This is a genomic window from Streptomyces sp. SS7 (assembly GCF_037993025.1).
Classification (GTDB): domain Bacteria; phylum Actinomycetota; class Actinomycetes; order Streptomycetales; family Streptomycetaceae; genus Streptomyces.
Window position 1 is genome coordinate 3241618 of sequence record NZ_CP141223.1, and the last position, 54762, is coordinate 3296379.

Below are 54762 nucleotides of genomic sequence, written 5' to 3' on the forward strand. Positions count from 1 at the left end.
AGAGACCCGCCCGCCGCCGCGACTGTGCCAGCGCCTCCCGCACCGAGTCCCTGCGGTCGGCGAGCCCGAGGGCGGCCAGCGCGAAGGAGGCACGGCTGCCCTGCCGGTCCAGCAGGGCGAGCAGCAGATGCTCGGGCCCGACGGTCCGCCCGCCCGCCCCCGCACAGCGCTCGACGGCACAGCGCTCGACGGCACCGCGCACCACGTCACGGGCGTCCTTCGTGAACCGTTCGAACATCACAGCCTCCCGTACTTCTTGTGCACGGCCTGCCTGCTGACTCCGAGTTCCGCGGCGATCTCCTGCCACGACCAGCCCTGATGGCGCGCACTGCGCACCTGCACCGCCTCCAGCTGCTCCAGCAGCCTGCGCAGCGCGGCGACGGCCCGCAGTCCGACCCGTGGATCGCGGTCGCCGGCGCGTTCGGCGAGATCCGTTGCTTCGTCAACCTTGATTGACAAGCGGGGTGCGTGGAAGGCGCACGGGGCCCCGACGGCCGTCGGCTCAGTCGTGGGTGAGCACGATCTTGCCGAACTGGTCGCCGGACTCCAGGCGGGCGAAGCCCTCGCGGGCCCGGTCCAGCGGAAGGATCTCGTCGATGACCGGACGGACCCCGGTGGCGGCGCAGAAGGACAGCAGGTCCTCCAGTTCCTCCTTGGTCCCCATGGTGGAGCCGACCACCTTCAGCTCCAGGAAGAAGATCCGGGTGAGCTCGGCGTGCGAGGGCCGGTCCCCGCTGGTGGCACCGGAGATGACGAGGGTGCCCCCGGGCTTCAGGGACTTCACCGAGTGGGACCAGGTGGCCGCGCCGACGGTCTCGATGACGGCGTCCACGCGCTGCGGCAGCCGCGCGCCCGGCTCCACCGCCTCGACCGCGCCGAGCTCCAGCGCCCGCTTGCGCTTGGCCTCGTCACGGCTGGTCGCGAAGACCTTCAGCCCGGCGGCCTTCCCGAGGACGATCGCGGCGGTGGCGACACCCCCGCCGGCCCCCTGGACGAGGACCGAGTCACCGGGCCGGACGCCCGCGTTGGTGAAGAGCATCCGGTACGCCGTCAGCCAGGCCGTCGGCAGACAGGCGGCCTCCGCGAAGGACAGCTCCCTGGGCTTGGGCAGGATGTTCCAGGTCGGCACGGAGACCTGTTCGGCGAAGGTGCCCTGGTAGCGCTCGGTGAGGATGGAGCGGGGCTCCTTCGGCCCGACGCCGTGTCCGGTCTGACCGATGACGGAGTGCAGGACGACCTCGTTGCCGTCGGCGTCGACACCGGCGCCGTCGCAGCCGAGGATCATCGGCAGCTTGTCCTCGGCGAGGCCGACGCCGCGCAGGGACCAGAGGTCGTGATGGTTGAGGGAGGCGGCCCGCACGGTGACGGTACTCCAGCCGGGGCGGGTCTCGGGGGCCGGTCGCTCCCCCAACTCCAGTCCGGAGAGCGGCTGGTCGCGGTCGATTCGGGCGGCGTAGACGGCGAACATGCACCTGACGATAGGCGGCGCGGGGGGTGGGCGAAACCGGGGACCACTGTGAGACATGCCCTCTTGCACAACCGACAGCGACCGCCGCCGGGACGGGAGCGCCCCGGGGTGGGGGCCCGGGGAACTGCGCGACCGGCCACCCCCCGCCGGCACCCCCCGACCGTCGGCGCCCACCCGCCCACGCGGGGCGACGCTCGCCTCGTCATCACCCGGTCGGGCGGCTGGGTGGGCAAAGAAATGGCCCCGCCCGGACGGGCGGGGCCATTCGGGTGCACGTCAGCGACGCGCGACGCCCTCCGCACGGGCAGCCGCGGCCACCGCCGCCGTCACCGCGGGGGCGACCCGCTCGTCGAACGGCGACGGGATGACGTAGTCCGCCGCGAGATCGTCGCCGACGACACCGGCCAGCGCCTCAGCCGCCGCGATCTTCATCCCCTCGGTGATCCGGGAGGCCCGCACCTGGAGCGCCCCGGCGAAGATCCCGGGGAACGCCAGCACGTTGTTGATCTGGTTCGGGAAGTCCGAGCGCCCGGTCGCGACGACCGCCGCGTACTTGTGGGCGATCTCGGGGTGCACCTCGGGGTTGGGGTTGGCCATGGCGAAGACGAACGCGCCCTTCGCCATGGAGGCCACCGCCTCCTCCGGGACCGTACCGCCGGAGACGCCGATGAACACGTCCGCGCCCGCCAGCGCGTCCTCCAGCGAGCCGCTCAGCCCCGCCTTGTTGGTGAACCCGGCGACCTCGCGCTTGACGTCCGTGAGGTCCTCGCGGTCGGCCGACACGATGCCCTTGCGGTCGGTCAGCGCCACATCGCCGATACCGGCCTCGACCAGCATCTTCGCGATGGCGACCCCGGCCGCGCCGGCGCCCGAGATCACCGCCCTGAGTTCGCCGATGGTCCGCCCGCTCAGCCGCGCCGCGTTGCGCAGCGCCGCCAGCGTCACGACCGCCGTACCGTGCTGGTCGTCGTGGAAGACCGGGATGTCGAGCGCCTCCTGGAGCCGGCGCTCGATCTCGAAGCACCGGGGTGCCGAGATGTCCTCCAGGTTCACACCGCCGAACGAGGGAGCGAGACGCACCACCGTCTCGACGATCTCGTCCACGCCGGTGCAGGCCAGCGCGATCGGAACCGCGTCGACCCCGCCGAACTGCTTGAACAGGATGGCCTTGCCCTCCATGACCGGGAGGGAGGCCTCCGGCCCGATGTCCCCGAGCCCGAGGACGGCCGTGCCGTCGGTCACGACGGCGACGACGGAGGACTTCCACGTGTAGTCGTTCACCAGGTCCGGCTGTTCCGCGATCGCGGTGCACACGCGTGCGACGCCGGGCGTGTAGGCGAGGGACAGGTCGTCCTTGTCGCGGACCGGGACGGTGGCCTGCACGGCCATCTTTCCGCCGCGGTGCAGTGCGAACGCCGGATCGAACGAATCGAGGGGTTCCGCACCGCCCTCCTGGCCCGTATGGTCCGCGCTCTCGCTGCGAGGATTGACGATCTCCGCTGCCACTTCGATGTACCCCTTAGCTGTTCTTGGTCTGAGGGTGGCCACTCCGGGTGAGGAGTGGGCGGGCGTCGCGCAGGACCCTGAGCTGATGCGTACGGGCGCCTGCGCGTCGGGCGCGCCGCACACGCGCCCTGAGCCCCGGATGAGGGGTGTAGAGAACCTTCATACCGGACGGAGACCACAGCCGACGAGTCCAATCGGTGCAAGGTCACACCGCGCTGGCTGTGGACCCTCGACAGAGGTGATCACGAGTGACATGACTCATGCGCGAAGACCGGCCAAGGCCTGGTGAAGGCTTGACACGGACTCAACTGAACGGACGCGTCGCACGGTCGGCGATCACATGGTGAGATGAACCGAAGATCCTCCGGCCGCAGGGACGGAATCCCGCAGATGATCCGGCGTCGTCCGGCCGGGATGGACCGGACTGTGCGGCTCGGGGGTCGCCCGTTATCCGATTTTGACATGGCTGGCCCCCTGATTGGCGCAGTCCGAATGGCAAGATGCCGTAATCACACGAGGTCGCGACACCCGAAGCTGTGTGTTCTCGTCGACCCATCGGCATCAGTCGACCGCGGTCGACGCGTGTCGACCCATCGGCATCGCCATCCATCCGCCGGAGGAACCCAAAATGACCGCAAGCACCACCCGACGCACGACCGCCGCGCGCACCCGCCTGGCAGCGGTCGGATCTCTCGCGGTCGCGGGCGCCTTGCTGCTCTCCGCCTGCGGCGACCAGACCAGCGACAGCGGCAGCAGCTCCTCGGAGTCCGCGGGCGCCGCCTCCACGGCCCCCCTCTTCTCGAAGCTGCCGGCCGAGATCCAGAAGAAGAAGGTCATCCAGGTCGGCACGAACGCCGAGTACGCCCCCATGGAGTCCGTGGACGGCGGCAAGATCGTCGGCGTCGACCCCGACATCGCCGCCGCGCTCGGCAAGCAGCTCGGTGTCGAGTTCAAGTTCACCAACGGTGGCTTCGACACCCTGATCACGGCCGTCAACTCCGGCCGGTACGACATCGCCATGTCGTCGATCACGGACAACAAGCAGCGCCAGGAGGGCCTGGACGACAGCGGCAAGAAGCTCGGCGAGGGCGTGGACTTCGTCGACTACTTCACCGCCGGTACGGCCATCTACGTGCAGAAGGGCAACCCCAAGGGCATCCAGACCCTGGACGACCTCTGCGGCCAGACCGTCGCCGTGCAGCGGGGCACCACCTACGAGGAGGCCCTGCAGGCGCAGTCCAAGACCTGCACGAGCGGGGGCAAGAAGGCCCTGAAGATCGAGTCCTTCGAGAACGACACCGAGGCCCAGACCCGTGTGAAGTCCGGCGGTGCCGTGGCCGGCGTCAACGACTACCCGGTCGCCGTGGACATGGCGCGCAAGGCCGGTGGCGGCAACACCTTCGAGGTCCTGGACAAGCAGTACGAGGCCGCCCCGTTCGGCATCGTCGTCGCCAAGAAGAACACCCAGCTGCGCGACGCCCTGAAGGAGGCCGTCGACGCGATCATCAAGGACGGCTCCTACCAGAAGGTGCTGGAGAAGTGGGGCGCCGAGAGCGGCGCGATCAGCCAGTCCGCGATCAACGGCGGCAAGTGATCCACCCGCACCGCCTGAAGCCTTCGAAGGGCAGTCCCCATGTCTGACAAGCTCGACAAGACCCCCGCGGGCGCACCGCCGGAGGACAAGCCTCCGGTCGCCAAGGACTCGGCGTACGCCGGGCCGCCCGAGACCATCAAGGCCATCCCGGTGCGCCACTGGGGCCGCTGGGTCAGCGGTGTCGTCGTCGTCGCGCTGCTCGCGCTGCTGATCAACGCGTTCGCCAACGGCGACATCCAGTGGTCCACGGTCGGCGACAAGATCTTCGACTCGACGGTCGTCGCCGGCGCCGGGCGCACCCTGCTGATCAGCATCCTGGCGATGGTGCTCGGTGTGGTCCTCGGCATCCTGCTGGCCGTGATGCGGCTGTCGAAGAACCCGGTGACCAGCACCGTCGCCTGGCTGTACATCTGGTTCTTCCGCGGCACCCCGGTCTACGTCCAGCTGCTGATGTGGTTCAACCTGGCGCTGATCTTCCCCGTCCTGAACCTCGGTCCGATCTACAAGGACGAGATGACGGACGTCATGACGCCGTTCATGTGCGCCCTGCTCGGCCTGGGCCTGAACGAGGCCGCCTACATGGCCGAAATCTGCCGTGCCGGTCTGCTGGCGGTGGACGAGGGCCAGACCGAGGCGGCGCACGCGCTCGGCATGAGCCACGGCAAGACCCTGCGCCGGATCGTGATCCCGCAGGCGATGCGGGTGATCGTGCCGCCGACCGGCAACGAGTTCATCAACATGCTGAAGACCTCGTCGCTGGTGTACGTGGTGACGTACAACGAACTGCTGCGCTCGACCTCGGTGATCGGCTCCTCGTCGTTCGCCGTGATGGAGCTGCTGTTCGTCGCGTCGATCTGGTACCTGGTCATGACCAGCGTCTTCAGCGTCTTCCAGTACTACCTGGAGCGGTACTACGCACGCGGTTCCAGCCGCAGCCTCCCGCCCACGGTCTTCCAGAAGATCAGGTCCCACCTGTTCGGATCCTCGAGGAGCACGGCATGACCGCGATGGTGAAAGCCGAGGGCGTCCACAAGTCCTTCGGCGCGGTCGAGGTCCTCAAGGGCATCGACCTCCAGGTCAACACCGGCGAGGTGTTCTGCCTCATCGGCCCGTCCGGCTCCGGCAAGAGCACTTTCCTGCGGTGCATCAACCACCTGGAGAAGATCAACGCCGGGCGGCTGTACGTCGACGGGAACCTGGTGGGGTACCGCCAGAAGGGCGACAAGCTGTACGAACTCAAGGACAGCGAGGTCGCGCTGCAGCGCCGGGACATCGGCATGGTGTTCCAGCGGTTCAACCTGTTCCCGCACATGACCGCACTGGACAACGTGGTCGAGGCCCCGGTCCAGGTGAAGGGCACCAGCAAGGCCCAGGCCCGGGAGCGGGCGCGGGAGCTGCTGGACCGGGTCGGCCTGGCCGACAAGGCGGGGAGCTACCCCTCGCAGCTCTCCGGCGGTCAGCAGCAGCGCGTGGCGATCGCCCGGGCCCTGGCGATGGACCCGAAGCTGATGCTGTTCGACGAGCCGACCTCGGCCCTCGACCCGGAGCTGGTCGGTGACGTCCTGGACGTCATGCGCGACCTGGCCCAGTCCGGGATGACGATGGTCGTCGTCACGCACGAGATGGGCTTCGCCCGTGAGGTCGGCGACAGCCTCGTCTTCATGGACGGGGGCGTGGTCGTCGAGTCCGGCGACCCGCGCGAGGTCCTGACCAACCCGCAGCACGAGCGGACGCAGGCCTTCCTGTCCAAGGTGCTCTAGCGGCACGGCGGCGCGCGCCGGTGGTACGACGCCGAAGGGGCGGTACGGAGACTCCGTACCGCCCCTTTCGCCGTCACGTCACTTCAGAGCGAGCAGCAGCGTGTCCGAGGGAGAGCACCACACCGGCCGGGCCTCGCCGAAGCCCTTCTCCCTCAGCACGCGCGCGTGCCACGCCGCCGAGGGCATGTCGCCGTCGGCGTGCTCGCCGTAGATCTCGAAGCGGCGGGCCGTGGGGGCGGCGAGGACCGGGTCCTGGGCGGCGAGCCGCCACCACTCGGCCCAGTCCAGGGCGCCGCCGCTCCTGGCCTGTTCCATGCGGGCGTGCCGCAGGGTCCGCTCCGCCGCGTTGATCCGGGGCGTCGTGTCGTCGATCATGTGGTCCGCGTTCATGAAGAGACCGCCGTCGCGGACGAGTTCCGCGATCCGACCGTAGAGGGCCGCGAGGGGTTCGCTGTGCAGCCAGTGCAGGGCCGTGGCCGTCAGGACGGCGTCGTACGTGTCGTACGGCAGCCGGGACGGCCAGTCGGGGTCCTTGAGGTCGGCGGTCACGAGCGTGACCCGGTCGTCCCCGGCGAAGGTGCCCCCGGCGACGGCGAGGAGTGCCGGGTCGAGGTCGACGCCGGTGCTGGTGGCGCCGGGGAGGCGGGCCAGCAGCCGGGCGGTGATGGTGCCGGTGCCGCAGGCGAGGTCCAGGACGCGCGGCTCGGGCCCGACGACCGCCTCGACCATGTCGAGCATGATCCGGAACCGGTCCTCCCGGTCCGGCATGTACCACTCCTGCTGCCGGTCCCAGCTCTCCTGCCAGGCCGCCCAGTCGGTCGTCGCCCTACCCGTGGTGGTCATGGAAGCCCCCTCGCCGCCCGTCGCGTAATACCCTGAAAGCACGATCAGCCGTTACCCGGCCGCCCTCACGACCATAGAGCCCCTCCGTAAGGACTACAAGTGGAACTGGCCTATTACTCGGACTACGCCGTGCGTCTCGTCAACAGCGAGGAGCCGGTCCGGGGCAAGGACGCGCTGACCTCGGTCGAGGCCGTCCGTGATCTGTTCGGCGGCAACCAGTCGGCCGCCCGCCGCGCCACCGACGCGGACGTCACCCGCTTCCGCTCGGTCCGGGCCCGGTTGCGCGCGGTGTTCGAAGCCGCCGACCACGGCGACGAGACCCTCGCCGTGGACCTGCTGAACTCGCTCCTGCTGGAGTTCCCGGTGAGCCCCCAGATCTCCGGCCACGACCACCGCGACGACGACGGCCGCCCGCTGTGGCACATGCACCTGGCCGACCACCCCTCGAACGCGACCGCGGGCTACGCCGCCATCGCCGCGATGGGCCTGGCCTTCCATCTCACCGAGTACGGCGTGGACCGGCTCGGCCTGTGCGAGGCGGCCCCCTGCCGCAACGCCTACCTCGACACCTCCACCAACCGCTCCCGCCGCTACTGCTCCGACCGGTGCGCGACCCGGGCCAACGTGGCCGCCTACCGCGCCCGCAAACGCCTGGAGGCCGACCGCACCGCCGGCACCGGCCTCGCCGCCGAGAGCGCCCAGCGCACCACGGCCAGCGGCGAACGCTGATCCGGCTTGAGCGGCCGGTAGCGCAGCCGCACCTTGCCCAGGATCAGCTCGTCGGGCACGGTCCCGTAGTCGGTGCTGTCCCCGCCGGCGTACGCGTTGTCCCCGCGCACCCACCACCCCCCGTCCCGCCGCTCGACGGCCCGCTTGACCACCAGCAGGTCCTGCTGGAAAGGGTGCCGCAGCACGACGACGTCACCGGCCCGCACCCGTGCCCCGTACTGCACCACCAGCTGATCCCCGTGGTACAGCGTGGGCACCATGGACGGCCCGGTCACCTCGGCCAGCCCGAAGGGCGCCCCGGCCCTCTCCCGCTCGGTCTCCTGCGACAGTTCCGGCATCCCCGGCACCTCCCCGGTCCGTTCCTCCACCAGTCTCAGTCTGACCCCGGACTTTTGTCCTAAGCCCATGGGGGCACTCGCGAAAACCCGTCGTGCAGGGAGTAATGTCCCACCTGAGAAGACGATCACGAGGAAGGAACGCTCCATGCTTTCCCGCCTGTTTGCCCCCAAGGTCAAGGTCAGCGCGCACTGCGACCTGCCCTGCGGTGTGTACGACCCGGCCCAGGCCCGCATCGAGGCGGAGTCGGTGAAGGCCGTGCAGGAGAAGATGGCCGCCAACGACGACCCGCACTTCCAGGCGCGCGCCACCGTCATCAAGGAGCAGCGTGCCGAGCTCGCGAAGCACCACGTCTCCGTGCTGTGGAGCGACTACTTCAAGCCCCCGCACTTCGAGAAGTACCCCCAGCTGCACGTGCTGGTCAACGACACCCTGAAGGCCCTTTCGGCCGCGAAGGCGTCGACGGACCCGAAGACCGGCGAGAAGGCTCTCGAGCTGATCGCCGAGATCGACAAGATCTTCTGGGAGACCAAGAAGGCCTGATCTTCGATCACGCCGTTTGACCTGCGATGTCCTTGGTCGTTTGGTCTTCCGGCCCGCACCCGGCCCGCAGGCCGCCGAGTACGGCGCCCACGGCGGTCCGGGTGCGGTGCTGTGCACGGGCCGTCAGCTCAGCACGAGCAGGACCGCGAGCGCCATCAGCAGCGAGTCGATCCGGTCCAGCAGCCCGCCGGAGCCGGGGAGCCAGCGGCCCGCGTCCTTCGCCTGCGCGCCCCTCTTGACCAGGGATTCGAGGAGATCGCCGAGCGGTCCGCCGGCCGCCACCGCGACCGCGGTCGGCCAGCTGAGCAGGGACAGCGCGGCGAGCGTGCCGAGGCCGGCCGCCGCTCCGGCCAGGGTGCCGCTCCACCGTTTGGCCGGTGACAGCGGCGACAGCCGGGGGCCGCCGAGCCGGCGCCCCGCGAAGTACGCCACGATGTCGGCGACCGAGACCGCCACGAACAGCGCGAGCGCGCTCGCCCCCAGCGGCACCAGCGCCGCCAGGACACCCAGCCAGGCCAGCCCGAGCAGCCCGGCGGCGAGCCGGTGCAGGCCCCGGTCCGCGTCTCCCGCCAGCAGCGGTACGGCGGTCACCGCGAGGGCCCCGACGGCGATCACCCGCGGCAGCTGTCCCGGCGCCAGCCAGGCCGCCAGCACCACCCCGATCACCGCCGCGGCCAGCACCGCCCGGTCCGGCGGACCCAGGCGCAGCAGCCCGCCGTACTCCAGCACGGCGATCACCCCGACGACGACGGCGAGGGCCGCGGCGCCGGGGCGGCCCAGCCAGAACGCCCCGGTGACCAGCGGCACCCCGACCGCCCAGGCGCACCACCGGACCATCAGGTCGCGCCGCCGGGACAGCGCGACGGCGACCCCTCCCAGCGCCAGCGCCCCGCCCAGCCAGGGCGCCAGCGCGGCCGCCGTGGTCATCGAACGGGGCCGGCGGCGAGCCGTACGGACGCCGGTCGCAGCGCGGCCCGGACGGCGGACACGATCCGCTCGTTCTCGTCCGTGTCCCGCACCGCGATCCGTACCGTGCGCCCCTCGTAGCGCGGCGACAGCGGCGACAGGTCGCGCAGGTACACGTCGCGCCGGCGGCACTCGGCCACCAGGTGCGCGGCGCTCGGTGCGTCGGGCGGGAGCGTGACGTTGAGGAAGTTCGCCACCGCCTCCTCGACCGTCAGGTCCCCGTCCAGGTCGGCCAGGTCGGCGGCCAGCCGGCGGCGCAGGACGTGGGTGCGCTCCCGGCGGTCGGCGTAGTACGCCGGGTCGCGCAGCGCGGCGACGGCGGCGAGCTGGGCCGGGAGGCCGACCGGCCACGGCGGGGTCCGGCGGCGCAGGTCCGCCGCCGTGGCCGGCTCGGCGACCAGGTAGGCGGCCCGCAGGCCGGACAACGCGTACATCTTGGACAGGGAGGTGCAGACCACCACCCTGGGGTCCATCGCCGCGAGGCCGACCAGTGACTCGGCCGGGTCGACGTACCCCAGGTACGCCTCGTCGATCCACCAGCGGGTGCGGGCCGGCGCGGCGGTGACGACCGGGCGCAGGGTGGCGGCCGGGGCGTGGCGGCCGGTGGGGTTGTTCGGGTTGACGAGGACCACGAGGTCGTAACTGCCGGAGGCGACGGCGGCGGAGAGCCGGTCCGGGTCGATGCGCCAGCCGTCCTCGCGACGCAGCGGCAGCCGGTCCACCCGGCAGCCGATCACCCGCTCGGTGACATGGGCGTACTCGCCGTAGCAGGGGTCCGTCAGCAGGACCCGGCTGTGCGGGGTCAGCCAGTGGCCGAACGCCCGGAAGATCAGATCGGAGGAGCCGGCGCCGACCGTGAGGGTGCCGGCCGGCAGCGCGCGGGCCGTGGCGATCTCCGCCAGCAGGCCCTCGGCACCGGTCGGCGGGGAGGTGCGGGCGATCCAGTCCGGGTCCTCCGCGAGCACCGCCCGCACGCCGGGGGCCGGCGGGAACCAGGCGTCCAGGACGTCGGCCATGACGATGTCATGGCGGCGGTGGAGCGTGCGGAAGTCCGTGCCGAGGGCGGTGAAGGAGGCGCCGCCGTGCTCGCAGCCGTCGGGGCGGGGGGCGAAGGGCGCGTCCACCTGCCAGTCCACGGTGGCCCGCAGCCGCTCCAGGGCGCTGCCGTACCGGTCGGTCACGAGCCTCGTCAGTTCGGTGACGCCGCCGGTGAGCACCTCGAAGGTCAGGGCGCCGCTGCGGACCGTACGGCCGACCGGGGCGAGGCCGACGGACCGGTACAGGCCGAGCAGGTCGGTCCGCCCCATCGCCACCAGCCGGCGGCCGCCGCGGGAGGCGGCCCAGCGCAGGGCGGCGTACATCAGCAGCGGCGCTGCGGCGGTGGCCCGCCAGCGCGGTTCGACGGTGAGGATGCGCACCTCGAAGGGGTCCTCGTCGAGCAGGGGCAGCTCCTCGCGGGTCAGGTACTTGTCCAGCCCGTAGCGGCCCAGCCAGGGCGGGGTCAGGCTGACGAACCCGATCCGGTGCGCCCCGCGCGCGGCGACCAGGTAGACGTTGTCGCCGTCCAGCCCGTCGCGGAGCCGCCCGGCCCGATCGGGTGCGTGCTGGCCCAGCTCCTGTGCGTAGACGCGGTGGCGCAGTTCATGGATCCAGTCCAGGTCCTCCGCCGTGGCGTAGCGCAGCTGCAACGGGTCACGGCCCATGGGCACCTCTCTCGACGTGGGAGTTCCCCATGATCGGGAAGCCGCGCCGGGCGCGTCAGGGCCTGGTGACGCAGACGGGATGAGTACAGGTACTCAGGCGCCCACGCGTCACCGGAGGTCGTCGTCCTCCCCCGCCTCCAGCAGTCCGGCGGCCGCCCCGATGATCCGCGGGTCGGGTGTGCCCACGACGTCCTCGTCCTTGTCGGAGTAGGGGAAGCGGGCCAGCACACTGCGCATGGCCTCGACCCGGGCCCGCTTCTTGTCGTTGCTCTTGACCACGGTCCAGGGCGCGAACTCGGTGTCGGTGGCGCGGAACATGGAGACCTTGGCCGAGGTGTAGTCGTCCCAGCGGTCCAGGGAGGCGAGGTCCATGGGGCTGAGCTTCCACTGCCGTACGGGGTCGATCCGGCGGATCGTGAAGCGGGTGCGCTGTTCGCCCTGCGACACCGAGAACCAGAACTTCACCAGGTCCACGCCGTCGTCCACGAGCATCCGCTCGAACATCGGCGCCTGCCGCATGAAGCGCCGGTACTCGTCGTCGGTGCAGAAACCCATCACCCGCTCGACCCCGGCCCGGTTGTACCAGGACCGGTCGAACAGCACGATCTCGCCCGCGGTCGGGAGCTGCTCGACGTACCGCTGGAAGTACCACTGCCCGCGCTCGCGTTCGGTGGGCTTCTCCAGGGCGACGACGCGGGCGCCGCGCGGGTTGAGGTGTTCGGTGAACCGCTTGATGGTGCCGCCCTTGCCGGCCGCGTCGCGGCCCTCGAAGACGATGACGAGCCGCCGTCCCGTCTCCTTGATCCAGCTCTGCAGCTTCAGCAGTTCGATCTGCTGGAGCCGCTTGTGCCAGTCGTACTCCCTGCGCTCCATCCGGGCCGCGTACGGGTAGTTCTCCCGCCAGGTGTCGACGGGGCTCCCGTCGGGCCGGACGAGTACGGGGTCGTCGTGGTCGCTGTAGTCGACCCGCAGATCGGCGAGCTCGGGCAACAGGGGTGGCGTGTTCATGGCGTCCCGTCGGTCAGGGGTCCCTCCGCCCAGGGAAACAAGCCCAGGCCAATCCCGGGCGAACCTCAGGCAAAGCCCCCTCTACGATCGCCCCATGAGCTCCCGCACCCCCGTCCCGGTCCGCTGGACGTACGCCTTCGTCGACCGGCCCGCCGAACGGTTCCGTACGGCGTGCGCGTTCTGGACCGCCGTCACGGGCACCACGCTGTCCCGACCGCGCGGTGAGCGGGAGGAGTTCGGCACCCTGCTGCCGGGCGGCGGCGCCGACGCCTGTGTGAAGGTCCAGGCCGTCGCGGACGGGGACGGCGGCGCGCATCTCGACTTCGCGGTGGAGGACGTGCCCGGGTTCGTCCGTGCGGCGGCGGAGCTGGGGGCGCGGACGGTCGCCGCGCACGACGGGTGGGCCGTGCTGCGCTCCCCGGCCGGGCAGTTGTTCTGCGCGGTGCCCTGGCAGGGGGAGTCGGTGCGGCCGCCCGTCGTCGGGGGCAGCCGGCTGGACCAGGTGAGCGTCGACGTCCCGCCGTCCGCGTACGGCGCCGAAGTCGCGTTCTGGAGCGCGCTGCTGCCCGACTGGTCGGCCCGGCCGGGGTCGCTGCCGGAGTTCCACGTGGTCGCTCCCCCACCCGGACTGCCGGTGCGCATCCTGCTCCAGCGGCTGGGCGAGGAGCGCCCGGCCTCCGCCCATCTGGACCTGGCCTGCGGCGCGGGCATCGACACCGTGCGCGCCCGGCACGAGCGGCTCGGCGCGACGCTCGTCGCCCCGGCCGGGCACTGGACGGTGATGCGCGACCCGGCGGGCGCCCTGTACTGCCTGACGGGCCGGGACCCGGGGACGGGCGGACTGCCGGCTCCGGCGTCCGGCTGAGTCAGCGGGTCCAGGGCTCCACGTCCACCACGGCGTCCACCGGGATCGGCCCGTACACGTGCGGGAACTCCTCGCCGCCGGGTTCCGGTGCCTCGTACTTCAGGGGGACGTCCAGCCGGGCCGGGTCCACCACCAGGACCACCAGGTTGTCCGGGCCGTCGTAGGAGCCGTAGAGGAAGGCGGCGACCTTGGGGAGCTGGGCGCGGGTGGAGCAGTGGACGAACCCCTCCTGCGCGAGGGTGCGGCCCCGGGTGGACCAGGTGTAGGCGCCCTGCGCGCGGGCCGCCGTCCAGAGCGCGCGTTCGGTGATGTGGAGGATGTGCGGAAGGGGTCCGGTCATGGGGTCACGCTAACCGGTCGGCTCGGGGCGGGCCTCCGGCTCCTCCTCGTGGGTCACCGCCGGGGCGCCCTCCTCGACGTACGCCTCGCACCCGGTGTTGTGGCACGGGCCCGGCACCCAGCGCGGGACCCAGGTGCCCAGGGTCTTGTGGCGCCGGACGACGGACTGTACGGGCTGCCCGCAGAGGGGACAGACACGCTGTTCTCTGTCCATGCCCTCAGCGTAGGGCGGGTGCGCCCTCAGCGCTCCCTCGTGTACGTCCGGACGACGACACCGTTGCCGAAGGTGCGCAGACCCGACAGGGCCCGAGCCGCCGCACAGGTGGACGCCGAGCCCGCCGTCCTGCGCCCAGGCCCTCCTTCAGGGCGAGGTCGAGATCGACGCCCGGCCGCACGTCCGGCCGGCGCCCGACCCCGGGGTGCTGCGGGACCTGGGTTCCACCGGGAGGCGGGGCTGCCGGGCGGTGACGAGACGGTGGCCGTGCCGTATCTCGCGATGCTCGGTCCGATCCTGGAGCACCTGACCCTGCCCGGGGTCCTCGACGGCGCGCTGCCGGGGCTGGTGGAGCGGATCGTCGCGACGGTGCCGCCACGGGGGCCTGACCGGCGAGAAAACACCGACGGGCCCCGCACGCCGTGGGGAGGTGCGGGACCCGCCGGGGTCAGGTGCTGCGCCGGGTCACGAACTCGGCCAGGGACAACAGCCCGCCCGCCGACTCCGGGTCCGGGATCGCCCGGGCCAGTTCGTCCATCGCCCGGGACATCCGGTCGGCCGCCTGGTCCTGCGCCCAGGCCCGGCCCCCGGCCCGCTCCACCGCCAGCGCCGTGCGGACGAGGTCGTCCGGATCCTCCGGCACGGGCGGCCGGGCGTACAGCTCGGCCAGTTCGCCGGCGGCCGGGGTGCCGGAGGCCAGGGCGGCGACCACCGGCAGGGACTTCTTGCGGGCGGCGAGGTCGGCGCCCGCGGGCTTCCCGGTGTGCCCGGGGTCGCCCCATATACCGATGACGTCGTCGATGAGCTGGAAGGCCAGCCCGGCCTCACGGCCGAACGCGTCCAGCGCGTCGACGTCCTCCGGCGCCGCACCCGCGTACAAGGCACCCACCGCGCAGGCGCATCCGATCAGCGCCCCCGTCTTGGCCTCGGCCATGACGAGCACCTCGTCGAGGGTGACGTCGGCGGGCGACCGCTTCTCCAGGGCCGTGTCGGTCCCCTGGCCCTCGCAGAGCTCCACCACGCAGGCCGCGAGCCGGGCGGCCGCCGCCGCGGCCGCCGGGTGCGGGTCCCCCGCGAGCAGGCCGAGGGCCTGTGCCTGGAGGGCGTCCCCGGCGAGGATCGCGGCGGCGTCGCCGAACACGGTCCAGGCGGTGGCGCGGTGCCGGCGGGTGGCGTCCCGGTCCATCACGTCGTCGTGCAACAGCGTGAAGTTGTGGACCAGTTCGACCGCGGCGGCGGCCCCGACGGCCGCCGCCCGGGCCGCAGGACCGCCGAGCGCGGTGGCCGCCGCGAGGACCAGCGCGGGCCGGATCGCCTTGCCCGCGTTCCCCGCGGCCGGGGTGCCGTCGGCCTGCTCCCAGCCGAAGTGGTAGCGGGCGACCCGGCGCATCTGGCGGGGTAACGAGTCGACGGCGGCCCGCAGTTCGGGGTCGACCGCCGCCCTGGCACGCTCCAGGATCGCGGTCGCCTCCTGCCCGTCGGAGGCCGCCGGGCCGGTCCCCTCCTCGACGCCGTCCCGGCTCTCCCCCTGGCTCCCGATGGACCTCCGCCTTTCCCGCGTCCCGTACGGCCTGGTGGCGGAGGTCACCGCCAGCGGCCGATCTCGACGTTCTCCAGGACGCCCAGCGCGTCCGGCACCAGCACCGCCGCCGAGTAGTACGCCGTCACCAGGTAGTTGATGATCGACTGCTCGTTGATGCCCATGAACCGCACGGACAGGCTGGGCTCGATCTCGTCCGGGATCCCGGACTGGCGCAGGCCGATGACGCCCTGGTCCTGCTCGCCCAGACGCATCGCGATGATCGAGCTGGTCCGGGCCTCGGTGACCGGGATCTTGTTGCAGGGGTAGATCGGCACCCCGCGCCAGGTGGGAATCCGGTTGCCGCCCATGTCGATCGTCTCCGGCACCAGCCCGCGCTTGTTGAGCTCGCGGCCGATCGCGGAGATCGCGCGCGGGTGGGCGAGCAGCATCTTGGTGCCGCGGCGCCTGCTGAGCAGCTCGTCCAGGTCGTCCGGGCTCGGCACGCCGTCGTGCGGCTGGAGCCGCTGGTCGTACTCGCAGTTGTGCAGGAGACCGAACTCCCGGTTGTTGACCAGCTCGTGCTCCTGGCGCTCCTTGATCGCCTCGACGGTGAGCCGCAACTGCTGCTCGGTCTGGTTCATGGGCTGGTTGTAGAGGTCGGCCACCCGCGTGTGGATGCGCAGGACGGTCTGGGCGATGCTCAGTTCGTACTCGCGCGGGCGGGCGTCGTAGTCCACGAACGTGTGCGGGAGGTCCGGCTCACCGGCGTGCCCCGCGGCCAGGTCGACGGCCTTCTCGCCGTACTTGTTGGTGCGCTGCTCGGGAATGGCCCGCAGCCGGCGCAGGTGCGCGCGCAGCGAGTCGGAGCGCTCCGCGATCTGTTCGACGTCCTGGCGGGCCAGGATCAGCACCGTGCACGCGGTGTCGGCGCGGGCGGTGTACTCCCAGATCGCGTCGGCGTCGAGCAGCGCCTGGTCGCCGAAGTAGGCGCCGTCGGCGAGGACGCCGAGCACCTGGTCGTCGCCGTAGGGGCCGGTGCCGACCTTCTCGACGCGGCCGTGCGCCAGCAGGTAGACCTCGTCGGACTGGTTGCCGAAGGAGGCGATGACCTCGCCGGGGCCGAACTCCCGCTGCCGGCAGCGCTGGGCCAGCTCCGACAGCACCTCGTCGTCCTCGTAGTCGCGCAGCGCCGGCAGTTCACCCAGCTCGGCCGGGATGACCTCGACGCGGTCGCCGGTCTTGACGAACGTGATGCGGCCGTCCCCGACCGCGTACGTCAGCCGCCTGTTGACCCGGTACGTGCCGCCCTGTACGTCCACCCAGGGCAGGGTCCGCAGCAGCCAGCGGGAGCTGATCTCCTGCATCTGGGGTGCGGACTTGGTCGTGGTGGCCAGGTTCCGCGCGGCCGCGGTGCCGAGACTCTGCTGCGGCTTGCCCGCGTCCGTGCGGACCTCTTCGCCTACCGACATGGAGAAATGCCCTCCCGAATCCCGCACGGGCGCCGAACTGCGCCGGTGCACTGGTACGCCGACAAGCCTTCCATCACGGTGTGTGGTCGTGGTATTACACGAAAGAGCGGGAATGGATCATCTCGGAGCTGGGCAGAGGGACGTTTCGGCGAACGGTGTTCGACAATGTGCGGATGACCGATCTGCGCCCCCGCCTGCCCTCCCCGCTCCAGGAGGCGGCCGACGACCGGTTCGCCCGGCACGGGGTGCGGCTGCTGCTGAAGCGGGACGACCTGATCCATCCGGAGCTGATCGGCAACAAGTGGCGCAAGCTCGTGCCCAATCTGACGGCGGCGGCCGGGCGGACGGTGCTCACCTTCGGCGGCGCCTGGTCGAACCATCTGCGTGCCACCGCCGCGGCCGGGCGACTCCTCGGGCTGCCCACGGTGGGCGTGGTGCGCGGCGACGAGCTGGCGGGCCGGCCGCTGAACCCCTCCCTGGCCCGGTGCGCCGCCGACGGGATGCGACTGCACTTCGTGGACCGGGCGACGTATCGCCTCAAGGGCGAGCCGGACGTCGTCGCGCGCGTGCTGCGCGCCTCGGGCGCCCCGGACGCGTACGTGGTCCCCGAGGGCGGCAGCAACGCCCCGGCCGTACGCGGCTGCCGGGTGCTGGGCGAGGAGCTGCGCGGGCGGGCCGACGTGGTCGCGGTGGCCTGCGGGACCGGCGGCACGCTCGCGGGGCTCGCCGCCGGGCTCGGCCCCGGGCAGCGGGCCCTGGGCGTTCCGGTTCTCAAGGGGGGTTTCCTCGACGACGAGATACAGGCCTTGCAGGAGGCGGCGTTCGGTGGCCGGCGGGGCCAGTGGCGGCTCGACGAGCGCTTCCACTTCGGCGGGTACGCACGGATCACCCCGGGGCTGGAGGCCTTCGCGGAGGACTTCGAGCGGCGGCACGGCCTCCCGGTGGAACGTCTCTATGTCGCCAAGTTGCTCTACGGCCTTGTGGCCCTGGCCGAGGAGGGTGCCTTTCCGCGCGGGACGACGGTGGCGGCGGTCGTCACCGGGCGCCCCTTCCCGTAGGGGAGGCTCAGCCCGCCTCGCGGTAGGCCGCCGCCTCCTCCAGGTCCAGCCTGCGCAGCAGGGTGCGGAGCATCTCGTCGTCGATGTAGCGGGCGTCCCGCAGCCGGACGAACACCGCGCGCTCGGCGCTGATCATCTCGCGGGAGAGCCTGCGGTAGGTGTCGTCGACGGTCTCGCCGGTGACCGGGTTGACCTGGCCGAGGCGCTCCCAGACGGCGTTGCGGCGGCGTTCCAGGACGTCGCGGAGCCGGTCGGCGAGGGGTGGGGGCAGGGTGTTGCGCTCGTCGGCCAGCAGCGCGTCGAGGCGCTCCTCGGCGACCCGGGAGGCCTGCGCCTGGGCGTTGGCCTCGGCGAGGGTGGCGGCCTGCGCGTCGGGGGCGGGGAACTTCAGCACGCGGATCAGCGGGGGCAGGGTGAGGCCCTGCACGACCAGGGTGCCGATGACGGTGGTGAACGTCAGGAAGAGGATCAGGTTGCGGTGCGGGAAGGGCTCGCCGTGCTCGACGGTCAGCGGGATGGAGAAGGCGATCGCGAGCGAGACCACGCCCCGCATGCCGGCCCAGCCGATGACGAAGGGCCCGCGCCAGGTGGGGTTGTCCTCCCGCGCGCGGATGCGGGCCGAGAGGGCCCGCGGCAGGAAGGTCGCCGGGTAGACCCACAGGAAGCGGGCCGCGACGACCACCAGGAAGAGGGCGGCGGCGTACCAGGCGGCGTCCAGGCCCTCGTACGAACCGAGGCCCCGGAGGACCACCGGCAGCTGGAGGCCGATCAGGGCGAAGACCGCCGACTCCAGGATGAAGGCGACCATCTTCCACACGGCCTCCTCCTGGAGGCGGGTGGCGAAGTCGACCTCCCACGCGCGGTGGCCGAGGTAGAGGGCGACGACGACCACGGCGAGGACGCCGGAGGCGTGGAACTGTTCGGCGGAGGCGTAGGCGACGAACGGGATGAGCAGGGAGAGCGTGTTCTGCAGCAGGGGTTCCTTCAGGTGGGTGCGCAGCCAGTGCAGGGGGGCCATGAGGATCAGCCCCGCGGCGACCCCGCCGACCGCCGCGACCAGGAACTCCTCGATGCCGCCCGCCCAGGAGGCGCCCTCGCCGACCACGACGGCGAGGGCCACCTTGTAGGCGGTGATGGCGGTGGCGTCGTTCAGCAGGGACTCGCCCTGGAGGATCGTGGTGATCCTCGACGGCAGCCCGACCCGGCGGGCCACCGCCGTGGCCGCGACGGCGTCCGGCGGCGCCACCACCGCGCCCAGCACCAGCGCGGCGGTCAGCGGCAGCCCGGGGACGAGCAGATAGGCGGCCCATCCGACGGCGACCGTCGCGAACAGCACGTATCCGACCGAGAGCAGGGCCACCGGCCGGAGCTGGGCGCGGAGGTCGAGGTAGGAGCTGTCGGTGGCCGAGGTGTACAGCAACGGGGGCAGCAGCAGCGGCAGGACGACGTCCGGGTCCAGGGTGTAGTCCGGGACTCCGGGCACGTACGACACCACCAGTCCGACGGCGACCAGCAGCAGCGGCGCCGGCACCGGGGTGCGCCGGGCCGCGGCCGCGATCGCCGCGCTGCCCGCCACCAGCAGAAGCAGTGGCATCACGTCCATGTCTCGCCCGCCTCGTTTTTCCGCGCGGTCCTCCGCGCGACCGTCGTAATGTGGCAATCATGAAACAGTGCACGCACGCCGAAGCGCTGCCCGACCCGGAACCCGTCCCGCTCGGTGAGACGTGTCCGGAGTGCCTGCGGGACGGCACCCACCCGGTGCAGTTGCGGCTGTGCCTGACGTGCGGCCACGTCGGCTGCTGCGACTCCTCGCCCAGCCGGCACGCCACCGGGCATCACGACGAGACCGGGCATCCCGTGATGCGGACCTTCGAGCCCGGGGAGAACTGGCGCTGGTGCTTCGTCGATCATGTCCTCGTATGAGCGTCGGAGAGACGGCCCCGGCGTCCGGCGGGTACGGTTCGACCGTCTGACGCCTGGGTACGTCAACCCGGCGCGCCCTCTTCCCTTTTGGGCCCGCAGACCCCTAGACACGGAGCGTGTTCACAGCTTTACTGTGAGTGACGCCAGGGGGTTGGGGTCCGGGGACAGGACACGTGAGGGCGCGATAGCGTCACCGCTGCACCACCCACGCGTTACGCCGGGGGGCGACCCTCGGCCCCGAAAAGCTTGTACCACCTTGGAGGTGAGGGTGTCCCAGATCGCAGGCGAGCCCGCGACCCAGGACTTCGTGGAAGTCCGGCTGCCGGCTGCGGGTGCCTACCTGTCGGTGCTGCGGACGGCCACGGCCGGCCTCGCGGCCCGTTTGGACTTCACCCTGGACGAGATCGAGGACCTGCGCATCGCGGTGGACGAGGCCTGCGCGATCCTGCTCCAGCAGGCCGTGCCGGGCTCGGTGCTCAGCTGTGTGTTCCGGCTCGTCGACGACTCGCTCGAGGTCACCGTCTCGGCACCGACCACCGACGGCCACGCCCCCTCGCGGGACACCTTCGCCTGGACCGTGCTGTCCGCCCTGGCGGGGAAGGTCTCCTCCGCGGTCGACGAGGACAAAACCGTTTCGATCAGCCTCTACAAACAGCGCGGCGCGGGACCCGGGCCGGCGTGAGGAACGGGGACGGGCCGGTGCGGGACGAGGAGCGCGGCACACGGGAGCTGCCGGCCGAGAACGATTCAGTCTCTCCGGGCGGTTCCCGACGCATGACCGCAGACGGTATCGACGGCATTCCCGAGCAGGCCAGGCCGCATCCGGAGGACGACACCGGACGCGGGGACCTGGACGCCGCGCAGGGCCCGCCCCTCAAGGGGCGGATCGGGGGCTCCCCCGGCCGGGCTGAGAACAGGGCTCGACAGAGGGCGACGGGCGGGACGATGAGCGAGCACGAGCGAGACGACGAACAGGGCGTGCCGGGCACGCAGCACGAACCCCGTGCCCAGCACGCACCCCGGAACCAGCACGAGCCGAGGGACCAGGGCGACCGCAGCGGGGCACGGGCGATGTTCGTCGAGCTGCGCGGACTGCAGGACGGCAGCCCGGAGTACGCGGAGCTGCGCAACAAGCTGGTCCGGATGCACCTGCCGCTCGTGGAGCACCTGGCGCGGCGCTTCCGCAACCGGGGCGAGCCGCTCGACGACCTCACCCAGGTCGCCACCATCGGCCTGATCAAGTCGGTCGACCGTTTCGACCCGGACCGCGGCGTGGAGTTCTCGACCTACGCCACCCCGACGGTCGTCGGCGAGATCAAGCGGCACTTCCGCGACAAGGGCTGGGCGGTCCGCGTCCCGCGCCGGCTCCAGGAGCTGCGGCTCTCGCTCACCACGGCGACGGCGGAGCTGTCGCAGCAGCACGGCCGCTCCCCCACGGTCCATGAGCTGGCGGAGAAGCTGGCCATCTCGGAGGAGGAGGTCCTGGAGGGTCTGGAGTCCGCGAACGCGTACTCCACGCTGTCGCTGGACGTCCCCGACACCGACGACGAGTCCCCGGCGGTCGCCGACACCCTCGGCGCGGAGGACGAGGCACTGGAGGGCGTCGAGTACCGGGAGTCGCTCAAGCCGCTGCTGGAGGACCTCCCGCCGCGGGAGAAGCGGATCCTTCTCCTGCGCTTCTTCGGCAACATGACCCAGTCGCAGATCGCGCAGGAGGTCGGCATCTCGCAGATGCACGTCTCCCGGCTGCTGGCGCGCACGCTGGCGCAGCTGCGGGAGAAGCTGCTGGTGGAGGAGTGAGGGCTACTCGCCCCGTGCCCTGCCGGGCCCCCGGATCCCGAGGGCCCGGGTGGTCTCCGGGTTGACGAGCAGGACCAGCGCCGCCACGGCGACGACCGCGAGGGCGATGCCCGCCGGGATCGCCATGCTGTCGGCCCGGAGCAGGTTGTAGGCCACCGGCAGCGCCATGATCTGCGTGATGACGGCGGGCCCCCGGCTCCAGCCGCGCCGGCCGAGCAGCCCGCGTGCGGCGAGCAGCGGCAGCAGCGCGAGGACCATCAGGGTCAGCCCCCCGGTGACGGCCTGCCCCCAGTCGTCCGGGTCGCCGGTGATGCCGAGGACCAGGATCCACACCCCGCCGACGAGGAGCGCAAGCCCTTCCAGACCGGCCAGCGCGGCAGCGTACGTCAGCCGGCGCGGGCGCGGTCCGGTGGTGTCCGGGGCGGTCTCTGGGGCGAGGGGAGTCTGCTCACTGCTCACCCCTGAAGGGTAGCCCGGCCCTCTCCCGCGCCCGGAGGTCCCGTGCCCCAGGCCCGTGTCGAGGCTCACGTCCGATCTCTTACCGCTTCCCTACCTCGGCCTGTGCCCCGGTACCACCCAGTAGGTACGCTGCACCCCATGCGTGCACTCCTCGTGGTCAATCCGGCAGCAACCACCACCAGTGCACGGACGCGTGACGTCCTCCTCCACGCGCTCGCCAGCGAGATGAAGCTGGAGGCGGTCACCACCGAGTACCGCGGACATGCGCGCGACCTGGGCCGACAGGCGGCGGAGAGCGGGAACACCGATCTGGTGGTGGCGCTCGGCGGCGACGGCACGGTCAACGAGGTGGTCAACGGGCTGCTGCACCACGGCCCCGACCCGGACCGGCTGCCCGGCCTCGCGGTGGTCCCCGGCGGTTCCACCAATGTCTTCGCCCGCGCCCTGGGCCTGCCCAACGATCCGGTGGAGGCGACCGGCGCACTGCTGGACGCCCTGCGCGAGAAGCGGGAGCGCACGGTCGGCCTGGGGCTCGCCGCGGGCACGCCGGGCACGGAGGACGAGGCGGTGCCCTCGCGCTGGTTCACCTTCAACGCCGGGCTCGGTTTCGACGCGGGGGTCGTCGGCCGGGTCGAGCAGCAGCGGGAGCGGGGCCGGAGGTCGACGCACGCCCTCTATCTGATGCAGGCCGTGCGGCAGCTCCTGGGTGAGCCGGACCGCCGGCGCGGATCGATCACGCTGGAGACGCCGGGCGCCGACCCGGTGACCGATTTGGTGCTGTCCATAGTCTGCAACACGGCTCCGTGGACCTATCTGGGCAATCGCCCGGTGTACGCGTCGCCTAAGGCCTCGTTCGATACCGGGCTCGACGTACTGGGTCTCAGCCGTCTGTCCACCGCCGCGGTTGCCCGGTATGGCACCCAGTTGCTCACTTCGTCCCCCGAGCGGGGCCCGCAGGGGAAGCATGCCCACTCATTCCATGATCTGGACCGCTTCACCTTGCATTCCAAGGTGCCTCTGCCCCTGCAGATGGACGGCGACCACCTGGGGCTGCGCACGAGCGTGACGTTCACAGGCGTACGCCGTGCACTGCGTGTGATTGTGTGAGCAGAAAGGGCTGAAGTCCTTTCACTCGAACGTTTAGGCCAGGATCCACCCCATGGAAGTACGGCTGTGATGTAGTCGACACCGAGGAATCAAAAAAAACTTTCCAGAAGGGGTTGTATCCGCCGCTGAGGTTTGCGAGTCTCTACGTGGCGATCGGGACGGCCCGCAACACCGGCCTCCACTGATCACCAGAACCCCTCTTCAACTCACAGGACCACGTCGGTACCTACCGGCGGGTTGGCCCTTCACTTGTTGAGGGATTCGTGAAAGCGTTCACATTCACAAGCAACTTGCACGTAATACCAAGGAGAGGTAGCAGCCATGGACTGGCGTCACAACGCCGTTTGCCGCGAGGAAGACCCCGAGCTCTTCTTCCCCATCGGCAACACCGGTCCTGCGCTGCTGCAGATCGAGGAAGCCAAGGCCGTCTGCCGTCGCTGCCCCGTCATGGATCAGTGTCTGCAGTGGGCGCTCGAGTCCGGCCAGGACTCCGGCGTCTGGGGTGGTCTCAGCGAGGACGAGCGCCGTGCCATGAAGCGTCGCGCCGCCCGCAACCGGGCCCGTCAGGCCACCGCCTGACAACACCCGCCCCGCAAGCCTGAGCTTGGCGGCGCGTACAGCGTGTACGCATCTCCCGCCCCCGAGCCGCAGCGCGCAGTACCCCCGATGCGCAGCTAATCGCTGGCAACGAGCATTCGAGCCCCGGACCCCTGAACGGTCCGGGGCTTCGTGCTGTGCCCCACCGCCCTTACCCGCGGCTTACCTGGGCCCGCCACGGCTGGGCTCGTCACGGCTTACTCGGGCTTACTCGGGCTTACTTCTGCGCCCGTACCGGAAGGTCCAGGATCACCTGGGTGCCGCGGTCCGGGGCCGGGACCATGTCGAACGTCCCGCCCAACTCGCCCTCCACCAGCGTGCGTACGATCTGCAGGCCGAGGTTGCCGGAGGTGTGCGGGTCGAAACCCTCGGGCAGGCCCACGCCGTCGTCCTGGACGGTGACGAGGAGGCGGGCCTCCTTCGCCGTGCCGCCACGGACCGCCGAGACCTCGACCGTGCCGGTGTCGCCCTCGCGGAACCCGTGCTCCAGCGCGTTCTGCAGGATCTCGGTGAGGACCATGGACAGCGGGGTGGCCACCTCCGCGTCCAGGATGCCGAAGCGGCCGGTGCGCCGTCCCGCCACCTTGCCCGGGGAGATCTCCGCGACCATCGCCAGCACCCGGTCGGCGATCTCGTCGAACTCCACGCGCTCGTCCAGATTCTGGGACAGCGTCTCATGCACGATCGCGATCGAGCCGACCCGCCGCACGGCCTCCTCCAGCGCCTCCCGGCCGCGCTCCGACTCGATCCGGCGGGCCTGGAGCCGCAGCAGTGCGGCGACCGTCTGCAGGTTGTTCTTCACCCGGTGGTGGATCTCCCGGATGGTGGCATCCTTGGTGATCAACTCGCGTTCACGACGGCGCAGTTCGGTGACGTCCCGGAGCAGCACGAGCGAACCGATGCGGGTGCCCTTGGGCTTGAGCGGGATCGTGCGGAACTGGATGACCCCGTCGTTGGCCTCGATCTCGAACTCGCGGGGCGCCCAGCCGCTGGCGACCTTGGCCAGGGCCTCGTCCACCGGGCCCCGGGTGGGGGCGAGTTCGGCGGTGGTCTGCCCGAGGTGGTGGCCGAGCAGGTCGGAGGCGAGACCCATGCGGTGGTAGGCGGAGAGCGCGTTCGGGGAGGCGTACTGGACGATGCCGTCGCCGTCGACGCGGATCAGGCCGTCGCCGACACGGGGGGCGGCGTCCATGTCCATCTGCTGGCCGGCGAAGGGGAAGGAGCCGGCCGCGATCATCTGGGCCAGGTCGGAGGCGGACTGGAGGTAGGTCAGCTCCAGCCGGCTCGGGGTGCGCACGGTGAGCAGATTGGTGTTGCGGGCGATGACGCCGAGGACGCGTCCCTCGCGCCGTACGGGGATGGACTCGACCCGAACGGGGACCTCTTCACGCCATTCCGGGTCGCCCTCGCGCACGATCCGGCCCTCGTCCAGGGCGGCGTCCAGCAGGGGGCGACGGCCGCGCGGGACGAGGTGGCCGACCATGTCGTCCTGGTAGGAGGTGGGCCCGGTGTTGGGGCGCATCTGGGCCACGGAGACATAGCGGGTGCCGTCGCTGGTGGGCACCCACAGCACCAGGTCGGCGAAGGAGAGGTCGGAGAGCAGCTGCCACTCCGAGACCAGCAGGTGGAGCCACTCGAGGTCGGAGTCGTCGAGGGCGGTGTGCTGGCGTACGAGTTCGTTCATGGAGGGCACGTGTGCGAGCGTACCCGCGGGTCTGTCCCTGGCCTAAAAACGCCGATTCCGGAGAGTACCGGCCCGCGAGAACACCCGCGGGCCGCGGCGCCTGGGAGGGACCCTCAGCCCTCCCGGCACCGCAGCCCGGAGCAATATCGACCACGGGGTGTGCGGTCCCGTCGGCCGAAGGTGAGGAGCCGGGGCAGTCAGGGCAGAGAGCACCGGTCCCTCGGTCCGCCCTCCTGTGCGGGGAGAACGGAAGTCGGTTTCATTGTGGACTAGACCACTAGGTGTGTCCATGCCCCACCGTTCACAACGCAGCCTAGCCTGTGCGAGTTCCTCCACGGACTGAGATGCGGGGAGCAATTTCACCCGCCTCTGATAAATTGACCCCTGGATTGGTCTAAACCACTCAGCTCAGAACGGCAGGTCAGCGTGGAAGTTGTCATCGTTCCGGATGCCAGGTCGGGTGGCGAACTGATCGCCGAGGCCATGGCCGAGCTGCTGCGGCACAAGCCCGACGCCCTGCTGGGCGTGGCCACCGGCTCCACCCCGCTGCCCGTCTACCAGGCGCTGGCGGCCAAGGTACGGGCCGGGGAGGCGGACATCTCCCGGGCCCGGATCGCCCAGCTCGACGAGTACGTGGGGCTGCCCGCCGACCACCCCGAGTCCTACCGCTCGGTGCTGCGGCGCGAGGTGCTGGAGCCGCTGGGCATCGGCATGGAGGCGTTCCTCGGGCCCGACGGCACGGCCGAGGACATACGGGCCGCCTCCCAGGCGTACGACGCGGCGCTCGCCGCCGCCGGCGGGGTGGACCTCCAGTTGCTGGGGATCGGGACCGACGGGCACATCGGGTTCAACGAGCCGTGTTCCTCGCTTGCCTCGCGGACCCGGATCAAGACACTGACCGAGCAGACCCGGGTGGACAACGCGCGCTTCTTCGACGGGGACATCGCGCAGGTGCCGCACCATGTGATCACCCAGGGGATCGGGACGATCCTGGAGGCCCGGCATCTGGTGCTGCTGGCGACCGGGGAGAACAAGGCGGACGCGGTGGCGGCGACGGTGGAGGGGCCGCTTGCCGCGGTGTGCCCGGCCTCGGCGCTGCAGTTGCATCCGCATGCGACGGTTGTGGTGGACGAGGGGGCGGCGTCCAAGCTGAAGCTTGCGGACTACTTTCGGCACACGTTCGCCAACAAGCCGGAGTGGCAGGGGATTTAGGGTGCGGGTGGTGGGGGGCTGGTCGCGCAGTTCCCCGCGCCCCTGAGGGGGGGCAGGGGCTTCGCCCACTGCCCCCCTCGTCATCTCCGGCTTACGCGCCCGCGATCGCCTCCGCCGCCGCTCTGCCGCAGACCCGTGCCGCGCCGTGGGTCGCCAGGTGCGCCAGGCCCCGGGGCGGGGACTGCGGGACGCCCATTTCCACCACGATCGTGTCGGGGCGGGCCGTCAGGAGGGTGTCCAGGGCCGTCGACATCCAGGGGTGGCGGTGCTCGTCGCGGACCACGGCCACGATGCGCCGCTCCCCCGCCGCGGCCAGGATCGCCGGGGCGGTGTTCTCACCGGTGAAGCTGCCCGCGCGCGTGCCGGGGAGCAGCCGGTCCAGCTCGGGCGCCACTCCCCAGGGGGTCTCGCTGCCCACCGCGATGTTGGCGACCGGCGTGAGGGCGGCGACGTACGGAGGGGCGGTGAGCGGGGTGAAGCCGTCCGCGCCGGTGATGCGGAGGGCGCGGCGGGCGGCCGTCAGACCGATGTCCGGCTCGGGGGCGCCGGTCCCGCCGGGGGCCGTGGCCGTCCAGCGGGCCAGGGACCGTACCCGCCCGGCCGCGTCGGCCAGGCGTTCCTCCGGGAGTTCTCCCGTGCGTACGGCGGTGACCAGGGCGTCGCGCAGACGCCGCACCGTCGCGTCGTCCTGGAGGCCGCCGCCCACGCAGATCGCGTCGGCGCCGGCGGCGATCGCGAGGACGCTGCCGCGCTCGATGCCGTAGGTCGCGGCCACCGCCTGCATCTCCATGCCGTCGGTGACGATCAGGCCCTGGTAGCCGAGTTCGCCGCGGAGCAGGTCGGTGAGGATCGGACGGGACAACGTTGCCGGGCGCACCGGATCCAGGGCGGGGACCAGGATGTGGGCGCTCATGACCGCCTTGGTGCCGGCGCCGGTGGCCGCCAGGAAGGGGATCAGTTCGCGTGCGGTGAGGGCCTCGGCCGGGATGTCGATGCGCGGGAGCGCGTGGTGGGAGTCGACGGCGGTGTCGCCGTGGCCCGGGAAGTGCTTGGTGCAGGCCGCCACGCCCGCGGACTGCAGGCCGGTGACGTAGGCGGCGGTGTGCCGGGCGACCAGGGCGGGGTCGGCGCCGAAGGAACGCACCCCGATGACCGGGTTCGCCGGATTGGAGTTGACGTCGGCGGACGGGGCCCAGTTGAGGTTGACGCCGCACTCCGCGAGCCGGCGGCCCAGTTCGTGGGCCACCCCGCGGGTCAGGTCGACGTCGTCCACCGCGCCCAGCGCGTAGTTGCCGGGGAAGGAGGAACCGGTGCGCACCTCCAGGCGGGTGACGTCCCCGCCCTCCTCGTCGACGGCGACCAGGACGTCGTCGCGTTCCGCGCGCAACTGGGCCGTGAGGGCCGCGAGTTGCTCCGGGGAGGCGATGTTGCGGCCGAACAGGCCGACCGAGGCCAGGCCCTCGCCGAGGCGGCGCAGCAGCCAGTCGGGGGCGGTGGTGCCGGGGAATCCCGGCTGCAGGACGGTGAGCGCGTCACGGGTGAGGGTGTCCGTGCCGCGGGCGAGTGTGGTCATCGGGGCGTCATCCCTTCACGGCGCCCGCGGTCAGGCCCGCGGCCATCTTGCGCTGGACGAGGAGGAAGAGGGCGACGATGGGGACGGCCATCAGGGTGGCGCCGGCCATCATCGGGGCGTACTCGGTGCCGTGCTTGGTGGTGAAGTTGCCGAGCCAGACCGTCGCGGTCTGGTTCTTCTGGCTGAGCAGCATCAGGGCGTAGAGGTACTCGTTCCAGGCCTGGATGAAGCCGTAGACCGAGGTGGCGACCATGCCGGGGGCGAGGAGGGGGAAGACCACCCTGACGAAGGCGCCGGTGCGGGAGCAGCCGTCGACCATCGCGGCCTCCTCCAGCTCCTTGGGGATGTTGACGATGAAGCCGCGCAGGGTCCACACCGTGAACGGGAGGATGAAGGTCAGATACGTGATGATCAGACCGGACAGCTTGTCGTACTGGTCCAGGTCGTTCAGCAGCAGGAAGACCGGGATGATCATGGCGACCAGCGGGACCATCTGGACCGCGAGGATGCCGACGATCACGACCTTCCGGCCGCGGAAGGCGAACCGGGAGATGGCGAGCGCGGCCAGCATGCCCACGACGATGCCGATCGCGACGACCGCGATGGAGACGGTCAGGCTGCGCCCGACGGGGCCCCAGAAGTCCGCGATGTGCAGCGCGCGGCGGAAGTTGTCGAGGGTGAAGCCGGTCGGCAGCAGGCTCGGGTCCGGGTCGATCGCGTCCTTGGCGGGCTTGATCGCCGTGTTGAGCATCCAGTAGACGGGGAAGCCGGCGGCGGCGAAGACGAGGAGCCCGAGGAGGTTCCAGCCGAGCCGCGTCCGTCCGCGGGCGGAAGCCGTACTCATGCCGCTCATTCGACCTCTCCGATCTTCAGCATCTGGCGCATGTAGACGGCGACGACCCCGAGCAGGAGCAGCACGGTGATCAGGGCGATCGCCGAGCCCTGGCCGTAGTCGTTGACGACGAAGGCGCGGTCGTAGGAGTACGTCGTCAGCAGCTGGAACTCGGGCTCCGGGTGGCCGTTCCGCATGACGAAGACCTGTGGGAAGACGCCCATGTCCCAGATGACCGACAGGGTCGTGAGCATCACGACGATCGGCTTGAGGACGGGCAGGGTGACGTACCGGAAGACGCCCCAGGAGCCGGCGCCGTCGAGGCGGGCGGCCTCCTCCAGTTCGGCGGGGACCTGGGTGAGGCCGGCGCTGAGGGTGATGACCACGAAGGGGACCGCGCCCCAGATCACCAGGAGCATGATGACGGCCAGGCCCTGGGGTCCGCTGGCGAACCAGTTGTGGCCGATCAGATCGACGCCGGGGAGCTTGCTGAGGACCGCGTTGAGGATGCCGTAGTCGGAGTCGAAGAGCCACTTGAAGACGGTGGTGGCGACGATGACGGGCATGCCCCAGCTGGCCACGAGGGCGATGTTGACGAGGGTCTTCACCCAGCCGGAGACCCGCTGGAGCAGCAGGGCGATCAGCATGCCGAGGACCATCGTGAGGATCACGCAGCCCGCGGCGAAGACGATCGTGCGGACGACGACCTGCCAGAACTCCCCGTCGCCGAGGACGCCGGTGAAGTTGTCGAGGCCGATGTTCTCGGCGGGCTGGAAGCCCCAGAGCTGGGACTGGCCAAACTTCTGGAAGGACAGCGTGACCAGGCGGACCAGCGGATAGCCCATCACCAGCAGGAGGATGAGCAGACAGGGGGCGAGCAGCAGCCAAGGGGTGCCGGCGGACGTCCGCTTCGGCCGGGGTCTGCCCGGTGGGGCGGGCGGTGGGGGTGACGGCCGCGTCGGCGGCACCTTGGCAGGGGTGGTCGTGTCTGCGGCACTCATCCGCGCGCTCCTCAGCGGTCCCTCGGGTCGTACGAAGGCGAAGCCCCGTACGGGTCGTACGGGAGGCGGCGCCCGGCTCGGGGCCGGGCGCCGCCGTCAGGTCACGAGTTGTTGATGACCTTGTCGATCGCGGCGTCCGCTTCCTTCGCGGCGTCCTCGACGCTCTTCTTGCCGGTGCCGATGGACTGCAGCATGTTCTGCAGGACCTGGGCCTTCTCGACCTGGCCCCAGCCGGGGGCCATCGGGACGAACCAGTTGGACTCGGCCGCGGTGGCCGGCACGGCCGTCGCCGGGTCGTTCTTGAGGGTGGCGAGGTCGGTCTTGTTGTTGGGCAGGTTGCCCTTGGCCATCAGGCCCTTCTGACCGGAGGGGCCGGTGAAGGCGTTGATCCACTCGGCGGCGAGGGCCTGCGCGTCGGACTTGACCGGGACGGCGAGGTCGGAGCCGCCGAGGAAGACCGGGAGGTTCTTGCCGGACGGGCCGGGCATCACGAAGTTCTCGACGTTGCCGGCGAGCTTGCCGGTCTTGTCGTTCTCCTTGGCCGCGGCGGTCGCGCCCTCCCAGGCGGGGGCGAAGATCATGCCGGACTTGCCCTGGCCGTAGACGATGTACCGGTCGGACTCGTCCTTGGTCTTGTCGCCGTGCATGTACTTGTCGACGACCGTCTTGAACTCGTTCAGGCCCTTGAGGGACTCCGGCGAGGAGAGGTTGGCCTTCCACTTGCCGCCCGACTCGACGGCGATGGAGCCGCCCGCGTCGTAGACGAAGGACATGGCCGCGTACCAGTCGCGGGTGGGCTGGTACCAGGCGGAGAACTTGTCGCCCTCCTTCTTCTGGACCTTGTCGAGGGCGGCGGTCAGCTCGGCGTAGGTCTTCGGGGTGGACTTCACGCCGACCGAGGCGAAGACGTCCTTGCGCCAGTTGGCGACGCGGCCGCCGGCGTAGTACGGGACGCCGTAGATCTTGCCGTCGTAGGTGACGGAGGCCTTCAGGCCGTCCAGCCAGGCGGAGGAGTTGTCGAACTTGGCGGCGTCGAGGGGGGCGAAAGCGCCCTTGACCATGTAGCCGAGCATCTCGGTGTTGCCCATCTCGACCACGTCGGGGGCCTTGTCGGTGGCGAGGACCGCGTCGAGCTTGGCGTTCTTGTCGGGCCAGCCGTAGTACTCGTGGTTGATCTTGAGGCCCGGGTGCTTCTTCAGCACGGCCGCGTCGGCCGCCTTGACCAGCGCGGGCCAGTTGTTCTGGGCGTCGACCGTCAGCCAGACCGTCAGTTCCTTGGCCTCGGAGCCCTTCGCGTCCCCGCCGTCCTTGTCGCCGCCGCACGCCGCGATGGAGACCATCATGCCCGCGATACCGATCGCGGCTATCAGCTTGCGCTTCACGCCACCCTCCTCAGGGATGCCCACACCCCCCGCCCATATGCCGGGACCTGGACCAATGGTGTAGACCAGTGCGGTGAGCTTGGCGCAGACCATTTCGGCTGTCAAGGGTGGTTGAAACGGCTTTGACCAGCCGTTATGGGTTCTAGATATGCAGGAACCTTTAAGTAAGAAGCCGTCGAAAACATCGGCACCGGAGGGGCGGAGTCCGGTAGACCACTCACCCTCTGGACTAGACCAGCGAGCGGTGCGACGGTATACAGAGGGGATCACGGAACGGCGGGGCGAGTCCTGCCGCCGCCGTGCCACGATGTGAAGCCGCGGCCGACGGTGTGTCGGCCCTTCGGCTCCCGGAGCCGGGAAGGCAGGCCATGAGCACCGACGTCAGCAGTGCGGAGAACGAGGGTGGGGCGACCGTCCGTACCGCGCGCGTGCCCAAGTACTACCGGCTGAAGAAGCATCTGCTCGACATGACGGAGACCCAGACGCCGGGCACCCCGGTCCCGCCGGAGCGGACCCTGGCCGCCGAGTTCGACACCTCGCGCACCACCGTCCGCCAGGCCCTCCAGGAACTCGTCGTCGAGGGGCGCCTGGAGCGCATCCAGGGCAAGGGCACCTTCGTCGCCAAGCCGAAGGTCTCCCAGGCGCTGCAACTCACCTCCTACACCGAGGACATGCGCGCCCAGGGCCTCGAACCCACCTCGCAGCTGCTGGACGTCGGCTACATCACCGCCGACGACACCCTCGCCGGGCTGCTGGACGTCACCGCCGGCAGCCGGGTGCTGCGCGTCGAGCGGCTGCGCATGGCCAACGGCGAGCCGATGGCCATCGAGACCACTCATCTGAGCGCCAAGCGCTTCCCGGCCCTGCGCCGCTCGCTGGTCAAGTACACCTCGCTGTACACCGCGCTGGCCGAGGTCTACGACGTCCGGCTCGCCGAGGCCGAGGAGACCATCGAGACCTCCCTGGCCACGCCGCGCGAGGCCGGCCTGCTCGGCACCGACGTCGGCCTGCCGATGCTGATGCTCTCCCGGCACTCGCTGGACCAGGACGGGCAGCCGGTGGAATGGGTGCGGTCGGTGTACCGGGGGGACCGCTACAAGTTCGTGGCCCGCCTGAAGCGGCCCGCCGAGTAGCCGGGCGAAAAAGACCGCCGGACAGAACTGGCCGCACGTGCGCGTGGAGGGTCTGTAGAGGGTCTTCCGCTCGGCTTATCCGTCACTTACATTGCCTGCGCATTACATCTGTGATCAAGGCGATCAGCGAGGGGACGGAAGCCACCGATGTCAGAAGCCCCGGAAGTGCCCGAGGAGCCGGTGGTGACGCCTGTGCGCGTCGTCATCGGCCTCTGTCTGCTCGCCCCCTTCGCGGCGATGCTGTGGGTGGGTTCCTACGCGAAGGTGGATCCCCGGTTCATCGGGATCCCCTTCTTCTACTGGTACCAGATGCTGTGGGTGCTGATCTCGACCGCGCTCACGATGGTGGCGTACCAGCTCTGGCGGCGTGACCAGCGGACGCGCCGGGGAGGTGCCGGCCGATGAAGGACGGCGTGAACGGCGTGGCCCTCGCCGTCTTCATCCTCTTCTTCCTGGCCGTCACGGTCATGGGCTTCCTGGCGGCCCGCTGGCGCCGCGCCGACAACGAGCACAGCCTCGACGAATGGGGCCTGGGCGGCCGGTCGTTCGGCACCTGGATCACCTGGTTCCTGCTCGGCGGCGACCTGTACACCGCGTACACCTTCGTCGCCGTACCGGCGGCGATCTACGCGGCGGGCGCGGCCGGCTTCTTCGCCGTGCCCTACACGATCCTCGTCTACCCGCTGATCTTCACCTTCCTCCCCCGCCTGTGGTCGGTCTCCCACAAGCACGGGTACGTGACCACCTCGGACTTCGTGCGCGGGCGCTGGGGCTCCAAGGGCCTGTCGCTGGCGGTGGCCCTGACCGGCATCCTCGCGACGATGCCCTACATCGCGCTCCAGCTCGTCGGCATCCAGGCGGTGCTCGACGTGATGGGCGTCGGCGGCGACGACACCAACTGGTTCGTGAAGGACCTGCCCCTGCTGATCGCGTTCGGCGTGCTCGCGGCGTACACCTACTCCTCGGGTCTGCGCGCCCCCGCACTGATCGCGTTCGTGAAGGACACGCTGATCTACATCGTCATCGCGGTGGCGATCATCTACATCCCGATCAAGCTGGGCGGGTTCGACGACATCTTCGCCAAGGCCGGTGAGGCGTTCAGCCGGACCAACCCGGCGACGGGCAAGCCGCGCGGCGCGCTGACCCCGGCGGAACCGGGGCAGTGGACGTACGCGACGCTGGCGCTGGGCTCCGCGCTCGCGCTCTTCATGTACCCGCACTCGATCACCGCGACCCTGTCCTCCAAGAGCCGTGACGTGATCCGCCGCAACACCACGATCCTGCCGCTGTACTCCCTGATGCTCGGTCTGCTGGCCCTGCTGGGCTTCATGGCGATCGCGGCCGGCGTCAAGGTCACCAACGGCCAGCTCGCCATCCCTCAGCTCTTCGAGGACATGTTCCCGTCATGGTTCGCGGGCGTGGCGTTCGCGGCGATCGGCATCGGGGCGCTCGTCCCGGCGGCCATCATGTCGATCGCGGCCGCGAACCTGTTCACCCGCAACATCTACAAGGACTTCATCAGGCCGGACGCCACCCCCCAGCAGGAGACGAAGGTCTCCAAGCTGGTCTCGCTCCTGGTCAAGATCGGCGCCCTCGCGTTCGTCCTCACCATGGACAAGACGGTCGCCATCAACTTCCAGCTGCTGGGCGGCATCTGGATCCTGCAGACCTTCCCGGCCCTGGTCGGCGGCCTGTTCACCCGCTGGTTCCACCGCTGGGCCCTGCTCGCCGGCTGGGCGGTCGGCATGGTGTACGGCACGTTCGCCGCGTACGGGGTCGCCTCCCCCACCCAGAAGCACTTCGGCGGCTCGGCCAAGGAGATCCCCGGCATCGGCGAGATCGGCTACATCGGTCTCACGGCCTTCGTCCTGAACGTCGCGGTCACGGTCGTGCTGACCTTCGTCCTGAAGGCCGTGAAGGCCCCCGAGGGCGTCGACGAGACCAGGCCCGAGGACTACACGGCGGACGCGGGCGACCCGGGGGTACAGGTGGAACTTCCCCCGGCGACGGCGGGGACGAGCCACTGACCGACGCCGACCCCGGCCCACCAGGGGGCGCGGAGCCGTATCACCCTGCGGCTCCGCCGCCTGGGCCCCGGCCGGCCACGCACCACCCGCGGCGGGCCGCCGAAAACCATGCACAACGGCGGCCCGCTGTCGTCCACAATCACCCGCATGGACCTGGTCATCCGCACAGCGAGTCCCGCCGAATACGGGCCACTCGGCGACATCACCGCACAGGCCTATCTCCAGGACGGCCTCCTCGACTACGGCGAGGGGGACGAGTACCTGCCGGTGCTCAAGGACGTCGCCGCCCGCGCGGCCGCCGCGGAGGTGCTCGTGGCCGTGGACGGCGACCGGCTCCTCGGCGGTGTCACCTTCGTCGCCGGGCCCGGCCCGGTCGCCGACATCGCGCGGCCCGGCGAGGCCGAGATCCGCGCCCTGGCGGTCGCGCACGACGCGCGGGGCCGGGGCGCCGGGGAGGCCCTCGTGCGCGCCTGTCTCGACCGCGCGCGGGCCACGGAGGGCTGCACGGCGGTCGTCCTGTCGACCCAGCGCAGCATGCACGCCGCCCACCGGATCTACGAACGTCTCGGCTTCGTCCGTACGCCCGGGCGGGACTGGAATCCCGTGCCGCACCTGGACGACGTCACTCTCCTCACCTACGAGTTGACACTCTGACACCACCCCGACACAACATCTGGGGGTGGCGTTACAGGCGAGCACAAGATGTATGCTCATGCTCGTTGTCGCCGCAGGGGAATCCGGTGCGAATCCGGAACTGTCCCGCAACGGTGTACTCGTGCACGTCTGTGCCCGAGCGTCAGTCCGAGGACCTGCCGACAGCGCACCCGGCCGTCCCGGTCCGGGTGCCTTGACGTCCGGGTCTCGTGGAGTGGGCCGGTGGACGCGACGCCGTGCGCGCTCGTGTGCTGCCCCCTGTCCTGTGCGAGGCCCCCTGCCGAGCGAGGGAGAGCCCCACGTGACCATCGCGCCAGCCGATCCGGCCTCAGCGATCCAGCCGGACTTCGACGGTCCCGGTGCCGCGCTGCTGCGGACCCTGACCGAGCTGACCGCCGACCTCCCCGACGCCGACCCCGGTCGGGTCGCCGCCGCCGCGCTGCGCGGCCGCTCGGCGCGGGCGGACGAGACGGAGCTGCGCGAGCTGGCCACGGAGGCGGCCGCCGGCCTGATCTCCGAGGACCCCGCCTACTCGAAGCTGGCCGCCCGGCTGCTGACGGTCTCCATCGCCGCCGAGGCCGCCTCCCAGGGCGTCACGTCCTTCACCGGGTCCGTCGCCGTCGGCCACCGCGAGGGGCTCGTCGCCGACCGCACCGCCACGTTCGTACGGCTGCACGCGGACCGGCTGGACGCGCTGATCGACCCGGCCGCCGACGACCGCTTCGGCTACTTCGGGCTCCGCACGCTGCACAGCCGCTACCTGCTGCGCCACCCCCTCACCCGGAAGGTCGTCGAGACGCCCCAGCACTTCCTGCTGCGCGTCGCGAGCGGTCTCGCCGAGGACGACACGGCCCGCTCCGTGGACGAGGTCGCCGCGCTCTACGGGCTCATGAGCCGGCTCGACTACCTGCCGTCCTCCCCCACCCTCTTCAACTCCGGCACCCGGCACCCCCAGATGTCGTCCTGCTACCTCCTCGACTCCCCGCTGGACGAGCTGGACTCGATCTACGACCGCTACCACCAGGTGGCCCGGCTGTCCAAGCACGCCGGCGGCATCGGGCTGTCGTACTCCCGCATCCGCTCGCGCGGTTCGCTGATCCGCGGCACCAACGGGCACTCCAACGGGATCGTGCCGTTCCTGAAGACCCTGGACGCCTCCGTCGCCGCCGTGAACCAGGGCGGGCGGCGCAAGGGCGCGGCCGCGGTCTACCTGGAGACCTGGCACTCCGACATCGAGGAGTTCCTGGAGCTGCGCGACAACACCGGTGAGGACGCCCGCCGTACGCACAACCTGAACCTGGCGCACTGGATCCCGGACGAGTTCATGCGCCGGGTGAACGCCGACGGGCAGTGGTCGCTGTTCTCCCCCGCCGACGTGCCCGAGCTGGTCGACCTGTGGGGCGAGGAGTTCGACGCCGCGTACCGCAAGGCGGAGGCGGCCGGGCTCGCGAGGAAGACCATCCCGGCCCGTGATCTGTACGGCCGGATGATGCGGACCCTCGCGCAGACCGGCAACGGCTGGATGACCTTCAAGGACGCGGCCAACCGCACCGCCAACCAGACGGCGCTGCCGGGCCATGTCGTCCACTCCTCCAACCTCTGCACGGAGATCCTGGAGGTCACGGACGACGGCGAGACCGCGGTCTGCAACCTGGGTTCGGTGAACCTCGGCGCGTTCGTCGACCCCGCGACCGCCGATCTCGACTGGGAGCGGCTGGACGCCACCGTCCGCACCGCCGTCACCTTCCTGGACCGGGTCGTCGACATCAACTTCTACCCGACCGAGCAGGCGGGCCGGTCCAACGCCAGATGGCGTCCGGTGGGCCTGGGCGCGATGGGTCTGCAGGACGTCTTCTTCAAGCTGCGGCTGCCGTTCGACTCCGCCGAGGCGCGCGCGCTGTCGACGCGGATCGCCGAGCGGATCATGCTCGCCGCGTACGAGGCCTCCGCCGACCTCGCCGAGCGCAGCGGCCCGCTGCCGGCCTGGGACAAGACCCGTACCGCGCGGGGCGTGCTGCACCCCGACCACTACGGCGTGGAGTTCACCTGGCCGGAGCGCTGGGCGGCGCTGCGCGCGCGGATCGCGACGACGGGCCTGCGCAACAGCCTGCTCCTCGCCATCGCGCCGACCGCCACCATCGCCTCCATCGCGGGCGTCTACGAGTGCATCGAGCCGCAGGTGTCCAACCTGTTCAAGCGCGAGACGCTCTCCGGTGAGTTCCTCCAGGTCAACTCGTACCTGGTGCAGGACCTCAAGGAGCTGGGCGTGTGGGACGCGCGCACCCGGGAGGCGCTGCGCGAGTCCAACGGCTCGGTGCAGGACTTCGCGTGGATCCCGGCGGACGTACGGGCCCTGTACCGGACGGCGTGGGAGATCCCGCAGCGCGGCCTGATCGACATGGCCGCGGCCCGCACCCCGTACCTGGACCAGTCGCAGTCGCTGAACCTGTTCCTGGAGACGCCGACCATCGGCAAGCTCTCCTCGATGTACGCGTACGCCTGGAAGTCGGGCCTGAAGACGACGTACTACCTGCGTTCGCGTCCGGCGACCCGGATCGCCCGGGCCGCCCAGGCGCAGACGCCGACCACCATCCCGGTGCAGCAGACGGCCGACCCCGACGCCGTCGCCTGCTCCCTCGAGAACCCCGAGTCCTGCGAGGCCTGCCAGTAATGCCCAGCAACAAGAACCTGCTCGACCCCGGCTTCGAGCTGACGCTGCGCCCCATGCGCTACCCGGACTTCTACGAGCGCTACCGGGACGCCATCAAGAACACCTGGACCGTGGAGGAGGTCGACCTCCACTCGGACGTCGCGGACCTCGCCAAGCTGTCCCCGATGGAGCAGCACCTGATCGGCCGGCTGGTCGCCTTCTTCGCGACGGGCGACTCGATCGTGGCGAACAACCTGGTGCTGACGCTGTACAAGCACATCAACTCCCCCGAGGCGCGCCTGTACCTGAGCCGGCAGCTCTTCGAGGAGGCCGTCCACGTCCAGTTCTATCTGACGCTGCTGGACACCTACCTGCCCGACCCGGACGACCGGGCGGCCGCCTTCGCGGCGGTCGAGAACATCCCCTCGATCCGCGAGAAGGCGGAGTTCTGCTTCAGGTGGATCGACGAGGTCGAGAAGATCGACCGCCTGGAGTCGCGGGCCGACCGCCGCCGCTTCCTGCTGAACCTGATCTGCTTCGCCGCGTGCATCGAGGGCCTGTTCTTCTACGGCGCCTTCGCGTACGTCTACTGGTTCCGCAGCCGGGGTCTGCTGCACGGTCTCGCCACCGGAACCAACTGGGTGTTCCGGGACGAGACCATGCACATGAGCTTCGCGTTCGACGTGGTCGACACGGTCCGCAAGGAGGAGCCGGAGCTGTTCGACGAGCAGCTCCGGCAGCAGGTCACGGACATGCTCCGGGAGGCCGTCGAGGCCGAGCTGCAGTTCGCGCGGGACCTGTGCGGCGACGGACTGCCGGGCATGAACACCGACTCGATGCGGCAGTACCTGGAGTGCGTCGCCGACCAGCGCCTCACACGGCTGGGCTTCGCCCCGGTGTACGGCTCGGAGAACCCGTTCTCCTTCATGGAGCTCCAGGGCGTCCAGGAGCTGACCAACTTCTTCGAGCGCCGCCCGTCGGCGTACCAGGTGGCCGTGGAGGGCACGGTCGACCTGGACGAGGACTTCTGACCCTCCGCTCGCTTCAGGTCACCTCAGGTCACCTCAGGTCGCTTCAGGTCGCTTCAGGTCGCTTCAGGTCGCTTCAGGTCACCTGAGGCCGACCGCGTCCCCGGCCGACACGATCCGCGCGGTCGTCGTCGTGCCGGGGAAGTACCAGCGCCAGCTGCCCGCCGCGGTGACGGTGACCTTGGTGCTGAGCCGGCCGGCACTGCCCGTCCGCACGGTCTTCACCGTGCGGTAGTGGGCGGTGCCGGCCTTCTTGTACTGCAGCCTGACCTCCTGCCCGGAGAACCCGTGGTACTTGAGGTCCTCCCAGTCCGCCCGGGACAGCTTGCCGCTGACGGTGACCTTCGTGCCCTGGGCAACGCGGGTGGGCGCGATGACCGTGGTGAGCCTGGAGGCGCGCTTGACCTTGTACTCGGCGATGTGGTCGGAGATCCAGTAGTCGCCGTCCTTCGCCTTGACGGTGGCGTTGACCTGCCACACCCCGGCGACCCGGTTGGAGTCGATGTCGTCGCTGTCGGCGATCCAGCCGGGGCCGATGGTCATCGTGCCCGTGCACACCGACACCGTCGCGCTCCGCTTCACGCAGGACGAGTCGCCGTCCCAGGTCGCGAAGCCGTAGCCGTTGGTCTTGTTGAAGGTGCTGAGGTCGGTGATCCCCTTGACTCCCGAGTCGTCCTTGACGGTGACGGTGATCGGGTACCTGACGGTGCTCGACGTCCCGACGGTCACGTTCTTCCCGCCGTTGACGACGGTCTTGGTGACCCGGACGTCTCCCCGGCCCTCGGCGTGCGCCCCCGTGGCCGCCACCAGGACGAGGGCCGCGGCCCCAACTGCCGCGGCCCCTGGCGTTCTTCGCATGGTCCTCCCCTTGTCGTTCGGTCAGGAGAGGCTACACACGGGTGTGCAGCGCCCGCGCCGCGTTTCTCAGCTCGCGGTCGATGCGGCGGTCACGGACGGCGCCGGCCACCGAGGGGGCGACCAGGAACGCCAGGATGACGAGGACGGTGAGCATTCCGACGAGGCCTTCGATCTGGTTCGTGTTCATGGACACCACTGTCCCGCCGGACACTCCTTACCGGCAGTGGCAGGACTGCCGTACACCTTCAAATTACTGCCATCACGGGTGCACACTGGAGGCATGCTGCAGAACGTGGTCGCCGTCCTCCTCGACGGTGTGCATCCCTTCGAACTCGGTGTGGTCTGCGAGGTCTTCGGCGTCGACCGCCGCGACGAGGGACTGCCGGTGTACGACTTCGCGGTGGTCTCGGCCGAGGGCCCGTCGCTGGGCACCCATGTCGGCGGGCTGAGCGTCTCCACGCCGTACGGCCTGGAGCGGCTGGAGGAGGCCGATCTGATCACCCTGCCCGCCGGGAGCGGCTACCACCTGCGGGAGTATCCGCCGGAGCTGCTCGACGCCCTGCGCCGGGCCGTGGCCCGCGGGACGCGGGTGCTCAGCGTGTGCTCCGGGGTCTTCGTGCTGGGCGCCGCCGGGCTGCTCGACGGGCGGCGGTGCGCGGTCCACTGGCACCACGCCGAGGCGCTGACCCGCCAGTACCCGCGGGCCGTCGTCGAGCCGGACGTCCTCTACGTCGACGAGGACCCGGTGATCACCTCCGCGGGCACCGCCGCCGGGATCGACGCCTGCCTGCACCTGGTGCGCAAGGAGCAGGGGCCCGAGGTGGCGAACCGGATCGCCCGGCGGATGGTCGTACCGCCGCACCGGGACGGCGGGCAGGCGCAGTACATCGAGCGGCCGCTGCCCCGCTCCTCCTGCGACACGGTCGGGGAGGTCCTGGCCTGGATGGAGGCGCACCTCGACCAGGAGGTCACGGTCGAGCAGCTCGCGGCCCGCGCGCACATGGCGCCGCGCACCTTCGCCCGCCGTTTCCAGCAGGAGACGGGCACCACCCCCTACCGCTGGCTGCTGCGCCAGCGGGTGCTGCTCGCGCAGCACCTGCTGGAGGCCACGGACGAGACGATGGACGCGATCGCCTGGCGCACCGGCTTCGGCACGGCGGGCGCCCTGCGCCATCAGTTCGTCCGGTCGCTGGGCACGACCCCGAACGCCTACCGGCGGACCTTCCGGGGGCCGCAGGCGGTCGCCTGACCGCCCGCCGCCCCCGGCCGGCCCCCGCGCGCTCTCACCCCGGCAGCGCCCGCACCCGCAGTCGGCGCGGGCGGAGCGTGATGCCTATGTGCGTGCGGTGGTCGGAGCCGGGCGCGGGCTCGAAGCGGAACGCGTTCGCCACCACCGCGGCGATCAGGGTCAGTGCGGCCATCGAGAAGTGGTCGCTCGGGCACTTGCGGTTGCCGACGCCGAACGGCGACATGGCGTACTTCGGCACCGAGGCGGAGTAACCGGGCAGCCAGCGGTCGGGATCGAACTCCTCGTTCCGTTCGAACGAACGCGGATCGCGCTGGAGCGCGTACGGGCTGTAGACGATGTCCGCACCGGCCGGAATGCGGTATCCGCCGAGCCGGGTGTCGGTCACCGCGCGCCGGGTCAATATCCATACGGCGGGATACAGCCGCATGGTCTCGACCACCACATTGGCCGTGTGCCGGAGCTTTCGGACGTCGTCGAATGCGACCCGCCGGTCACCGACGACGTTTTTCACCTCGGCGCGGATCTTGTCCACTTGATCCGGATGCTCGGTGAGGACGTGGAGCAGCGACATGACCACGGAACCGGCGGTTTCGCTGCCCGGGGTCAGTATCGCCACGACCTGGTCGTGGATCTCCTGTTCCCCGATGGGATCGCCATTCTCGTCCTCGGCCTCCAGCAAAGCCGTCAGCAAATCGTCCGGCTTTTGACCGGACGCCCGCCGCTCGGCGATGATCTCGTCGACCAGCCGGTGCAGATCGGCCAGGGCGCGGTTGAATTCGCGGTTGGCCGGAATCGGTACCCGATAAAGGGGTCCGAGGGGGAGCACCATGCGTTGGTACATCCCGGCGAACAGTGTGGCGAGCGCGGAGGTGATGCGCTCGGACCGGCTGTCCATGTAGGTGCCGCGCATCAGACAGCGGGCGGAGATGCGCACCGACACCCGGAAGCCCTCGGCGGTGGCGTCGAGGACCTCACCGCGGCTCCAGCGTTCGACGAGCGCGTACGCCTCCTCCTCCATGACCGGCCCGTAGGCCGGGAGGGCGTCGAGCCGGAACGCGGGCTGGATGGTGCGTCGCTGGCGTCGGTGGAGCGGGCCGTTGGCGGTGGCCACGCCCTCCTTGCCGAGCAGGCTCTCCAGGGACTCCCACAGGGGCCCGGAGATGATGTAGTCCGGGCTGAGGGCGAGTTCCCCGGTGAGGTCGGGCGCGGTGACGGCGTACACCGTCTTGGGGCCGAGCCTCAGGCGGACCACGTCCCCGTGGTCACGCAGCTGTTCGAGGAAGGCCAGCGGCCCGCGGGCCAGCCTCCAGCCGTGGCCGAGGAGCGGGACCCCGCCGCCGGCCAGGGGTGGTTCCTGCGGTCCCGTGGCCCCGGAGGACTCGGGTTTCACCGATTCGACGGTCATTTCTCACCTGCCGCTTCGTTGTTGACGTACGGGGGCGTGGACCGGTCGTCCCAGCTGTCGACCGTGTACCGGCCGGACTCGTGGTGGAACCAGTAGACGGAACTGAACCAGTTCCGCATGTTCGCGAGGCAGGCCCGTACGGCGGCGCCGAGTTCTTTTCCATGGACCGTCCCGTCGGCGAGCCGGTCGGCCAGCCGTAAGACGTCCTTCTCGACGTCGATGAATCCGGATATGCATTCCTCGACGCGCCGTCGTACTTCGTCCACCGCTTCTTCGAGAGTCAGTCCCTCGTGGGTGATGAGGCTGATTCCGAGATTGTGCACCTCATCGCCCGCTATTTCCTTCGGGAGTGAGCAGAGGTCGTTGTACCAGGCGGCGAACTCCTGGCTCAGCAGGGCCGCCTTTCGAAAGGAAGGGTGTTTCCGCACCGCGTCCGGCAGTTCGCATCCGGCACTCAGCTCCAGGAGGTCGGTCCAGATCCAGTGTGCAAAGGTGAGCCGGCGCAGCGCCAGATATTCATCGACCGGGGGGACCCGTCCCTGGAGGCGATTGCGGAATTCACGGTCGTACGCCTCGATCACGGCGTGGAAGTGGCGCCTGAACCGCGCGTTCCAGGTGCCGGGAAGGAACGCGAACAGACGGCCCGCGCTGTCCGCGAGCCCGGCCACCAGCGGGTCGGGATGGCGCAGGTGGGCCGCCGGGGCGTCCAGCGCCGCGTGCAACCGGAACCTGAGCCGACGCCACTGCGCGGTACGTCCGTGGACGACGTCGCGGTCGTGCCGGTCGTCCCAGACGAAGAACCATGCGCTGTAGTCGGCTATGGCCTGGAGAACCTCCTCGGAGGCATCCAGGTAGTAGCCCGCCATCAGATCCGTGTAGCACAGTCCGTCGGCATATTCTGCGACCTTGTCCGCCGGCATGAGGCCTTTTTCCAGCAGCCAGGAGCGGGTCTTCTCCTGCAACCGGGGCCAATACGGATGCAGATGCCGGGGAAAGGCCGCCTCGATGACCGGAAGAGAGAGCGAGGGCGGAACCGTTGGTGCGGCCACCCTCACCATGGTGCGGTATGTGGTGCTGTATGGGAAAGCTGGCACGAACAACCCCTCTCAGCCGCCAGTGGGCAACACGCCCCTCCCGCCGTGCCGGGCGCGCGCCGTTGCGTATCCCCGCACTTCCATTCAGCACCACAAGTGACCGCTATGGGAACGGATTTGCTCCATTCACTACCTGGACCCACTGAGATTCCATCCTACGGTGACTGGTTATGGATCAGCGGATGTGCATAAGCGATCGAACGTGCGTCGGGCATACGAACGACGCCCGGCCGGGAGGTTCCCGGCCGGGCGTCGTGTGCGCAGGGGCGTGGTTCAGCCGTTGGCGACCACGGGGTAGCGGGGCTCGTTCTCGGCCATCTGCCGCAGGGCGTCCTTGCGTTCGCGCTTGGACAGCCGGTCGATGTACAGGTACCCGTAGAGGTGATCGGTCTCGTGCTGCAAACACCGAGCGAAGTACCCGGTTCCGCGCACCTTGATCGGGTTGCCCCGCTCGTCCTGCCCGGTCACCTCGGCGTAGTCGGGCCGGGCGAGCGGCGCGTACGCGGTGGGCACGGACAGACAGCCCTCGTTGCTGTCGTCCAGCCGGCGCCGGTCGGCGGGCAGTTCGACCAGCTCGGGGTTGCAGACGACCCCGACGTGCCGGGCGCCCTCGTCGTCGGGGCAGTCGTAGACGAAGACCTTCAGGTCGACACCGATCTGGTTGGCGGCCAGGCCCACGCCCTCGGCGGTGCGCTGCGAGGCGAACATGTCGTCGACCAGCTGCCGCAGCTCGTCGTCGAACACGGTGACGTCCTTGCACTCCTTGTGCAGCACCGGGTTACCGACGACGGTGATGGGCCGCGAGGTGCCGCGCTCCCGGTACGCCTGTTCCCGCTCCTCGGTGTCCTCGACGTCGATGACGAAGCCCTCGTCGTCCACGGGGAGCACGCCCGCGTGCTGCTGATCGGTGTCCTGCTGCGCCATGACCGACGATGCCTTCCTCAGAACCTGGGGTGATGTTGCGGATACAGGGTACGTGGACGCGCCCTTGGGCGGCGCGGGGCGGTTTAGCCGTGCAGCTCCTCCGCGGGAGCCACCGGCCGCTACGGAGCCGCGGCAGAAGAACGACTCAGCACACCTCTTCCAGATCCCGCCAATCCCTGGAATCCGGGCTGTCGGCGACCCAGCCGTCCAGCAGCCCCCGCACCAGCCCGGCCGGCGCGGCCACCCCGCACTCCCGCTCCGGCACCCACAACTGCCCGTCCGTACGATGCCCCAGCGGCCCCGGATGTCCCGGCTCACTGTGATCGTGCGGATCGAGATGCTCCCCGTCGCCCTCGTCCGACGGCATCCGCGACTCCGAGCACATCCGGCACAGCAGACGCACCGACGACGACCAGTCCTCCGCGGCGAACCCGGCGTCCGCGGCCAGCTGCTCCAGCGCGTCCCGGTCCGCCTCCGTCGCCGCCTCCAGCAGGACCACCCAGGTCGGCACGGGCGACGGCGCCCACAGCTCGATCTCGTCGAAGACGGGGTAGGAGTGCCCGGCGGCCGTGGTCCGCTCGCCGTGCGGCACGCCGTCGTGCAGGACGACCTCGCCCCAGCGCCGCCCGGACGACGGCAGCGGGATCGACAGCACCTCCATCCGGGCGGGGTCCAGCCGCCGCCCCCACACCACCTCGGCCTCACCCTCCGGGGACAGCCGTACGGCGGCGCTGCCCAGCTCCATCCCGACGGGCTCACCGGAACCGATGCCGCTGCCGGGCACGTGCAGCCCGTACGCCTGCCAGGCACGGCGGGCCAGCGGCCAGTCCTGGAGCGCGGTGGCGGCGATGCCGACGTTCCACCAGTCGGGTGCGCCGGTCTCCCGGTCCAGCAGCGCGACGGCCCGCAGGCCGGCGGTGCGGGCCTGCTCCCAGTCGTGCCGGAACTTGTGCAGCAGGGCGAGGTTGAACCAGGACTCCGACAGCCAGGGCTCCAGGTCGGCGGCACGTGTCAGCAGTGCGCCCGCGTCCTCGTAGCGTCCGTCGCCGATGAGCGTGAACGCGCGGTCCGTGGCCTGCCGCCAGGAAGCGGAGGGCCGGTGCCGTCCCTTGCCGAAGATCCTCACGATTCCCGCCTGCCAGTTCCGTTCAGTGGGCTGGCCAGTGCCCCCGGACACTCTCTCCCTCGCATCCAACCACGTGCGGCTGGGAGGGCGCTCATTACCCATGGGTTACCCACCCTCGGGCAGGGTCAGACAGTCGCGGCACAGCACCCTGGCCAGCGCCTCGACGACCTCCGGGGCGTACTCCCCGCCAGTGCCCAGACGCAGTTCCTCCAGGGCGGAGAGGGGGCCGCCGGGTCCGGTGCCCTGCACCTTCTCCTCGTAGGCGTTCACCACCCGGACGATGCGGGCGGCCGGCGGCTGCTCGGGATAGGGGTCGGCCTGCCGCTCGACGACCGCCGCGACCTGCGCGCCCGCCCCGGTCTGGCGGACGACGGCCCCGCCCAGCAGCGCGATCCGGCGCTGCTCGGCCGCCGGAAGGCCGCAGGTGGCGCCGGCCGGGACCGGGTCGACCAGGCTGAGCTGACCGATGTCGTGCATGAGGGCCGCGTACTCCAGGACGGTCAGCTCGGCCTCCGGCAGCCCGAGGTCCCGGCCCACGGCCTGGCTGAGGGCGGCGACCCGGCGGGCGTGCCCGGCCGGGGTGTAGCCGGCGATCTCGGTGGCGCGGGCGAGGGAGACGATGGTCTGCCGGTTGGTGGCGCGGACCGCGTCGTACCGGCGCAGGGACAGCTGGGTCAGCAGCAGCGGCACCGAGAACACGGGCAGCGCCCACAGCCCGACGACGGCGACCGCGAGCGCCGTCACCGCGCCGGTCGCGCACACCGCCGAGCCGATCCCGGGCACCGCCCGCAGCTCGTCGCGGAGCAGCGGGGGGAACGGCCAGCCGGTGCGGGAGTGCGCGAGCGCGGCGGCGATCAGGGCGTCGCAGAGCACGGTCAGGACGAGCAGGGCGAGCAGGACCAGGGCGTAGAGGGGGCCCCGCCAGCGGTCGAAGGCCCCGGCGTTGTACAGCGGCTGGAAGCAGACGGCCGCGAAGCCGACGGCCAGGACCCGGCGGACCAGATGGTCGAGGACGGGACCCTGCCCCCGGGCGAGATGGGGCACGCTGCCCAGCAGGGAGGCGGCGGCGACCACCGACACGACCTGGGCGACCCCGTGGTGGCCGGGGTGTCCGGCGTGCTCCCCGAGCAGGGCGTACGACAGTCCCGCGGCGGCGCCGAGGGGAGCGGTCTCCCGCAGTCCGGGGCCGCTCATCACCTCCCCCACGGCGACCAGCGCCCCGAAGGCCAGCGCGACGGACCCCTCCTCGACGCCGGTGCGGAAGGTGACGACGAGGGAACCGAGGGTGAGCAGCGCCGCCGCGGCGTGCAGAGGGCGCGCGGTCATCGGGGCACCCCCGGACGCTCCGGGGCCGCGGCGGGGGCGGGGACCGTGCGCGCGGGTTCGTCCGCGGTCACCCTGGGGTGCCAGCCCTCTCGGTCGATCACCCGGACCAGGGCCGTGACCATGCGGGGGTCGAAGTGGGTCCCGGCGCACCGCTGGAGCTCCGCCAGGGCGACCTCCACCGGCCGGGCGCGGCTGTAGCTGCGGGTGGAGGTCATCGCGTCGAAGGCGTCGGCGACGGCCACCACCCGCGCGGGTTCCGGGATCTGACGGCCCGCCAGCCCGTAGGGGTAGCCGCTGCCGTCGATCCGCTCGTGGTGGTGGAGGATCGCCGAGCGGGCCTCGCCGAGGAAGGAGATCCCCCGGGTGATCTCATGGCCGTACTCCGGATGCAGTTCGATCACCCGCCGTTCCTCGGGGGTCAGCGGTCCGTCCTTGCGCAGCAGCCGGGTGGGCACGCCGAGCTTGCCGACGTCGTGCAGGATGCCGGCGAACCGGATGACCTCCACCCGGCGCTCGTCCATGCCCAGTTCGCGCGCGATCAGCACGGAGGCCTGTCCGACGCGTTCGCTGTGGCCCCGGGTGTAGCCGTCCTTGATGTCGACGGCCTGGACGAGCGCGCGGATCGTCGCCCGGTGCGCGGCGCGCTCCCGGTGGTACTGGGCGAACACCCACCAGGAGACGGCCATCGGGAACAGCACCAGCAGCGCGGCCACCGGCCCGTAGGGGCTGCGCCAGAGCACGGCCATCATCACCCCGGCAAGTCCGTGCACGGCGAGGGGTGCGAGCGAGCGCAGGAACAGGCCGTGGACGACCTTGGGCGCCGGGAGGCCCTCGGCGAGCGCGAGCATCCCGCCGTCGAGGGCGGCGAGCACCGCGCAGTGGACGAGGACGGCCGCGCCCGCGGGCAGCAGCACGCAGGGGACGTCGGAGCCCGCCACGGCCGCCGGCCCACCCAGTGCGCCGTGGACCTGCGCAGCGGCCCAGACGGCGAGACACGACTGAGCGGCCCGCCAGACGCGGCGCAGCAGAAAGGGGCCCGTGTCGACGTACGAGCACAGGGCCCCGGGGAGCGGTACGAGCGCGGCGGCGGGCGCCGGCAGGAGGAAGGCCCCGGCGAGCAGGACGGGGGAGAAGGTCCCGGCGAACCGGCGCCGGGCGATCTGCTCGCCCGCCGCGTACAGCGCGGCGAGCAGTCCCACGGCCCGCCAGGGCGTGCCCGGGGCGGTGGTGAGCGGGGACAGACAGAGCAGGGCGGCGAGGGCGGCACCGGCGACGTAACCGCGCGCCCGCGCCGGTACTCCCTCCATGACGCCTCCCCAGCCGTGCCCGTCCGGGCTCCGTCAGGGGTCCGGGCTTCGGAGCCTAGGGTGGCGTGGGGTGGCACGACGGGCGTATCACCCGCGGATTAGCACATTCGGGTGAAGACGGACCCGGTCAGGACTCCTGCGGAGAGACCGGAGAGACCGGGGAGACCGGGGAGACCGGTGTGACGGGCGCCGCCGTGACCTCGTGCTCGGGCACGGCCTGCCCGGAACGGATCAGATCGAGCCGTCCCAGGACCTTGGCGCGCAGGTCGGTCGGTACGTCGTCGTGCCCGCAGCACCGCTTGACCAGCTTCTTCACGGCCTCTTCGAGTCCGTACTTCTCCAGGCACGGGGAGCACTCGGTGAAGTGCTGCTTGAACTTGTCGCGATCGACGTCCGGCATCTCGCTGTCGAGGAACTCGTAGAGATGATCGAGTACCTCACTGCAGTCCGTCTCGTGCGGCTCTCCGCAGCTCATGAGCCCGAGCCTTTCGCTTCGTTCGAGTCCCCGGCACCGGCCGGGACCAGCCCGCGCTCGCGGGCGTAGTCCTCGAGCATGCCGCGCAGTTGACGACGGCCCCGGTGCAGCCGGGACATCACCGTACCGATGGGTGTCCCCATGATGTCCGCGATCTCCTTGTAGGCAAAGCCCTCGACGTCCGCGAGGTACACGGCGATGCGGAACTCCTCGGGAATGGCCTGAAGTGCCTCTTTCACGTCCGAGTCGGGCAGGTGGTCCAGCGCCTGCGACTCGGCGGAACGCAGACCGGTCGACATGTGCGACTCGGCACGGGCGAGCTGCCAGTCCTCGATCTCCTCGGCCGCGCTGCGCTGGGGCTCGCGCTGCTTCTTGCGGTACGAGTTGATGAAGGTGTTGGTGAGGATCCGGTACAGCCAGGCCTTGAGGTTGGTGCCCTCACGGAACTGGTGGAAGGACGCGTACGCCTTCGCGTACGTCTCCTGCACCAGGTCCTCGGCGTCCGCCGGATTGCGCGTCATGCGCAGCGCCGCCGAGTACATCTGGTCGAGGTAGTCGAGCGCGTCCCGCTCGAAGCGCGCGCTGCGCTCCGCGGACGACTCGCTGCTCGCGCCCACGCCCTGGCCCTCGGGCAGCTCCGCCTGGCCGTTGTCGGTCCCTGCGTCGGTACCGGTGACCGGACCCACCTCCTCAAGATTCCGGAAAGGACCGAATCCGGTCCCACTCGAATCGGAGGATAGACGACTACCCGTGCCTGCCGCCGCTCCGAAAGGAGTGGTGGTGGCCGCGTGCAGCACCGTCCAGTCCAGGTCGGTGCGGCCGGAACGGCTCGGGCAGATGGTCGAACCCATGCGGCGGACTTCCTCTCCCACGACATCGGTGCTGCGTGTTCAGCACTTCTGTCCGCCTCAACAGCGACCCTCCGCACAACATTCCCGAACCTTTACCCCAGTGACCCGGTCCACTTCACGACCGCGTCCGTGACGATCCCCACGGCCTCCTCCTGACCGATGTCCGCCCGCTTGGGCACGGCGAGGCCGTGGTCGGCGCAGGGCACCTCGACCATCTCGTACGTCCCCTCGGGGAACTCCCCGGGCCGTCCGAACGTGTCGTTGCCGCCCTGGACGACGAGCGTGGGGACGCCGGAGCCCAGCAGTTCCGCGGCGCGGGACTTCTCCGGCCTGCCCGGCGGGTGCAGCGGGAAGCTCAGTGCGAGGACCGCGTGGGCCCCGAGCTCCACCGCCGTACGGCAGGCCACGCGCGCGCCGGCGCTGCGGCCGCCGGAGACCACCGGGAGGCCGGGCCTCGCGACGGCGGGCCAGATCCCGCGCCAGCCGGTGTCGAGGGTTCTGGGCGCGGGCGCCACCTTCTTGCCGGCCACCCGCCAGGGCTGCTCGACGAGGGCGACGGTGACGCCGTGCGCGGGGAGCACGGCGGCGAGGGCCGCGAGGTCGCGCGCGTCGATGCCGCCGCCCGCGCCGTGGCTGACGGCGAGGACGAGCCGGGGCCGCTTCGCCGGGTGCCAGGTGATGCGGGCGTCGCCGGCGTCGGTGGGGACGAGTTCGGTGGTCGCTGTGCTCACGGTGCTCACGTCAGAAGAGTGTGCCCTCCTCGGGGCCCTCCAGCTCCTTCAGCAGCTCCGGGCTGTTGTTGCGGACGTTGCTGACGGCCGTGGACACCGGGTAGGCCCGCATCAGTCCGGGCGGCGGGGGCTCCAGCAGGGACCGCAGGTGCTCGGGGTCGGTGCGGGCCGGGTCCAGCCAGGAGTCCCAGCGGTCCGGGGTGAGCATCAGGGGCATCCGGGGGTGGATCTCGGCGAGCGCGTGGGGGCCCTCGGCCGGGGCCACGGCGAGCGGGGTGGTCTCGGCCTCGGTGGTGATCACCGAGCAGGTCACCCACCAGGCCTGCGGATGGTCGTCGGGCAGGGTCCGGTCCCGCCAGAACTCGTACAGCCCGGCCATCGCGAACACCGAGCCGTCGGCCGGGAGCACGAAGTACGGCTGCTTGCGCGGCCGCTTCTTCCTCCCCTCGACCTCCAGCTCGCGCTCCTCCTTGGCGGTGACCCACTCGTAGTAGCCGTCGGCGGGCAGGATGCAGCGGCGCGAGGTGAAGGCGCGGCGGTACGACGGCTTCTCGTGCACCGTCTCGGCGCGCGCGTTGATCATCCGGGCGCCACCCTCGGGCGACTTGGCCCAGGAGGGCACGAGTCCCCACTTCAGCTTGCGCAGCTGCCGAACCGGACGCGGGTCCTCGGCGTCTCTCACCGGACGGTCGAGGACGGCATAGACCTCCTTGGTCGGCGCCACGTTGTAGTCGGGTCCGAGGGTCTCCTCGGGCTCCCACTTCTCGACGTCGAAGACTCCCGCGAGATCCTCGGGCCTGCGACTCGCTGCATACCGTCCGCACATACGTGCCACACTGCCAGACTCGACCCGACGAGAGGGAGCCACCGCCGAACATGGAGAGCATCGCCGCCCTAGCGCTGCCCGACCTGTGGGACCGTCTCGTCGGCACCCAGCCCGACCCCGATCTGTGGGTGGTGATCGCGACGGCGGTCGCGGCCCTCGCGGTCGTCGTCCCGCACAGTCTGTGGCGGATATCCCGCAACGCGATCACGATCGCCCACGAGGGCGGCCACGGCCTGGTCGCCCTGCTGACGGGCCGCCAGCTGACCGGGATACGGCTGCACTCCGACACCAGCGGTCTCACGGTGAGCCGCGGCAAGCCCCACGGCCTCGGCATGATCCTCACCGCCGCCGCCGGCTACACCGCTCCGCCGCTCCTCGGCCTCGGCGGCGCGGCCCTCCTCGGCGCCGGCCGGATCACCCTGCTCCTCTGGCTGGCGACGGCCCTCCTGGTCGCGATGCTGGTGATGATCCGCAACGCCTACGGCGCCCTCACGGTCGTCCTGACCGGCGGCACCTTCCTCCTGGTCTCCTGGCTGGCGGGCCCCCAGGTCCAGGCCGCCTTCGCCTACGCGGTGGTGTGGTTCCTGCTCCTGGGCGGCGTGCGCCCGGCCTTCGAACTCCAGGTCAAGCGCAGGCGCGGCGGCGCGGGCGACTCGGACGCGGACCAGTTGTCGCGCCTGACGCACGTGCCGGCGGGCCTGTGGCTGTTCCTGTTCCATGTCGTGTCGCTGTGCGCGCTGATGGGCGGGGGCCGCTGGCTGCTGGAGAGGTGAGGCGAGCCCCGCAGGGGCACGCGTCACAGGCGCACGGGGCCGGGTCGACATACGGCTCCGCCACGGGGCGCGACCGGCCCCGACGGCGCCGCACCGAACGACAACCGCCGACTAAAGTGAACGCATGCCCAGAACCCCGGCCCTCTGGCCCGCCCCCACCGCGAGCGAAGCCGTCGACGCGACGGTCCACGTGCCGGGGTCCAAGTCCGTCACCAACCGAGCGCTCGTCCTCGCCGCCCTCGCCTCCGAGCCCGGCTGGCTGCGCCGCCCCCTCCGGTCCCGCGACACGCTGCTGATGGCCGAGGCCCTGCGCGCGATGGGCATCGAGATCGAGGAGGGCGTGGGCCCGGACGGCACCGGCGAGGCCTGGCGCGTGCTCCCCGCGGGCCTGCGGGGCCCGGCCACCGTGGACGTCGGCAACGCGGGCACGGTCATGCGCTTCCTCCCCCCGGTCGCCGCCCTCGCCGACGGCGCCGTCCGCTTCGACGGCGACCCGCGCGCGTACGAGCGCCCCCTGCACGGCGTCATCGACGCGCTGCGCGTCCTCGGCGCCCGGATCGACGACGACGGCCGGGGCGCACTGCCGCTGACGGTGCACGGCTCCGGCGCGCTGGACGGCGGCGCGGTGGAGATCGACGCGTCCTCGTCCTCGCAGTTCGTGTCGGCGCTGCTGCTGTCGGCCCCGCGCTTCAACCAGGGCGTCGAGGTCCGGCACACCGGCTCGACGCTCCCCTCGATGCCGCACATCCGGATGACGGTGGACATGCTGCGCGCGGTCGGCGCCCAGGTGGACACCCCGGAGTCGGGCGGCGAGCCGAACGTCTGGCGGGTCACGCCGGGGGCACTGCTCGGCCGGGACCTGACGATCGAGCCGGATCTGTCGAACGCTCAGCCGTTCCTGGCGGCGGCGCTGGTGACGGGCGGCCGGGTGCTGATCCCGGACTGGCCGGCGCGGACCACCCAGCCGGGTGACCGGCTGCGGGAGATCTTCACCGAGATGGGCGGCTCCTGCGAGCTGACGGAGTACGGTCTGGTCTTCACCGGCTCGGGCGCGATCCACGGCGTCGACGTCGACCTGGGGGACGTCGGCGAGCTGACCCCCGGCATCGCGGCGGTGGCCGCGCTCGCGGACTCCCCGTCCACCCTGCGGGGTGTGGCCCATCTGCGGCTGCACGAGACGGACCGGCTGGCCGCGCTCACCAAGGAGATCAACGAGCTGGGAGGGGACGTCGCCGAGACGGCCGACGGACTGCACATCCGCCCGCGCCCGCTGCACGGCGGGACCTTCCGTACGTACGACGACCACCGCATGGCGACCGCCGGTGCGGTCATCGGCCTGGCCGTGGCAGGTGTCCGGATCGAGAACGTGGCGACGACGGCGAAGACCCTGCCCGACTTCCCCGGGCTGTGGACCGGGATGCTCGGGGAATAGGGACGGCGGGAAACAGGCATGCGCCGCTACGGCAAGCACACCGACGAGGACGACATCCGCTCCCGCCCGAACCGCAAGGGCAACCGGCCTCGTACGCACATCCGTCCCAAACACGAGGACGCCGCCGAGGGCATGGTCCTCACCGTCGACCGGGGCCGGCTGACCTGTCTGGTCGAGGACCGGACCGTCGTCGCGATGAAGGCCCGTGAGCTGGGCCGCAAGGCGGCGGTCGTGGGTGACCGGGTCGCCCTGGTCGGCGATCTGTCCGGCACGAAGGACACCCTCGCCCGGATCGTCCGCATCGAGCAGCGCGCCTCGGTGCTGCGCCGCACCGCGGACGACGACGACCCGTTCGAGCGGGTGGTGGTCGCCAACGCCGACCAGCTCGCCGTCGTCACGGCCCTCGCCGACCCGGAACCCCGACCCCGGCTGATCGACCGCTGTCTGGTCGCGGCCTACGACGGCGGCCTCACGCCACTGCTGGTGATGACGAAGTCGGACCTGGCCCCGCCGGACAAGCTGCTGGAGCTGTACGGCGACCTGGACATCCCGTACGTGGTCACCAGCCGTGAGGAGCTGGAGAACGGCGGCGCGGCGGACCGGGTGCGCGAGCTCCTGGAAGGGCGGATCACGGCGTTCGTCGGGCACTCGGGCGTCGGCAAGACCACCCTCGTCAACGCGCTCGTCCCCGAGGAGCGCCGCCGGGTGACGGGACATGTCAACGCGGTGACCGGACGTGGCCGTCACACCACGACCTCGGCGCTGGCGCTGCCGCTGGCGGGTACCGGGGACTGGGTGATCGACACTCCGGGGGTGCGGTCCTTCGGCCTCCACCACGTCGACCCGTCCCGGGTGATCCTCGCCTTCCCCGACCTGGTGCCGGGCACCGAGGGCTGTCCGCGCGCGTGCAGTCACGACGAGCCGGACTGCGCGCTGGACGCGTGGGTGGCCGAGGGACACGCGGACCCCGCGCGGCTGTACTCGCTGCGCCGGCTGCTGGCGACCCGGGACCGCAAGGAGGGCGACTGACCTCCGCGTTGTTTGTCAGGACGTGAGTCCGGTAAGTGCATAATCGCACCGAGCCGGACCGCGCGGGCGCACGAGCGGACAAACGGGAGGACAGCACATGGCGTGGCTGCTGGTCATCGTCGCGGGACTGCTCGAGACCGGTTTCGCCGTCTGCCTGAAGCTGTCCCACGGCTTCACCCGGCTCTGGCCCACCATCGCCTTCTGCGCCTTCGCCCTCGGCAGCTTCGGTCTGCTGACGCTCTCCCTGAAGAAGCTCGACGTCGGCCCGGCGTACGCGGTGTGGACGGGCATCGGCGCGGCGGGCACCGCGATCTACGGCATGGTCTTCCTCGGTGATCTGGTGTCCACCCTGAAGATCGTCTCGATCAGTC

At 71.1% G+C, this 54762-nt stretch carries 56 protein-coding genes, 1 pseudogene and 1 riboswitch (2 of these 58 cut by a window edge); of the genes and pseudogenes, 25 read left to right on the forward strand and 32 right to left on the reverse strand.

Annotated features, from left to right (window positions below; translation table 11 throughout):
* The 4 genes from U5640_RS14720 to U5640_RS14735 form a co-directional block, all read right to left on the reverse strand.
* On the reverse strand, positions 1 to 238 hold the beginning of the coding sequence (locus tag U5640_RS14720; protein WP_340376257.1) for a Clp protease N-terminal domain-containing protein. Its footprint begins 326 nt before the window's first position; 238 of the gene's 564 nt are visible here — the first part of the coding sequence; the start codon lies at positions 236 to 238; its stop codon lies off the left edge, out of view.
* A complete protein-coding gene (locus U5640_RS14725) occupies positions 238 to 453 on the reverse strand; it encodes a helix-turn-helix domain-containing protein (RefSeq protein WP_340385107.1) in 216 nt (71 codons plus the stop codon). The genes U5640_RS14720 and U5640_RS14725 overlap by 1 nt, the downstream gene beginning before the upstream one ends.
* A gap of 49 nt (positions 454 to 502) precedes the next feature.
* Positions 503 to 1468, reverse strand: a complete 966-nt coding sequence (locus U5640_RS14730; protein WP_340376258.1) for a zinc-binding dehydrogenase — start codon at positions 1466 to 1468, stop codon at positions 503 to 505.
* A 276-nt stretch (positions 1469 to 1744) separates the two neighbouring features.
* A complete protein-coding gene (locus U5640_RS14735) occupies positions 1745 to 2974 on the reverse strand; it encodes an NADP-dependent malic enzyme (RefSeq protein WP_340376259.1) in 1230 nt (409 codons plus the stop codon).
* 628 nt (positions 2975 to 3602) lie between these two features.
* Between U5640_RS14735 and U5640_RS14740 the strand changes: the two genes are divergently transcribed.
* Genes U5640_RS14740 through U5640_RS14750 form a run of 3 tightly spaced genes read left to right on the forward strand, consistent with a single transcriptional unit; the run spans position 3603 to position 6328 of the window.
* Positions 3603 to 4568, forward strand: a complete 966-nt coding sequence (locus U5640_RS14740) for an ABC transporter substrate-binding protein (RefSeq protein ID WP_340376260.1) — start codon at positions 3603 to 3605, stop codon at positions 4566 to 4568.
* 39 nt (positions 4569 to 4607) lie between these two features.
* Positions 4608 to 5570: an amino acid ABC transporter permease gene (locus U5640_RS14745; protein WP_340376261.1), complete on the forward strand. Its 963-nt coding sequence runs from the start codon at positions 4608 to 4610 to the stop codon at positions 5568 to 5570.
* Complete coding sequence (locus U5640_RS14750) at positions 5567 to 6328, forward strand: amino acid ABC transporter ATP-binding protein (protein ID WP_340376262.1); 762 nt, start codon at positions 5567 to 5569, stop codon at positions 6326 to 6328. Before U5640_RS14745 ends, U5640_RS14750 begins: the two co-directional genes overlap by 4 nt.
* A 78-nt stretch (positions 6329 to 6406) precedes the next feature.
* On the opposite strand, the gene U5640_RS14755 is transcribed toward U5640_RS14750, so the two are convergent.
* The gene (locus tag U5640_RS14755) at positions 6407 to 7171 is read right to left on the reverse strand and encodes a class I SAM-dependent methyltransferase (protein ID WP_340376263.1); all 765 of its coding nucleotides are present in this window, start codon (positions 7169 to 7171) and stop codon (positions 6407 to 6409) included.
* Between the two features lie 99 nt (positions 7172 to 7270).
* On the opposite strand from U5640_RS14755, the gene U5640_RS14760 reads away from it, so the two are divergent.
* The gene (locus U5640_RS14760) at positions 7271 to 7900 is read left to right on the forward strand and encodes a CGNR zinc finger domain-containing protein (protein WP_340376264.1); all 630 of its coding nucleotides are present in this window, start codon (positions 7271 to 7273) and stop codon (positions 7898 to 7900) included.
* Here the strand turns inward: U5640_RS14760 and sodX are convergent.
* On the reverse strand, positions 7804 to 8238 hold the full coding sequence (sodX, locus tag U5640_RS14765) for a nickel-type superoxide dismutase maturation protease (RefSeq protein ID WP_340385109.1): 435 nt from the start codon (positions 8236 to 8238) through the stop codon (positions 7804 to 7806). The genes U5640_RS14760 and sodX overlap by 97 nt on opposite strands.
* A gap of 145 nt (positions 8239 to 8383) precedes the next feature.
* Here sodX and sodN point away from each other — a divergent pair, with 145 nt between their 5' ends.
* On the forward strand, positions 8384 to 8779 hold the full coding sequence (gene sodN, locus U5640_RS14770) for a superoxide dismutase, Ni (RefSeq protein ID WP_055634112.1): 396 nt from the start codon (positions 8384 to 8386) through the stop codon (positions 8777 to 8779).
* Positions 8780 to 8902: 123 nt separating this feature from the next.
* Here sodN and U5640_RS14775 read toward each other — a convergent pair whose 3' ends face one another.
* The 3 genes from U5640_RS14775 to ppk2 all read right to left on the reverse strand — a co-directional run bounded on the left by U5640_RS14775 (position 8903) and on the right by ppk2 (position 12456).
* Positions 8903 to 9706: a phosphatidate cytidylyltransferase gene (locus U5640_RS14775; RefSeq protein WP_340376265.1), complete on the reverse strand. Its 804-nt coding sequence runs from the start codon at positions 9704 to 9706 to the stop codon at positions 8903 to 8905.
* Positions 9703 to 11448 carry a histidinol-phosphate transaminase gene (locus U5640_RS14780; protein ID WP_340376266.1) on the reverse strand — a complete coding sequence of 582 codons (1746 nt, stop codon included), beginning with the start codon at positions 11446 to 11448 and terminating at the stop codon, positions 9703 to 9705. The genes U5640_RS14775 and U5640_RS14780 overlap by 4 nt, the downstream gene beginning before the upstream one ends.
* A gap of 108 nt (positions 11449 to 11556) precedes the next feature.
* Positions 11557 to 12456 (reverse strand): polyphosphate kinase 2, encoded by a 900-nt coding sequence (ppk2, locus tag U5640_RS14785; protein ID WP_340376267.1) that lies wholly within the window; start codon positions 12454 to 12456, stop codon positions 11557 to 11559.
* Positions 12457 to 12550: 94 nt separating this feature from the next.
* On the opposite strand from ppk2, the gene U5640_RS14790 reads away from it, so the two are divergent.
* On the forward strand, positions 12551 to 13321 hold the full coding sequence (locus U5640_RS14790) for a VOC family protein (protein WP_340376268.1): 771 nt from the start codon (positions 12551 to 12553) through the stop codon (positions 13319 to 13321).
* A gap of 1 nt (position 13322) precedes the next feature.
* On the opposite strand, the gene U5640_RS14795 is transcribed toward U5640_RS14790, so the two are convergent.
* Positions 13323 to 13661 (reverse strand): DUF952 domain-containing protein, encoded by a 339-nt coding sequence (locus U5640_RS14795; RefSeq protein WP_340376269.1) that lies wholly within the window; start codon positions 13659 to 13661, stop codon positions 13323 to 13325.
* A 9-nt stretch (positions 13662 to 13670) separates the two neighbouring features.
* The gene (locus U5640_RS14800) at positions 13671 to 13874 is read right to left on the reverse strand and encodes a hypothetical protein (RefSeq protein WP_340376270.1); all 204 of its coding nucleotides are present in this window, start codon (positions 13872 to 13874) and stop codon (positions 13671 to 13673) included.
* Between the two features lie 222 nt (positions 13875 to 14096).
* On the opposite strand from U5640_RS14800, the pseudogene U5640_RS14805 reads away from it, so the two are divergent.
* Positions 14097 to 14255: pseudogene (locus U5640_RS14805) on the forward strand (TetR/AcrR family transcriptional regulator); the annotation flags it as partial.
* A gap of 67 nt (positions 14256 to 14322) precedes the next feature.
* Here U5640_RS14805 and U5640_RS14810 read toward each other — a convergent pair.
* Together U5640_RS14810 and U5640_RS14815 are read right to left on the reverse strand one after the other, a co-directional pair.
* The gene (locus tag U5640_RS14810; RefSeq protein WP_340385110.1) at positions 14323 to 15414 is read right to left on the reverse strand and encodes a family 2 encapsulin nanocompartment cargo protein polyprenyl transferase; all 1092 of its coding nucleotides are present in this window, start codon (positions 15412 to 15414) and stop codon (positions 14323 to 14325) included.
* 44 nt (positions 15415 to 15458) lie between these two features.
* On the reverse strand, positions 15459 to 16865 hold the full coding sequence (locus U5640_RS14815; RefSeq protein ID WP_340376271.1) for a family 2B encapsulin nanocompartment shell protein: 1407 nt from the start codon (positions 16863 to 16865) through the stop codon (positions 15459 to 15461).
* A gap of 173 nt (positions 16866 to 17038) precedes the next feature.
* On the opposite strand from U5640_RS14815, the gene U5640_RS14820 reads away from it, so the two are divergent.
* Positions 17039 to 17923 carry a pyridoxal-phosphate dependent enzyme gene (locus U5640_RS14820; RefSeq protein ID WP_340376272.1) on the forward strand — a complete coding sequence of 295 codons (885 nt, stop codon included), beginning with the start codon at positions 17039 to 17041 and terminating at the stop codon, positions 17921 to 17923.
* A 7-nt stretch (positions 17924 to 17930) separates the two neighbouring features.
* Here U5640_RS14820 and U5640_RS14825 read toward each other — a convergent pair whose 3' ends face one another.
* Entirely contained in the window at positions 17931 to 19526 is a 1596-nt protein-coding gene (locus U5640_RS14825; RefSeq protein WP_340376273.1) for a Na+/H+ antiporter, read from the reverse strand.
* 59 nt (positions 19527 to 19585) lie between these two features.
* Here U5640_RS14825 and U5640_RS14830 point away from each other — a divergent pair, with 59 nt between their 5' ends.
* From U5640_RS14830 to U5640_RS14840, 3 genes are all read left to right on the forward strand, one after another.
* A complete protein-coding gene (locus tag U5640_RS14830) occupies positions 19586 to 19846 on the forward strand; it encodes a UBP-type zinc finger domain-containing protein (RefSeq protein WP_067248037.1) in 261 nt (86 codons plus the stop codon).
* Positions 19847 to 20114: 268 nt separating this feature from the next.
* Positions 20115 to 20528, forward strand: coding sequence for an anti-sigma regulatory factor (locus tag U5640_RS14835; protein WP_004925829.1), 414 nt, complete (start codon positions 20115 to 20117; stop codon positions 20526 to 20528).
* Positions 20525 to 21646: an RNA polymerase sigma factor SigF gene (locus U5640_RS14840; protein ID WP_340376274.1), complete on the forward strand. Its 1122-nt coding sequence runs from the start codon at positions 20525 to 20527 to the stop codon at positions 21644 to 21646. The genes U5640_RS14835 and U5640_RS14840 overlap by 4 nt, the downstream gene beginning before the upstream one ends.
* Positions 21647 to 21649: 3 nt before the next feature.
* Here the strand turns inward: U5640_RS14840 and U5640_RS14845 are convergent, their stop codons facing one another.
* Complete coding sequence (locus U5640_RS14845) at positions 21650 to 22105, reverse strand: hypothetical protein (RefSeq protein WP_340376275.1); 456 nt, start codon at positions 22103 to 22105, stop codon at positions 21650 to 21652.
* Positions 22106 to 22243: 138 nt separating this feature from the next.
* Between U5640_RS14845 and U5640_RS14850 the strand changes: the two genes are divergently transcribed.
* Both U5640_RS14850 and U5640_RS14855 read left to right on the forward strand, forming a co-directional pair.
* Positions 22244 to 23212, forward strand: coding sequence for a diacylglycerol kinase family protein (locus U5640_RS14850; protein ID WP_340376276.1), 969 nt, complete (start codon positions 22244 to 22246; stop codon positions 23210 to 23212).
* A gap of 321 nt (positions 23213 to 23533) precedes the next feature.
* Positions 23534 to 23791 (forward strand): WhiB family transcriptional regulator, encoded by a 258-nt coding sequence (locus U5640_RS14855; protein ID WP_010353616.1) that lies wholly within the window; start codon positions 23534 to 23536, stop codon positions 23789 to 23791.
* A 235-nt stretch (positions 23792 to 24026) separates the two neighbouring features.
* Here U5640_RS14855 and U5640_RS14860 read toward each other — a convergent pair whose 3' ends face one another.
* Positions 24027 to 25493 carry a PAS domain-containing sensor histidine kinase gene (locus tag U5640_RS14860; RefSeq protein ID WP_340385112.1) on the reverse strand — a complete coding sequence of 489 codons (1467 nt, stop codon included), beginning with the start codon at positions 25491 to 25493 and terminating at the stop codon, positions 24027 to 24029.
* A gap of 426 nt (positions 25494 to 25919) precedes the next feature.
* Between U5640_RS14860 and nagB the strand changes: the two genes are divergently transcribed.
* Positions 25920 to 26705 (forward strand): glucosamine-6-phosphate deaminase, encoded by a 786-nt coding sequence (nagB, locus tag U5640_RS14865; protein WP_340376277.1) that lies wholly within the window; start codon positions 25920 to 25922, stop codon positions 26703 to 26705.
* A gap of 91 nt (positions 26706 to 26796) precedes the next feature.
* Here nagB and U5640_RS14870 read toward each other — a convergent pair whose 3' ends face one another.
* The 4 genes from U5640_RS14870 to U5640_RS14885 form a co-directional block, all read right to left on the reverse strand.
* Positions 26797 to 28278, reverse strand: coding sequence for a glycoside hydrolase family 3 protein (locus tag U5640_RS14870; RefSeq protein ID WP_340376278.1), 1482 nt, complete (start codon positions 28276 to 28278; stop codon positions 26797 to 26799).
* Between the two features lie 7 nt (positions 28279 to 28285).
* Complete coding sequence (locus U5640_RS14875; protein WP_340376279.1) at positions 28286 to 29122, reverse strand: carbohydrate ABC transporter permease; 837 nt, start codon at positions 29120 to 29122, stop codon at positions 28286 to 28288.
* 5 nt (positions 29123 to 29127) lie between these two features.
* Positions 29128 to 30111 (reverse strand): sugar ABC transporter permease, encoded by a 984-nt coding sequence (locus U5640_RS14880; RefSeq protein ID WP_340376280.1) that lies wholly within the window; start codon positions 30109 to 30111, stop codon positions 29128 to 29130.
* A 101-nt stretch (positions 30112 to 30212) separates the two neighbouring features.
* A complete protein-coding gene (locus U5640_RS14885; protein ID WP_340376281.1) occupies positions 30213 to 31493 on the reverse strand; it encodes an extracellular solute-binding protein in 1281 nt (426 codons plus the stop codon).
* 368 nt (positions 31494 to 31861) lie between these two features.
* On the opposite strand from U5640_RS14885, the gene U5640_RS14890 reads away from it, so the two are divergent.
* From U5640_RS14890 to U5640_RS14915, 6 genes are all read left to right on the forward strand, one after another.
* The gene (locus U5640_RS14890) at positions 31862 to 32626 is read left to right on the forward strand and encodes a GntR family transcriptional regulator (RefSeq protein ID WP_340376282.1); all 765 of its coding nucleotides are present in this window, start codon (positions 31862 to 31864) and stop codon (positions 32624 to 32626) included.
* Positions 32627 to 32773: 147 nt separating this feature from the next.
* Complete coding sequence (locus tag U5640_RS14895; RefSeq protein WP_340376283.1) at positions 32774 to 33031, forward strand: DUF3311 domain-containing protein; 258 nt, start codon at positions 32774 to 32776, stop codon at positions 33029 to 33031.
* On the forward strand, positions 33028 to 34653 hold the full coding sequence (locus U5640_RS14900; protein WP_340376284.1) for a sodium:solute symporter: 1626 nt from the start codon (positions 33028 to 33030) through the stop codon (positions 34651 to 34653). The genes U5640_RS14895 and U5640_RS14900 overlap by 4 nt, the downstream gene beginning before the upstream one ends.
* A gap of 147 nt (positions 34654 to 34800) precedes the next feature.
* The gene (locus U5640_RS14905) at positions 34801 to 35307 is read left to right on the forward strand and encodes a GNAT family N-acetyltransferase (protein WP_340376285.1); all 507 of its coding nucleotides are present in this window, start codon (positions 34801 to 34803) and stop codon (positions 35305 to 35307) included.
* 45 nt (positions 35308 to 35352) lie between these two features.
* Positions 35353 to 35485, forward strand: a riboswitch (cobalamin riboswitch).
* Positions 35486 to 35608: 123 nt separating this feature from the next.
* Entirely contained in the window at positions 35609 to 37978 is a 2370-nt protein-coding gene (locus U5640_RS14910; RefSeq protein ID WP_340376286.1) for a ribonucleoside-diphosphate reductase subunit alpha, read from the forward strand.
* On the forward strand, positions 37978 to 38988 hold the full coding sequence (locus U5640_RS14915) for a ribonucleotide-diphosphate reductase subunit beta (RefSeq protein ID WP_340376287.1): 1011 nt from the start codon (positions 37978 to 37980) through the stop codon (positions 38986 to 38988). The genes U5640_RS14910 and U5640_RS14915 overlap by 1 nt, the downstream gene beginning before the upstream one ends.
* A gap of 78 nt (positions 38989 to 39066) precedes the next feature.
* Here the strand turns inward: U5640_RS14915 and U5640_RS14920 are convergent, their stop codons facing one another.
* Together U5640_RS14920 and U5640_RS14925 are read right to left on the reverse strand one after the other, a co-directional pair.
* The gene (locus tag U5640_RS14920) at positions 39067 to 39843 is read right to left on the reverse strand and encodes a hypothetical protein (protein WP_340376288.1); all 777 of its coding nucleotides are present in this window, start codon (positions 39841 to 39843) and stop codon (positions 39067 to 39069) included.
* A 31-nt stretch (positions 39844 to 39874) separates the two neighbouring features.
* Positions 39875 to 40030 carry a hypothetical protein gene (locus tag U5640_RS14925; protein ID WP_340376289.1) on the reverse strand — a complete coding sequence of 52 codons (156 nt, stop codon included), beginning with the start codon at positions 40028 to 40030 and terminating at the stop codon, positions 39875 to 39877.
* Positions 40031 to 40123: 93 nt separating this feature from the next.
* On the opposite strand from U5640_RS14925, the gene U5640_RS14930 reads away from it, so the two are divergent.
* Positions 40124 to 41092 carry a helix-turn-helix domain-containing protein gene (locus tag U5640_RS14930; RefSeq protein WP_340376290.1) on the forward strand — a complete coding sequence of 323 codons (969 nt, stop codon included), beginning with the start codon at positions 40124 to 40126 and terminating at the stop codon, positions 41090 to 41092.
* A gap of 34 nt (positions 41093 to 41126) precedes the next feature.
* Here the strand turns inward: U5640_RS14930 and U5640_RS14935 are convergent, their stop codons facing one another.
* From U5640_RS14935 to U5640_RS14980, 10 genes are all read right to left on the reverse strand, one after another.
* Positions 41127 to 42497: a cytochrome P450 gene (locus U5640_RS14935; protein ID WP_340376291.1), complete on the reverse strand. Its 1371-nt coding sequence runs from the start codon at positions 42495 to 42497 to the stop codon at positions 41127 to 41129.
* Complete coding sequence (gene cyc1, locus U5640_RS14940; protein WP_340385114.1) at positions 42494 to 43555, reverse strand: epi-isozizaene synthase; 1062 nt, start codon at positions 43553 to 43555, stop codon at positions 42494 to 42496. Before cyc1 ends, U5640_RS14935 begins: the two co-directional genes overlap by 4 nt.
* Before the next feature lie 309 nt (positions 43556 to 43864).
* The gene (def, locus tag U5640_RS14945) at positions 43865 to 44515 is read right to left on the reverse strand and encodes a peptide deformylase (protein ID WP_340376292.1); all 651 of its coding nucleotides are present in this window, start codon (positions 44513 to 44515) and stop codon (positions 43865 to 43867) included.
* 145 nt (positions 44516 to 44660) lie between these two features.
* The gene (locus U5640_RS14950; protein WP_067248086.1) at positions 44661 to 45641 is read right to left on the reverse strand and encodes a hypothetical protein; all 981 of its coding nucleotides are present in this window, start codon (positions 45639 to 45641) and stop codon (positions 44661 to 44663) included.
* Between the two features lie 105 nt (positions 45642 to 45746).
* Positions 45747 to 46967, reverse strand: a complete 1221-nt coding sequence (locus U5640_RS14955; protein ID WP_340376293.1) for an HD domain-containing protein — start codon at positions 46965 to 46967, stop codon at positions 45747 to 45749.
* Entirely contained in the window at positions 46964 to 48274 is a 1311-nt protein-coding gene (locus tag U5640_RS14960; RefSeq protein ID WP_340376294.1) for an HD-GYP domain-containing protein, read from the reverse strand. The genes U5640_RS14955 and U5640_RS14960 overlap by 4 nt, the downstream gene beginning before the upstream one ends.
* A gap of 127 nt (positions 48275 to 48401) precedes the next feature.
* Positions 48402 to 48749 carry a mycothiol system anti-sigma-R factor gene (gene rsrA / locus U5640_RS14965; RefSeq protein ID WP_340376295.1) on the reverse strand — a complete coding sequence of 116 codons (348 nt, stop codon included), beginning with the start codon at positions 48747 to 48749 and terminating at the stop codon, positions 48402 to 48404.
* A complete protein-coding gene (gene sigR, locus U5640_RS14970) occupies positions 48746 to 49435 on the reverse strand; it encodes an RNA polymerase sigma factor SigR (protein ID WP_340376296.1) in 690 nt (229 codons plus the stop codon). The genes rsrA and sigR overlap by 4 nt, the downstream gene beginning before the upstream one ends.
* A gap of 257 nt (positions 49436 to 49692) precedes the next feature.
* Positions 49693 to 50331, reverse strand: coding sequence for an alpha/beta family hydrolase (locus U5640_RS14975; RefSeq protein WP_340376297.1), 639 nt, complete (start codon positions 50329 to 50331; stop codon positions 49693 to 49695).
* 10 nt (positions 50332 to 50341) lie between these two features.
* The gene (locus tag U5640_RS14980; protein WP_340376298.1) at positions 50342 to 51157 is read right to left on the reverse strand and encodes an SOS response-associated peptidase; all 816 of its coding nucleotides are present in this window, start codon (positions 51155 to 51157) and stop codon (positions 50342 to 50344) included.
* 50 nt (positions 51158 to 51207) lie between these two features.
* Here U5640_RS14980 and U5640_RS14985 point away from each other — a divergent pair, with 50 nt between their 5' ends.
* The 4 genes from U5640_RS14985 to U5640_RS15000 form a co-directional block, all read left to right on the forward strand.
* Positions 51208 to 51930: a M50 family metallopeptidase gene (locus U5640_RS14985; RefSeq protein WP_340376299.1), complete on the forward strand. Its 723-nt coding sequence runs from the start codon at positions 51208 to 51210 to the stop codon at positions 51928 to 51930.
* 124 nt (positions 51931 to 52054) lie between these two features.
* On the forward strand, positions 52055 to 53362 hold the full coding sequence (gene aroA, locus U5640_RS14990; RefSeq protein WP_340376300.1) for a 3-phosphoshikimate 1-carboxyvinyltransferase: 1308 nt from the start codon (positions 52055 to 52057) through the stop codon (positions 53360 to 53362).
* Positions 53363 to 53380: 18 nt separating this feature from the next.
* On the forward strand, positions 53381 to 54391 hold the full coding sequence (gene rsgA, locus U5640_RS14995) for a ribosome small subunit-dependent GTPase A (protein ID WP_340376301.1): 1011 nt from the start codon (positions 53381 to 53383) through the stop codon (positions 54389 to 54391).
* Between the two features lie 97 nt (positions 54392 to 54488).
* Positions 54489 to 54762, forward strand: partial view of a multidrug efflux SMR transporter gene (locus U5640_RS15000; RefSeq protein ID WP_055631559.1) — the 5' portion only. It continues 50 nt past the right edge of the window; only the first 274 of its 324 coding nucleotides appear in the window; it begins with the start codon at positions 54489 to 54491; its stop codon lies off the right edge, out of view.

Bases quoted from the DNA above. Each gene is read 5' to 3' on its own strand.
- U5640_RS14905 (WP_340376285.1), top strand. From the start codon at position 34,801: ATGGACCTGGTCATCCGCACAGCGAGTCCCGCCGAATACGGGCCACTC.
- U5640_RS14930 (WP_340376290.1), top strand. From the start codon at position 40,124: ATGCTGCAGAACGTGGTCGCCGTCCTCCTCGACGGTGTGCATCCCTTC.
- U5640_RS14790 (WP_340376268.1), top strand. From the start codon at position 12,551: ATGAGCTCCCGCACCCCCGTCCCGGTCCGCTGGACGTACGCCTTCGTC.
- rsgA (WP_340376301.1), top strand. From the start codon at position 53,381: ATGCGCCGCTACGGCAAGCACACCGACGAGGACGACATCCGCTCCCGC.
- ppk2 (WP_340376267.1), bottom strand. From the start codon at position 12,456: ATGAACACGCCACCCCTGTTGCCCGAGCTCGCCGATCTGCGGGTCGAC.
- U5640_RS14855 (WP_010353616.1), top strand. From the start codon at position 23,534: ATGGACTGGCGTCACAACGCCGTTTGCCGCGAGGAAGACCCCGAGCTC.
- U5640_RS14925 (WP_340376289.1), bottom strand. From the start codon at position 40,030: ATGAACACGAACCAGATCGAAGGCCTCGTCGGAATGCTCACCGTCCTC.
- U5640_RS14730 (WP_340376258.1), bottom strand. From the start codon at position 1,468: ATGTTCGCCGTCTACGCCGCCCGAATCGACCGCGACCAGCCGCTCTCC.
- U5640_RS14775 (WP_340376265.1), bottom strand. From the start codon at position 9,706: ATGACCACGGCGGCCGCGCTGGCGCCCTGGCTGGGCGGGGCGCTGGCG.
- def (WP_340376292.1), bottom strand. From the start codon at position 44,515: ATGGCGCAGCAGGACACCGATCAGCAGCACGCGGGCGTGCTCCCCGTG.
- U5640_RS14980 (WP_340376298.1), bottom strand. From the start codon at position 51,157: ATGTGCGGACGGTATGCAGCGAGTCGCAGGCCCGAGGATCTCGCGGGA.
- U5640_RS14880 (WP_340376280.1), bottom strand. From the start codon at position 30,111: ATGAGTGCCGCAGACACGACCACCCCTGCCAAGGTGCCGCCGACGCGG.
- aroA (WP_340376300.1), top strand. From the start codon at position 52,055: ATGCCCAGAACCCCGGCCCTCTGGCCCGCCCCCACCGCGAGCGAAGCC.
- U5640_RS14820 (WP_340376272.1), top strand. From the start codon at position 17,039: ATGACCGATCTGCGCCCCCGCCTGCCCTCCCCGCTCCAGGAGGCGGCC.
- U5640_RS14740 (WP_340376260.1), top strand. From the start codon at position 3,603: ATGACCGCAAGCACCACCCGACGCACGACCGCCGCGCGCACCCGCCTG.
- U5640_RS14750 (WP_340376262.1), top strand. From the start codon at position 5,567: ATGACCGCGATGGTGAAAGCCGAGGGCGTCCACAAGTCCTTCGGCGCG.
- U5640_RS14780 (WP_340376266.1), bottom strand. From the start codon at position 11,448: ATGGGCCGTGACCCGTTGCAGCTGCGCTACGCCACGGCGGAGGACCTG.
- U5640_RS14850 (WP_340376276.1), top strand. From the start codon at position 22,244: ATGCGTGCACTCCTCGTGGTCAATCCGGCAGCAACCACCACCAGTGCA.
- U5640_RS14795 (WP_340376269.1), bottom strand. From the start codon at position 13,661: ATGACCGGACCCCTTCCGCACATCCTCCACATCACCGAACGCGCGCTC.
- U5640_RS14825 (WP_340376273.1), bottom strand. From the start codon at position 19,526: ATGGACGTGATGCCACTGCTTCTGCTGGTGGCGGGCAGCGCGGCGATC.
- U5640_RS14890 (WP_340376282.1), top strand. From the start codon at position 31,862: ATGAGCACCGACGTCAGCAGTGCGGAGAACGAGGGTGGGGCGACCGTC.
- U5640_RS14955 (WP_340376293.1), bottom strand. From the start codon at position 46,967: ATGACCGCGCGCCCTCTGCACGCCGCGGCGGCGCTGCTCACCCTCGGT.
- U5640_RS14800 (WP_340376270.1), bottom strand. From the start codon at position 13,874: ATGGACAGAGAACAGCGTGTCTGTCCCCTCTGCGGGCAGCCCGTACAG.
- U5640_RS14920 (WP_340376288.1), bottom strand. From the start codon at position 39,843: ATGCGAAGAACGCCAGGGGCCGCGGCAGTTGGGGCCGCGGCCCTCGTC.
- cyc1 (WP_340385114.1), bottom strand. From the start codon at position 43,555: ATGGTGAGGGTGGCCGCACCAACGGTTCCGCCCTCGCTCTCTCTTCCG.
- U5640_RS14755 (WP_340376263.1), bottom strand. From the start codon at position 7,171: ATGACCACCACGGGTAGGGCGACGACCGACTGGGCGGCCTGGCAGGAG.
- U5640_RS14915 (WP_340376287.1), top strand. From the start codon at position 37,978: ATGCCCAGCAACAAGAACCTGCTCGACCCCGGCTTCGAGCTGACGCTG.
- U5640_RS14870 (WP_340376278.1), bottom strand. From the start codon at position 28,278: ATGACCACACTCGCCCGCGGCACGGACACCCTCACCCGTGACGCGCTC.
- U5640_RS14900 (WP_340376284.1), top strand. From the start codon at position 33,028: ATGAAGGACGGCGTGAACGGCGTGGCCCTCGCCGTCTTCATCCTCTTC.
- sodN (WP_055634112.1), top strand. From the start codon at position 8,384: ATGCTTTCCCGCCTGTTTGCCCCCAAGGTCAAGGTCAGCGCGCACTGC.
- U5640_RS14895 (WP_340376283.1), top strand. From the start codon at position 32,774: ATGTCAGAAGCCCCGGAAGTGCCCGAGGAGCCGGTGGTGACGCCTGTG.
- sodX (WP_340385109.1), bottom strand. From the start codon at position 8,238: ATGCCGGAACTGTCGCAGGAGACCGAGCGGGAGAGGGCCGGGGCGCCC.
- U5640_RS14875 (WP_340376279.1), bottom strand. From the start codon at position 29,122: ATGAGTACGGCTTCCGCCCGCGGACGGACGCGGCTCGGCTGGAACCTC.
- rsrA (WP_340376295.1), bottom strand. From the start codon at position 48,749: ATGAGCTGCGGAGAGCCGCACGAGACGGACTGCAGTGAGGTACTCGAT.
- U5640_RS14960 (WP_340376294.1), bottom strand. From the start codon at position 48,274: ATGGAGGGAGTACCGGCGCGGGCGCGCGGTTACGTCGCCGGTGCCGCC.
- U5640_RS14860 (WP_340385112.1), bottom strand. From the start codon at position 25,493: ATGAACGAACTCGTACGCCAGCACACCGCCCTCGACGACTCCGACCTC.
- U5640_RS14815 (WP_340376271.1), bottom strand. From the start codon at position 16,865: ATGTCGGTAGGCGAAGAGGTCCGCACGGACGCGGGCAAGCCGCAGCAG.
- U5640_RS14745 (WP_340376261.1), top strand. From the start codon at position 4,608: ATGTCTGACAAGCTCGACAAGACCCCCGCGGGCGCACCGCCGGAGGAC.
- U5640_RS14830 (WP_067248037.1), top strand. From the start codon at position 19,586: ATGAAACAGTGCACGCACGCCGAAGCGCTGCCCGACCCGGAACCCGTC.
- U5640_RS14985 (WP_340376299.1), top strand. From the start codon at position 51,208: ATGGAGAGCATCGCCGCCCTAGCGCTGCCCGACCTGTGGGACCGTCTC.
- U5640_RS14935 (WP_340376291.1), bottom strand. From the start codon at position 42,497: ATGACCGTCGAATCGGTGAAACCCGAGTCCTCCGGGGCCACGGGACCG.